This window comes from Solimonas fluminis, assembly GCF_002930645.1.
In the GTDB taxonomy this organism is placed as follows: domain Bacteria; phylum Pseudomonadota; class Gammaproteobacteria; order Nevskiales; family Nevskiaceae; genus Solimonas_A; species Solimonas_A fluminis.
Genome location: NZ_PSNW01000003.1, coordinates 1 through 57,671, shown reverse-complemented (window position 1 = coordinate 57,671; position 57,671 = coordinate 1). Strand labels below are relative to the sequence as shown.

Genomic DNA, 57,671 nt, shown 5'->3' with positions numbered 1-57,671 from the left:
CCAGCCGGCGGTGGAGCAGTACCCGGAGGTGATGGAGGCGCGCCGCCGCATCTTCGAGCATGCCGTGGACGTGCTGCAGCGCTGCATCGACGGCGGCCTGCTGCGCGGCGAGGCGCGGGAGCTGGCCCATGCGCTGTGGGTGACGCTGCACGGCCTGATGAGCCTGCACGCCGCCGGACAACTGATACACGGCAAGCCGCTGGACGAACTGGTGGAGCCATTGCTGGGGCGGCTGCTCAGCGCCTACAGGACCTGAAGCGGCGCTTGGCGCCCGGGTGCATCGGAGGAGAACCGATGAGCAAGACGATCGTATCGCTGGACCGCCTGGACCCCGAGCAGACCGCGCGCTTCCGGCAACTGACCGCCGCGCCGCCGCTGGCCTGGCCGACGGCGATCCTGTGGGCCGTGCTGGTGACGAGCTTCCTGTCGGTGTACTGGCTCTGCGGGACCGGCCGCTGGCCGCTGTGGCTGGGCATGCTGTCGAACACCGGCGTGGGCTACATCGCCTTCAGCGTGGCGCATGACGCGATCCACCGCTCCATCTCCAAGAACACCCGGCTCAACGACCTGATCGGCCAATGGGGCCTGAACGTGGTGCTGCCCTACGTGGACCTGCGCATGTTCCGCTGGGCGCACATCCTGCATCACCGCTTCGCCAACGGCGTGCGCGACCCGGACCAGGTGTTCCACGGCGCGTGGTGGACGCTGCCGTTCCGCTGGGCCTTCATCGACCTGTTCTACTTCGTCTTCGCGCTGCAGAACGGCGACAAGGTGTCCCGGCCCTTCCTCAACGCCTGCCTGCGCCGCGCGGCGGTGTTCGTGCCGGCTCTGCTGGCCCTGGTCTGGGCCGGCTACGGCATGGAAGTGCTGATGCTGTGGTTCATCCCCTCGCGCCTGATCCAGATGGCGCTGGGCTTCAGCTTCTTCTGGCTGCCGCACGTGCCGCACGACGTGTCGCAGGAGGAGAACTTCACCCGCGCCACCACGATCCGCCAGGGGCACGAGTGGTTCATGGGGCCGGTACTGCAGTACCAGAACTTCCACCTGATCCATCACCTGTACCCGGCGACGCCGTTCTACAACAACGGCAAGGTCTACCGGCTGATCGAGCGCGAGCTGCAGCACAAGGAGCTGGCGGTGCAGCACGGCTTCGCCATCCATCCGACGATCCACCCGGCGCGCTGAGGAGCTGACGATGCGCCGCTACCAGTGCCGCTATTGCTCCCACGTCTACGACGAACGCCTGGGCGACCCGGACAGCGGCATCGCGCCGGGGACGCGCTTCGAGGACATACCGGACGATTGGATGTGCCCGGAGTGCGGGGCGGCCAAGTCGGACTATGACTTGATCGCGGAGTAGTGAGGGCTTGAGAAAGCCTGTTCGAGTCAGGGCAAACGGCAGCTTTCACTGCGCGAATCTGGTTGGAGGTCTGCTTCCAGCCCATGGCAGCCTTCAGGTTCGACGATCTCGATGCCTGGAACCGGCGATGGCAGATCGCCGGTTCTCCGCCATTGCGGTGATTGGCGAAAGGCAGGTTCAGGGATCGCCATTGGGTTCGACGCAGCCGCGTGTCGACCAAGCAGGTTTTCGCGACCGCACCGCTTGCCTGGCTTGAAAACGGGTTCGTTGGGGTTTCTGTATCCAATCACGAAATTCATCCGGATCGATGTCGTCCCGGGCTGTATCCAGCGCGAATGCGGAAAGCGCGATTGAAGTTGGATGGATCGGCAAACCCGAGCGAGTACGCCACTTCATTGGCACTCATGCCACGGCCAAGGCGTTCGCAGGCGATGTCGTGCTGGATGCGGCTGGCAAGCGCCCTGAACGAAGTGCCTTCGTGCTCGAGGTAACGGTGCAGCGTTCGTGTCGACATGTTGAGTTGCGCCGCCAGCTCTTTCTGAGTCGGCAGGCCGTCTGCGACCTCACGCAAGGTCATTGCGACCCAGTCGGCGAAGCGCCCGCCATCGGCTGCCTTCTGCACCAGCGAACGACAACGGTCCTCTGCAACCCGCAGCGCGTGGCTGTCCGCCATTTCGAGGTGTAGTTCCTTCGGGGGCGCCAGGATGCGCAACATGACGCTGGGCGTCGTGCTGGCTTCAAAGCGAACGCGCACGTCTTTGAGTTCTCTCTGGTATCGACGCAGGTGCGGTGGTTCCGGTATGGACAGATCGAGACGGCAGGGCGGACGCCGCCCACCGGTGAGATCGCTGACTTCGCGCAGGGCAGCCATGCCGATCGCTTCGAGATGGAATGACAAGCTGAGGTGGCTCATGGCAACACGCGGCCTGAACTGCATTTCGCCATAGTCAGGGCGACTGACGTAGCGCATGCTGAAACTGGGCATGACCAGGCGGAAGTACTGCGCTTCGAAGCGCAGGGCCTCGTCCAGAGTGGCGCTGTTGAGCATGCCGAAGCCGACGAAGCTGTGAGCATTGGCGCTCAATTGCTTGCCTACTTCGAAGCCCAGGTCCGTTCGCTCCAGGTTTCGCGACAAGTCACCGAGCAGTTGATCCACCTTCGACACGGGGATCATCGCGTCTGGCTGGGACAGCAATTGCGGCGCTATGCCGATCCGATGCAGGGCGGCTTCGAGGCCGTCCGCCAGTTCCGCTGAAACCCCTGCAAGCCGCGCGTAGTAGCGCGCGGGCACCTTCAGATCAGCGTCCATGGCGGCCTCCTGCGCATCACGCCATCCCAGATTGGCTGATTATGACCATTTAATGGCTGAAAATCACCATTGCCCGGATCGGTACTGAAGCAAGCTGCGCTCACCGTTCAAACGCTGTGGGAGGGGATAACAATGAGCACTCTGGAAATTTCGGCCGAACAGGCCAAAGGATGGAACGACGGCCAGCGCTCGTCCCAGCCACCGCTTCGCGGCGCCCGGGACTCGGGTGAACGCGGGGCTTGTGCACAGAGCGTTGCGTATTGCTCTGGCCGTCGCATGAATTCACCGCACGGTGGTTAATGTCATGAGCTTTCTTGATCAGGTCATCAACAAGGCCCAGGCCATCATCCCGATGGAACGGCAGGTCCAAGGAATGCACATGTTCCAGAAGGCCAGGCAGTTCGTGCTCGGTGACAAGCAGCCGGTCTTCGTCGAGAAGAAGATCCCCGACGTCGACGAGGTGGCATTGACTGACATCGACATGAGCAACCCGTTCATGTGGAGGCAAGGCCAGTGGCGTCCGTACTTCAAGCGACTGCGTGACGAGGCGCCGGTTCACTTCCGGGCAGACAGTGCCTTCGGGCCGTACTGGTCGGTCACCCGGTACGAGGACATCCTCACCGTGGACAAGGACTTCGAGACGTTCTCGGCCGAGCCACAGATCATCATCGGCACCCCGCCGGAGGGGCTGGACATCAAGATGTTCATCGCCATGGACCCGCCGCGCCACGACGAACAGCGCGCTGCGGTTCAGGGTGTCGTTGCCCCCAAGAACCTGGACGAGTTGGAGGGGCTGATTCGTTCGCGCGTGCAAGAGGTTCTCGATAGTCTGCCGCTCAACGAGACGTTCGACTGGGTGGACAAGGTCAGCATCGAACTGACTGCGCGAATGCTCGCCACCCTGCTCGACTTTCCCTACGATCAGCGCCGCAAGCTCGTCTACTGGACCGAGGTGACCGCTGCCGGTGCCTCCACGACCGGTGGTCAGAGTGACGTCGACGAGATGTGGCGAGCCTCTGCCGACATGGCGAAGAGCTTCAGCGCCCTGTGGCACGACAAGGCGGCCCGCCTGGCCGCCGGCGAGAAGCCCGGCTACGACCTGATCACCCTGATGCAGATGTCGGAGGACACCAAGGACCTGATCAACCGGCCGATGGAGTTTCTCGGCAACCTCATCCTGCTGGTCGTCGGTGGCAACGACACCACCCGCAACTCGATGTCGGGTGGTGTCTACGCGCTCAACCAGTTCCCCGAGGAGTTCGCTCGCCTCAGGGCAGACCCCGGGCTCATCCCCAAGCTGGTCCACGAGATCATCCGCTGGCAGACGCCGCTGGCCTACATGCGCCGGGTCGCCAAGAAGGACACCGTCCTGAACGGCCAGTTCATCCGCAAGGGCGACAAGGTCGTCATGTGGTACGCCTCGGCCAACCGGGACGAGCGTACCTTCGAGAATCCGGACAACTTCATCATCGGCCGGCCCAACGCCCGCAACCACCTTTCGTTCGGCATCGGCGTCCACCGCTGCATGGGCGCCCGGCTGGCCGAGCTGCAACTCCGGATCCTGTGGGAGGAACTGCTGGCGCGATTCGACGACATCGAGGTCGTGGAGGAGCCGGAGTTCGCGCAGTCGAACTTCGTCCGGGGCTACACCAGGATGATGGTCAGCCTGACGCCGAAGGGGCAACTGCCTCGCTCCGGTGCCCGTCGAACCCGCGTGGGGCAGCCGCCCACCGCGCCTCAGCCCGCGCGGCGCGGTTCCCGTGAGGGCGTGGTCAGCAACACCGCGGAGCGCGAGGTCGAGCTGAAGGTTTCCGCTCGTCGCGACGTGGCCGACGGCGTCGTCGAGCTCACCCTGACCGACCCGACGGGTGCCAAACTGCCGGCGTGGACCGCCGGCGCCCACGTGGATCTGATTCTCACCCCGTCGCTGGCGCGGCAGTATTCCTTGTGTGGCAGCACCGCCGACACGTCGTCGTTCAAGGTCGGGGTGCTCCGCGACCCGAACAGCAGGGGCGGGTCGGCGTACGTCCACGAGAAGCTGGCGGAAGGTGCAACCGTCCGCGTGCGCGGCCCGCGCAACCACTTCCCGCTGGTCTCTGCGCCGCGCTATCAGTTCATCGCCGGCGGCATCGGCATCACCCCGATCCTCGCGATGATCGAGGCGGCCGAGGCGCGTGGCGCCGAGTGGAGCCTGATCTACGTCGGTCGGTCGCGTGCGTCCATGGCCTACCTCGACGCGCTCGAGAGCAACGACCGGGTGACGGTCTGGCCCCGGGACGAGAACGAGCGATTCGACCTCGCGTCGGTGCTCGGCACGCCGCGGTCGGACACCCTGGTCTACTGCTGCGGGTCAGGAGCGCTCATGGACGCGGTCGAGGAAGGCTGTGCGGGGTGGCCGGAAGGAAGCCTGCACCTCGAGCGCTTCGCAGCCAAGGTGGTCGAGGCGCCCGCGGATGCACTCGACAGCTTCGAGGTGGAGTGCGCGCGTTCGGGTGTCACGGTGAGCGTTCCCGAAGGCATGTCGATCTTCGAAGCGGTCGAGAAGGCCGGTGTCCAGGTACTCGGATCGTGCATGGAGGGCATCTGCGCCACCTGCGAGTGCGACGTCATCGAGGGAACGCCGGATCACCGTGACTCCGTATTGTCCAAGGCGGATCGGGCGCGCGGCGACACGATCATGACCTGCGTCTCCCGGTCCCTGTCGAAGAAGTTGGTGCTTGACCTATGAGCTACCCCCGCGAATGCTGGTATGTCGCCGCCACCATCGACGAGGTCGGCGACGACTTCCTCGCCCGCCGCATCCTGGGAACCCCCGTGGTGCTCTACCGATTGGCCGACGGCTCGATCGCCGCCCTGGAGGATCGCTGCGCGCATCGACCCTATCCGCTTTCGGCCGGTTCCCGTGACGGCGACTGCATCATCTGCGGCTATCACGGCTGCACCTACGACCCCGATGGCACCTGTGTTCGGGTCCCCTCGCAGGACAAGCCGCCGCTGGGTGCGCGCGTGCGTGCTTTCCCGGTCCATGTGAGCGGGCCGTTCGTGTGGTTGTGGATGGGAACGCCAGGTAGTGCGCGGCTGCGTCCGCCGGCCGCGACGCCGGAGCTGGCATCGGAGGGGGACTGGTCCTCAACGGGCGAGCGTCGTCGCGTCGGGGCGGGCTTCCTGCTGCTGCACGAGCACTACCTGGACCTGACCAACGTATTCGAGATGCACGCCGAGATGGTGCCGCCCGGTATCGAGGCGCTGCCGCCGCCCGAGGAGGTGGAGATCTCCGAGGTCTCGGTGTCGTATGCACGCGAACTGCCCCAGGCGCCGCTCGCGCCCTGGGAGTCGGCGGTATCGGGCCTGGACAGTGCCGAGACGTTCAGCCGCCGCGAGACCGGCACCTTCGTGACGCCGGGCCTGCACCGCCAAACCTATACGATCGGGGGTGCCGATGGGCCCCTGCTCGAGCTCGTGCGCTTGCACGGATTCACCCCGGAAACCGAGCGGACCACGCACGTTTTCCTGCAGCTGGCCTGGCGGGGCACTGCGGTCGCCGCCGATGCGGGACCGCGGCTGGCCGAGGTGTTCCATTTGATGGCCGACCGCGACTCCGCGGTGCTCGAGACGGTGCAGCGCTGTCTCGATGAGGACGAGGCGCCCCGGCGCTACGTCAACGTCAAGGCTGACCGCGCCGCCATTCGCGCTCGCCGCATCGTGCAGTCGATGATCAGGGAGGAGCAAGGTCTCTGATCCAGGCGGGAGGTCTGTCTTGGACGGCCCAATAGTCAAGATGATTGAGAGAGCCGAATGGCTCATGTGCGGCTATGCGTCGGCATCGAGCTTCCCGATGGCGGCCATCCGTGAGCGACCGCCCCTGGCACAAAGTGGACTTTGTCAGCGATCCGCTGTCACCCTCCGAGTGACCGAAGCGGTCTGCTCAGGGGCTTGATCCTCAATCCACCCGCAGCACCAGCTTGCCGATGTGCTGACCGGCTTCCATCACGCGGTGCGCCTCCGCCGCCTGGTCCAGCGGGAAGCTGGCGTGGACCACGGGGCGGATCCTGTCGCCCTCGATCAGCGGCCAGATGCGTTCGCGCAGCGCGCGGGCGATCCCGGCCTTGTAGGCGACGCTGCGCGGCCGCAGCGTGGAGCCGGTGACGGTGAGGCGGCGCATCAGGACCTGGGCCAGGGGCAGCTCGCCGCGCACGCCGCCGAGCAGGCCGATGATGACCAGCCGGCCGTCGTCGGCCAGGCAGGAAATCTCGCGCTTGAGGTAATCGCCGCCGACCATGTCGAGGATCACGTCCACGCCGCGGCCGTCGGTGAGGCGGCGCACTTCCTCGGCGAAGTCGGTCTCGCGGTAGTGGATGGCGCGCTCGGCGCCCAGGGCCTCGCAGGCGAGCCGTTTCTCCTCGCTGCCGGCGGTGGCGAAGACGCGGTGGCCCAGGGCATGGGCCATCTGGATCGCGGTGACGCCGATGCCGCTGCTGCCGCCCTGCACCAGCAGGCTTTCGCCGGGTGCCAGCGCGGCGCGCTCGAAGACGTTGCTCCAGACGGTGAAGCAGGTTTCCGGCAGCGTGGCGGCTTCCAGGTCCGTCCAGCCGGCGGGGATCGGCAGGCAGTGCGAGGCGGGCGCGACGCAGTACTGGGCGTAGCCGCCGCCGTGCACCAGGGCGCAGACGCGGTCGCCGAAATTCCAGCCGGAGTCGCCGGGGTTGCCGCCGACGATCTCGCCGGCCACTTCCAGGCCGGGCAGGTCAGAGGCGTCGGGCGGGGCGCGGTACTGGCCCTGGCGCTGCAGCACGTCCGGGCGGTTGACGCCGGCGGCATGCACCCGGATCAGCAGTTCACCCTCGCGGGGGACGGGCAGGGGACGCTGGCCGGGCTGCAGGACCTCGGGGCCGCCCGGCTCGCGGATTTCGACGACGTTCATGGATGCGCGCATGGTCCCGGACTTTAATCCAGGCGGCGGGCGGATGGAGCGGAACCGCCGTTCAATTGCCTGTAGGCGATGCAGGGCTTGCCGGGGACGGAGCAGGGACCGGTTCGCGCCTTGATCGGCCGCAGGCCGGATTGCAGCATCGACCGATCCTCCGGCGGCGATGGAAACGGCATGACCTACCTGGGTGAGTTCCGCGTCAACGGGCGCGCGCTGCTGGCCAGCACGGTCGGCCATGGTGCGGGCCTGGCGGTCAGCGCCTACATCATCGGCAGCTTCGCGCCGCACCTGCTGAAGGAGTTCGGCTGGTCCAAGGCGGACTTCGCGCTGCTCAGCACGGCGACGCTGCTGACGCTGCTTTGCCTGCCGCTGATCGGCCGGGCCACCGACCTGTTCGGCGTGCGCCGCGTGGCGTCGCTGGGCGTGATCGTGCTGCCGCTCACCTACCTGGCGCTCAGCGTCTTCAACGGCGAGCTCAAGGTGTTCATCGGCCTGACCATGCTGCAGGTGATCTTCGGCACCACGACCACCTCCACGGTCTACAGCCGGCTGGTGGCGGACCGGTTCCGGGAGGCGCGCGGCATGGCCCTGGCGATCATGGCCAGCGGCCCCGCCATCACCGGCGCGGTCGGGGCGATGCTGCTCAACGACTACATCGACGAGCAGGGCTGGCGTGCCGGCTATCGCGCGATCGCGGTCTTCACGGCGGTGTTCGGGCTGCTGGCACTGGCGATGATACCGGCGGACGCGCGGCCGGCGGCCGTCGCGGTGCGGCGCCGCCGCGCGGCGCGGGACTATCCCGTGATCCTGCGCAGCCCGGCCTTCTGGGTGATCTGCGGCGGCATGTTCCTGTGCAACATCCCGCAGACCCTGAACGGGCCGCAGCTGAAGCTGATGCTGCTCGACAACGGCGCCGACTCGGCGGCGGCCGCGATGATGGTGTCCCTGTTCGCTACCGGGGTCATCATCGGCCGCTTCGCCTGCGGCCTGGCGCTGGACCGCTTTCCGGCGCACGTGGTGGCGGCGGTGAGCATGGGGCTGCCCAGCATCGGCCTGTTCCTGATCGCCTCGGCCTTCGACGCCCAGTGGGTGCTGGTGGGCGCGGTGCTGCTGATGGGGCTGTCGCAGGGGGCGGAAGGGGATATCGCCGGCTACCTGGTGGTGCGGCACTTCGGCGTGGAGATCTACAGCAGCGTGCTGGGGCTGTGCATTGCCGCGCTGGGCCTGGCCACGGCCGTGGGGGCGGTGCTGCTGAGCCGCTTCCTGGACTGGACCGGGGGCTACGTGGTCTTCCTGCATCTCACCGCCGGCAGCGTGCTGCTGGGCGGGCTGATGTTCCTGCTGCTGGGCCGGGCCGGTATCGCCGGCCGGCCGGTGGTGGCGCCGGAGCCTGCCGCGGACTGACTCCCTCCGGCCGGGGACTGTCGATGGCCTTGCAGAAATTATCGAGATTCCCCGGGGCCGCCGGAGGACCATGGGGTGATCCGCTGGAGAAGGACTCCCCATGACATTCGAACTCAACCGGGCGCTGGCCGCCAAGCGCGAGCCGCTGCCGACCTCGGCGACGGTGGACCCGGTGACGGCCGCCATCATCCGAGGTGCCTTCGAGACGGTCTGCTTCGAGGCGGCGACCCACCTGGGCCGCGCGGCGTCCTCGCCGATCATCAACCAATCCAACGAGCGCAACGGCAGCATCATCGACGCCCACGGCCGCCTGGCGGCGGTGTCCATCGGCACGCCGCACCTGGTGTTCATCTCGCAGCTGACGGTGCGCTACGGCCTGCAGTTCTTCAAGGACTACGACTGGGGCCCGGGCGACGTCTTCGTGGGCAACGATCCGGACTTCGGCGGCGGCCACCTGCCGGACTACAACGTCTACGCGCCGGTGTTCGACGACCAGGGCGAACTGGTGCTGATCCAGGCCCTGCAGGCCCACCAGGGCGACACCGGCGGCAAGGACCCCGGCGGCTTCACGCTGGAGGCCACCGACATCTTCACCGAGGGGCTGGCGATCCCCTGCATGAAGATCGTGCACCGCGGCGAGAAGCGCCGCGACGTGATCAAGCTGCTGGAGCGCAACAACCGCTTCCCGTCCTTTGCCGGCGACCTGGCGGCGATGATCGGCGCGGTGCAGCACTGCGTGAAGCGCCTGGAGGACGTGGTGCGCAAGTGGGGCACCGACGTGGTCAAGGCCGCGGTGAACCACAACATCGACCACACCGAGCAGCGCTTCCGCGAGGAAATCTCGAAGTGGCCGGACGGTACCTACTCGGCCGACGTGTTCATCGACCACGACACGCTGGGCACCCAGGACGTCAAGGTGCATGTCAGCTGCACGGTGAAGGGCGACCACCTGACCGTGGACCTCACCGGCACCGACGACCGCCCGCAACTGGTCGGCGTGTGGAACACCTTCGCCAACAGCCGCGGCTATGCGATGACGCAGCTGGCGTCGATGATCGACCCGGGCATCGTCAAGAACGAGGGCCTGTTCCACGCGGTGGAGATCATCCTGCCGGAGAACAGCATCGTGCATCCGCCGGTCAACAAGCCGGCGGCGCTGGGGTCCTTCCACCCGGCCTGCGAGATCATCGAGGCGATCTGCGTGGCGATGTCGGAGGTGGTGCCGGAGCGTTCCACGCCGCAGGTCTACAAGATCGGCATGCCCAATGCGGTGATCGGCTTCAAGGACGGCCAGATGTGGATGGACCAGGGTGTGGATGCGCGCTCGATGGATTCCTCGGCGGTGCAGGGCATCGACGGCTGGGGCTCGTCCTGCGTGGGCCTGGGCAACCTGCTGCTGTCCGAGGCGGAGGATGCGGAGGCACGCTTCCCGATCATCAACATCAGCCGCGAGATGACCACGGACAGCGGCGGCGCGGGGCAGTGGCGTGGCCAGCCCGGCAGCCTCAACGTCAAGCAGGTGCTGGAGCCGACCATGGCGATGGCCTGGATGGTGTCGTCCAGGCACCCGCTGCGCGGCCTCTGCGGCGGCGAGGATGCCGGCGGCTATTCCAACCGCTTCGAGGTGGGCACGCCCAACGAGTACCGGATCGAGCTGTCGAAGCAGGCCCAGCTGCCGGCCGGCGCGGTGATCGCCTACCAGCACGGCGGCGGCGGCGGCTTCGGCCCGGCCCTGCTGCGCGACCCGGAGGCGGTGCGCGACGACGTGCTGGACGAGAAGGTGAGCCTGGCGGCGGCGCGCGACAAGTACGGCGTGGTGCTGACCGGCAGCGTGGAGGAATACGACCTCGCCGTGGACCCTGCCGCCACCGAGGCGCTGCGCAGGAAGATGAAGGCCGCGGTGCCCGCCGCCCGGGCCGCCTGAGGAGAGAGACAGTGCGTTATCGCGTCGGTATCGACATCGGCGGCACCTTCACCGACTTCGCCCTGCTCAAGGGAGCGGAGGTGGTGCTGCACAAGAACCTGAGCACTCCCGAGGACCGCTCCCTGGGCGTGATGCACGGGCTCGGCAAGCTGGCCGGCATTGAGGGCCTGTCCCTGGGCGATTTCCTCGAGCGCTGCGATGCCATCGTCCACGGCACGACGGTGGCCGACAACACGCTGATCGAGATGAACGGCGCGGTCACCGGCCTGATCACCACCGAGGGCTTCCGCGACGAGATCGAGTACCGCCGCGGCTACAAGGAGAGCATCTGGGACGTGCGCCTGGAGGCGCCGAAGGAGATCGCGCCGCGCCGCCGCCGCCTGACGGTGCCGGAGCGCCTGCTGTTCGACGGCTCGGTGCACAAGGCGCTGGACGAGGCCGCGGTGCGCGAGGCCTGCCGCAAGCTGAGGAAGCAGAACGTGGAGTCGGTGGCGGTCTCGCTGCTGTTCTCGTTCGTCAACCCGGAGCACGAGAAGCGCGTCGCGCGGATCGTGGCCGAGGAGATGCCGGGGGTGCCTGTGTCGGTATCGCACGAGGTGCTGCCCCGCGCGCCGGAGTACGACCGCACCAGCACCACGGTGGTCAATGCCTACGTCGCGCCGCGGGTGACCTCGTACCTGGAAAGGCTGGTGGACCGCCTCCAGCAGGCGGGTTACCGCCATCGCCTGATGGTGATGCAGGCCAGCGGCGGCGTGATGACCCGCGAGTACATCCAGGGTGCGCCGATCCGCGTGCTGGCCTCGGGGCCGGCCGGCGGCGTGATCGGCTCGGCCCACGTGGGCGGGGCCAAGGGCTGCCCGAACCTGCTCTGCGTGGACATGGGCGGCACCTCCTACGACATGTCGGTGGTGCTGAACGGCGCGGCGCCGGCCGAGGCCGGCTGGAACATGCACCACCGTTATCTCGTGGGCGTGCCGATGGTGCAGGTGGAGACGCTGGGGGCCGGCGGTGGCTCGATCTGCCACGTGGCCAATGGCGCGCTGCAGGTGGGGCCGGCGTCCGCCGGTTCCGAGCCGGGGCCGATCTGCTACGGCCGCGGCGGCACGCAGCCGACGATCACCGATGCGCTGCTGATGCTGGGCATCCTGTCGGCCGACACGGAGTTCGCCGGGGGCAGCTTCTCGCTGAGCCGCAAGGGCGTGGCCGAGGCCTTCCAGCGCATCGCCGACCAGACCGGCGGCAGCGCCGAGGACGTGGCCTTCGACTGCTGGCGCGTGGTCAACGCCAACATGTCCCAGGCGGTGCAGCGCACCGTGGCCAGCAAGGGACTGGACCCGCAGGACATGGTGATGCTGGCCTATGGCGGCAACGGCCCGGTCTTCGCCGCGATCCAGGCGGAGGACCTGGGCATCGCCCGCGTGCTGGTACCCAAGGCCTCGCCGACCTTCTCCGCGCTCGGCACCCTGGTGGCCAACCCGGCCATCGACGAGGAGCGCTCCTATCTCGCGCCGGCCGGTGCGCTCGATGCGCGGCGCCTGAAGACGCTGTGGGGCGAGCTGGAAGCGCGGGCGGCGAAGTTCTTTGCCGATGCCAATTTCGCCGCCGACCGCGTGACGGCGAAATACCAGATGAAGATGCGCTATCCGGGCCAGAACTGGTCGCTGAGCTTCGACATCCAGGTCAATACCGGCCTTGGCGACCTGTCCTTCATCGACGCCGGCATCGGCGGGCGGGCGGTGGAGGCCTTCAACCGCCGGCACATGGAGGAATACGGGCACATCCGCGAGGGGGAGCTGCCGGAGGTGACCTGCCTGCGCCTGGTGACCTCGGTCGAGACGCCCTCGCCGAAGGTGCGTTCCGGCTTCACGGCACCGGTGGTGGCGGCCCGGCCCGCCCGCTCGCGCCGGGCCAATCTCGGCGACGGCTTCAAGGACACCCCGGTGCATTCCGGTGCGGGCCTGAAGCCCGGACACGAGGTGATGGGGCCGGCGATCATCGACGAGACCTTCACCACCATCGTGGTCTATCCGGGCTGGAAGGCCCGCGTGGACGATGCCGGCGACTACGAACTGAACCGCGTGGCGGCGGCCTGAGCCCATGTCGGCGCTGCGTCCCTACCGGGTGCTGGAGCTGTCGGAGAGCGTGGCCGGCGAGTACTGCGGCAAGCTGCTCGCCGATTTCGGTGCCGAGGTCATCAAGCTGGAGAAGCCGGGGGAGGGCAGTCCCACGCGCCGCCTGGGACCCTTCGCCGGCACGGGCGAGGCGCTGGAGCGCAGTGGCTTGTTCGCCTACCTGAATACCAACAAGCGCTCGGTCAGCCTGGACCCCGCCGATCCGGCCGCGGCCGAAACGCTGCGGCGCCTGCTGGAGCGGGTGGACGTGGTGATCGACGACCATGCGCCGGGCTGGCTCAAGGGCATCGGGCTGGACCCGCAGGCCTTCTCCGCGGCCTGGCCGCGCCTGCTGCTGTGCTCGATCACGCCCTATGGCCAAACGCCGCCGGAAGATCGCCGGCATGCCCAGGACCTCAACGTCTTCCATGCCAGCGGCTGGGGCTACCACACGCCGACCGGCGCCGACGAAAGCCGCCCGCCGCTGAACGGCGCGGGCCGCTTCCTGCCCAGCTACGAGGCAGCGCTGGATTCGGCGATGTGCATCGTGGCGGCGCTGTACGAGCGCGAGGGCAGCGGGCAGGGACAGTTCATCGAGGTTTCCGCCCAGCAGGTGCTGGCCTCGCGCGTGGACTACGTGCTGGGCCAGATGGTGGCCGGCGACATGGACGTGAGCACGCGGCGCAATGCGCTGGACCTGTTCGGCCCGGCCGGCATCTTCCGCTGCCGCGACGGCTATGCCTACATCTGGATGTCGGCGCCGTCGCACTGGGATGGCCTGAGGCAGCTGCTGGGCGATCCGGAGTGGATGAAGGCCTTCCCGGAGCGCTGGCTGGAGCGCGAGTGCACGCCGCCGCGCGTGGCCGAGTGCCGCCGGCACATCGCGGCCTGGCTGGCCACGCAGGACAAGGAGCCGGTGGCGGCCGAGGCGCAGAAGCTGGGACTGACCCTGGTGCCGGTGAACAGCGCCGAGGATCTCAAGGGCTCGCCGCAGTACCGCCATCGCGGCTACTTCGCCGAGCTGGAGCATCCGGTGCTGGGGCGTTCGCTGTATCCCACGGTGCCTTACAAGCTGAGCGAGACGCCGGCGCGCCTGGAGTCGCCGGCGCCCCTGCTGGGCCAGGACACGGACCGGTTGCTGGCGGGAGAGGGCGCATGACGCAGCGGAAGCGCGGCGGCCCCCTGCAGGGGGTGAGGGTGGTGGAGCTGACCAAGGTCTGGGCGGGCCCCTACGTGGGCAAGCTGCTGTCCTTCCTCGGCGCCGAGGTGATCCGGGTCGAGAGCCTGGAATCCCTGGACGTGACGCGGACCTTCGGCGTGGCCGACATCAACAAGGCGCCGGGCTTCCAGGCGGTGAACCCGCAGAAGCTCAGCGTGCAGATCGACATGAAGCAGCCGCAGGGCATCGCGCTGCTGAAGGACCTGCTGGCCCGGGCCGACATCGTGGTGGAGAACCTGCGCCCCGGGGCGGTCCGGCGCCTGGGGCTGGGCTACGAGGCGGTGCGGCAGGTGAAGCCGGACATCGTCTATGTCTCGATGGGGATGTGGGGCAGCGAGGGCCCGCTGGCCTACCAGACCGGCTATGCCCCCTGCTTTGCCGCGCTGGGCGGCGTGAGCCTGCTGGTGGGCTACGAGGGCGAGGCGCCGGCCGGCATGAACGTGCGCTATGCCGACTCCACGTTCGGGGCCGCCGCGGCCTATGCCGCCACGGTGGCCTTGCTGCACCGCCGCCGCACCGGGGTCGGGCAGTTCGTCGACGTGTCGGCCGTGGAATGCATGACCAGCATGATCGGCGATACGGTCATGGAATCGCTGCTGAAGGGCACGGTCCCGCTGGGCCGGGGCAACCGCCATCCGGACATGGCGCCGCACGGCGTCTATCCCTGCCGGGAGGGCGAATGGATCAGCATCGCGGCCGCCGGCGACGCCGACTGGGCCCGGCTCTGCGAGGCCATGGGGCAGCCCGGGCTGGCGCAGGACACGCGCTTCCGCGACTTGGCGGCGCGCAAGGCCGCCGAGGATGAGCTGGACCGCCGGCTGGCCGCCTGGACCGCCGGCCGCGACGCCGCCGGGCTGGCGGCGGAACTGCAGGGCCGCGGCCTGGCCGCGGCCAGGAGCCAGAGCTCGGTGGACCTGGTGGCCGACCCCCATCTCTGGGGCAACGGCTTCTTCCGCGAGGTGCATACGAGCGAGGGAGAGGCCCGCAGCATCGTGGGGCCTTCCTGGAAGATGACGCGCGAAGCGGCCATCGGCGCCGCCGCGCCGCGGCTGGGCGAGCACAACGCCTATGTCCTGGGGGAGATCCTGGGCCTGTCCCCGGAGCGGCAGCGGGAGCTGGCCGAGGCGGGCGTGGCGCGGTGATGGACGATTCCCTCTCCCGCGGGCGGGAGAGGGGATGAAAAGCCTGGCCTGCGTCCCACCGGGGATTCGAAAGGAACTGGCGGACAGCGGGGTCGCCCGCTGGGAAAGCCTTGAAGAAGTTACCGTTCGCCCTGAAGTCCCGAGCCTGTCGAAGGATCGAGGGGTGGACGGTAACTCGTCGACCCACGGTGGGGAAAGTCCGCCCGTGCTTCGACAGGCTCAGCACGAACGGACTTTTCAGGGCTTCCCTGGGGCTTTTTCCGTCATACCGGCGAAAGCCGGTATCCAGCTATCGCCACTCCTGTCCGGGGCTGGATTCCGGCTTCCGCCGGCATGACGGACTTGGTGGTTCCGGGTTCCCGATGCGCCATCTGTATATGCGCCCGCGCCCTCTGCGGGGACGACCCGGAACCGGGCCGATACGATCCAGTGACTTTAAAAGTACGGGGACGCTCCATGCACGGGCGATCCCTCACTGGAGGAGCCGGTCATGGAAACGCTGTTCCTGTTCGACAAGCGCAACTATCTCGATTGCCAGAATACCTACCGCGGGCCGCGCAACCGCGAGTACTACTCGGGCGACTACTCGATCGAGCCCGGCTCGGTCATCCATGTCAGGGCCGACCGCAAGGCGGTGGGCGCCTGCTCGATCATCCGCCTGCGCTCCAAGACGCGGCTGTTTTTCCGCCGCTCCTGGGCGCATATCCGCGAGGACGCCACCGACGTCACGGTGCTCTGGTTCGTCAAGCGCGGGCGCCTCTGCGTTTCCCTGCCGGGCGGCGAGAGCGTGGCCAACGCCGGCGACTTCATGATCACCAAGTCGATGACGCCGTTCTCGGTGGAATGCCAGCCCGGCGAGAACTCGGTGCATGAGGTGCTGCACGTGATCGTGCCGACCCACATCCTGCGGCAGGTGCTGCCGCTGGATGTCCGGCCCGGCTTCTGCATCCCGGCCGAGGGGCGCAAGTTCGGCATCGCCCAACGCATCCTCGGCGACCTCTTCGAGGATCCGGGCGAGCTGAAGGACGAGGTTTCGCAGCTGCTGATCAACACGGCGCTGTCCGTGGTCGGCGAGGCCGTGAAGGAGCACCAGTCCTGCAGCACGCAGCGGCAGACCATGTCGGACAAGCGGCTCAACGACGTGCTGCGCTTCATCGAGATCCATCTTTCCGATCCCAAGCTGAGCATCGCCGCCACCGCCAAGGCCTGCGGCATCTCGCCGCGCTACCTGTCGCTGCTGCTCAAGCTGCGGGGTACGCCGTTCTCGGAACTGGTCTGGGACAAGCGCCTCAAGACCGCCAGCCAGTGGCTGGTCAACTCCCGGCCCGGCGAGGCCTCGATCAGCGAGATCGCCTACCGGGTGGGCTTCAAGAGCGCCGCCCATTTCAGCCGCATGTTCAAGCGGGAATTCAAGCTCAGCCCGCGCGAGTACCGCGCTGTCGGCGCGCCGCGTCCGCCGGTGGAACCGCAGACGCTGGTGCTGGACGGCGGCGAGTCGCGGCACTGAGGCCGCCACAGAACCAAGAGACCACGAGACCATGGAACAGGCCCAGGCAGTATCCCCCACCGCGGGCAAGTGCCCCTTCACCGGCAGCGGCGCCGCCGCGCTGAAGGACGCGTCGCTGAAGGACGTCCTGGCGCAGCCCAACGCCTTCTACCAGGCGCTGCGCAGCGAATCGCCGGTGCACTTCGATGCCAAGCTGAACATGTGGCTGGTGTCGCGCTACGACGATATCGTCACCGTGCTGCGCGATCCCCAGACCTATTCGGACAAGCACGGCTATGCCGCGATGTACGCCAACGGCTTCTTCGAGGAGTTCAAGCAGATCCTGGAGCGGGACGGCGGCGGTTTCTTCGCCGACGCCATCAAGGACGACCCGCCGGGACATACCCGCGTGCGCCGCCTGCTGGAGAAGGCCTTCACCGCGCACCGGGTGGCCACGCTGGAGCCGGGCATCACCGCGATCATCGTCGAGCTGATCGGGAAGCTGGCCGAGAAGGGGGCCAACGGCCAGGTGGTGGATGGCGTCAGGGACTTCGCCGTGCCGTTGACCATCCGCGTGATCTGCGAGCAGCTGGGCATCGCCGAGTTCAACGCCGCCAAGATCCAGCAGTGGTCGGGTGCCGTCACCGCGCAGATTTCCAAGATGCAGGACCGCGACCAGATGCGCGAGAACGCCGCGCTGATCTGCGAGCTGCAGAACTTCATCATCGGCGAGATGAAGGCGCGACAGGAACAGCCGCGCGAGGACATGATCTCCGACATCGTCCACGCCAGGCTGGACGACGGCAGCGTGCTGGAGTTCGGCGAGGCGGTGTCGCTGATCCGGGCCCTGGTCATCGCCGGCAACGACACCACGGCCACCGCCATCGGCAACCTGCTGTTCGTGCTGGCGACCCGCCCGGAGGTGGCGAAGACGCTGCAGGAGTCGGTGGACGACGACCGCCTGCTGAACCGCTTCGTCGAGGAACTGCTGCGCATCGAGCCGCCGGTGCGCGGCCTGGCCAAGATGACCACGAAGGAGGTGGAACTGGGCGGCGTGAAGCTGCCGGCCCATGCGCACCTGCTGGTGCTCTACGCCTCGGGCAACGACGACGAGAGCCAGTTCGCCTGCCCGCGCGACTTCGACATCAACCGCGCCAACATCGCCAGGCACGTCGCCTTCGGCGTGGGCGTGCACCGCTGCGTCGGCGCCTCGCTGTCGCGCATGGAGATCAAGGTGGCGGCCCGCGAGATCAGCCGCCGCATGGCGGACATCCGGCTGGCCATTCCGGCCAGCGAGATCGGCTACCTGCCGACCGTGGCCACGCGCTCGATCGAGCGCCTGCCCATCACGTTCAGGCGCCGCTAGGGGACGGGCGTGGGCCAGGAACTCGCGGGAAAGGTGGCGATCGTCACCGGCGGCGCCAGCGGCATCGGCCGGGCGACCGTGGAGCTGTTCGTCGCCGAAGGGGCCAGGGTGGTGCTGGCGGACGTCAACGAGGCCCAGGGGCAGGAACTGGTCGCCCAGCTGGGCCCCCACGCGCGGTTCAAGCGCACCGACGTCTCGAAGAAGGACGAGGTGGAGGCCCTGGTGGCCTTCGCCATCGAGCAGTTCGGCGGCCTGCACATCATGTTCAACAACGCCGGCATCTCCGGCGCGCAGCATGCCCGCTTCCTCGACGACAAGCTGGAGGACTTCCAGCACGTGGTCGGCATCAACCTCTTCGGCGTGATGGTGGGCTGCCAGGCGGCGGCGCGCCATATGTCGAGGAACGGCGGCGGCGTGATCCTCAACAACGCCTCCATCGCCGGCGTGCTGCCCGGCCAGGCGCTGATGACCTACCGGGCGACCAAGGCGGCGGTGATCATGCTGAGCAAGTCGCTGGCGATCGACTTTGCCGAGTACAACATCCGCCTCAACTGCCTGGCGCCGGGCCATATCCGCACGCCGCTGACCTCCTTCGCGCCGCCGGGCATCAGCCCGGAGGTGGCGGAGCGGGTGAAGCAGGCGGTGGGCGCGGCCTTCGACGTCAACCAGCCGCTGAAGCGCACCGGCCGCCCGGAAGACGTGGCCCAGGTGGTGCTGTTCATGGTCGGCGACCGCTCGGCCCAGATCACCGGCACGGTGCTGCCGGTGGATGGCGGCATCACGGCCGGCGATCCGGTCAACCACCTGCGCGAAATCATGGAGGCCCGCGCCCAGGCGCTGGCCTCGTAAACAGGACTACGGAAAGCAATGGGTATCAAGGTCACCTTCGTCCAGGCCAACGGCGTCGAGAAGACGATCGAGAACATCGCGGCGGGCGAATCGATGATGGAAGTCGGCCGCTTCAACGGCGTCGAGGGCATCCTCGGCGACTGCGGCGGCAGTTGTGCCTGCGCCACCTGCCATGTCTACGTCGATGCCGCCTGGGAGGCCAGGACCGGCAAGCCCGACGAGGTGGAGACCGGGACGCTGGACATGGCGCCGGACGTGCAGCCGAACAGCCGCCTGTGCTGCCAGATCCGCCTGCGCGACGAACTGGATGGCCTGCGGGTCACCGTCGCCCCGAGCTTCTGAAACCCCAACCGCCCCTTCCGGGGGCGCTTCGCTGGCTGGAGAGAGCGATGAGCGCAAGCGAAACCTTTGACGTGGTCGTCGTCGGCTCCGGCGCCGCCGGCGCGGTGGCGGCCCTGCGCGCCGCCGAGCGCGGCCTGTCGGTGCTGGTGGTGGAGAAGGCCCACAAGTTCGGCGGCACCTCGGCCACCTCCGGCGGCGTGCTCTGGGTGCCCGACAACAAGCTGGGCCCCAGCGACGACAACCGCGAGAAGACGCTGAGCTATCTCGGCAGCGTCATGACCGGACCGGTGCAGCGCGACCGCCTCGATGCCTACCTGGACCATGCGCCGGCGATGGCGCGGTTCATCAAGGACCAGGGCATCCCCCTCGGCGTCGCGGCCTGGCCGGACTATTACCAGGGGGCGCCGGATGCCCGCGCCGACCGCTCGCTGATCGTCGATACCTTCGACGGGCCGCAGCTCGGCCGCTTCTTCCCGCTGATGCGCGAGCAGTACAACCGCTTCAAGGTCTTCGGCCGCTACTCGATGGACGTGATGGAGTTCTTCTCCCTGTCCACCCGCGCCAAGGGCTGGGTGATGACCTTCATCAAGATGTTCTGGCGCTACTGGACCGACTTCGATACGCGCCGGCTGACCGCCCGCGACCGCCGCTTCACCATGGGAGCCGCCCTGATGGGCTGGCTGTACAAGAAGGTCTTCGAGCGGGGCGTGCAGCTCCGCCTGGACACGAAGCTGGACGAGTTGGTGACCGCCGGAGGCCGGGTGACCGGCGTCAGGGTCAGCCACTTCGGCCGCGTCTACGAGATCGCCGCGCGCCACGGCGTGGTGCTCTGCGCCGGCGGTTTCGAGTGGAACCAGGAACTGCGCGAGCGCTACTTCCCGGTGCCGGGCCTGGCGCGGCACAGCAGCACGCCGGAGGATGCCAATCGCGGCGAAGGCCTGCTGGCGGGCCTGAAGGTGGGCGCGGCCACCGAGCACACCGACGCCGGCTGGTGGATTCCGACCATGCACGTGCCGATGCCCAAGGCCTCCAATTTCGAGGAAATCCACCAGGCCGCCTTCGACGTGGGCCGCCCCCACAGCGTGGCGGTGAACCGCCTGGGCCTGCGTTTCGTCGATGAAGCCACCGGCTACGACGACTTCGGCAAGGCCATGGTGGCCGACCAGCTCAGGACCGGCGCCAACACGCCCTGCTGGCTGGTGTTCGACGCGAGCTTCCGCGAGAAATTCACCGCCGGCGGCATCCTGCCGACGATCCTGATGCCCGACCGCCGGATTCCGCCCGACTGGTGGGACCACTACATCTTCCGCGCCGACAGCATCGAGGCCCTGGCGGCGAAGATCCATGTGCCGGCGGCCGCGCTGAAGACCACGGTCGGCAACATGAACGAATACGCCCGGACCGGCATCGACCCGGAGTTCGGCCGCGGCAGCAACGCCTACGACCAGATGTTCGGCGACGCCAACGTCAAGCCGAACCCCTGCCTCGGTGCCATCGACCGCGCGCCGTTCTATGCCGTGCCGATCAACCTGGGCGATCTCGGGACCAAGGGAGGGTTGAAGGCCGACGCCCATGCGCGGGTGCTGGACACGCAGGACCGGCCGATCCCGGGACTCTATGCGGCCGGCAACAACGCCGGCAGTCCCTTCGGCAACTGCTACCCGGGTGCCGGCGGCACCATCGGTCCCGCGATGACCTTCGGCTATGTCGCCGCCAACCATATCGCCGCGTGCGCCCAGGGCCAGGACCCGGTGCCGGCCGGCAAGGCGGCGGCCTGAGGTGGGCGACGAAGTCCGCGGGGAGCCGCGCCTGCGGGTCTTCCGCGGGAGCGAGGCCACGGCGCTGGGGCCGGAGACCATGGGCACGGGCCCGGTGAGCGACGAGGTCCGCGCCGGCCTGGCCCGGCTGGCGGAGGCGGGTGTGGTGGCGGGCAAGGGCGAGAAGAACCTGCTGCTGTTCGGCCGCCCGGGCGAGGACGGCCCCAGCCTGGTCTACCTCTGGTTCAAGAGCGGCTACGTGCTGCCGCCGCACCGCCATGACGGTGACTGCCTGTACTACATCCTCGCGGGCAGCCTGCGCATCGGCAAGGAGCGGCTGGGCAAGGGTGATGGGCTGTTCGTGCCGGCGCAGGCCGCCTACGCCTACGAGGCGGGGCCGCAGGGGGTGGAGTTGCTGGAGTTCCGCAATGCCACGCAGTTCAGCATCAGCCTGATGGGCGGTCGCGAGGGCGCCTGGGACCGAATGATCAGGGCCTTCCGCGACAACGCGCAGGCCTGGCGCGACGAGCTTCCGCCCTCGGCGCGCTGATAGGAACAAAGCATCCACATACCGGAGGAAACCATGGCCCGCAGCACGAAGAAGCCCGCGAAGAAGCCGACCAGGAAAGCCGCGCCGCAGGCGGCGAAGCCCGAGCGTCCGAAGCCCGAGGACATCATCCTCTACTCCAAGGACCCCAGGACCAAGATCGCCACGATCACGCTGAACCGTCCGGACCAACTCAACGCGCCGACCATCGCCGCGCGCCTGCGCTACTCCGACCTGATCCACCGCGCCAACGTCGACGACGACGTGAAGGTGCTGGTGATCCGGGGCGTGGGCAACAACCTGGGCGCCGGTGCGGACCTGCCGGAGCAGGAGGAGATGCTCAATGCCGAGGGCGACTACTCGCTGCTGCACGAGTTCCGCATCGGTGCCGACGAGGGCGTGAAGTATCCGCCCAAGGGCAGCTACCGCTACCTGGGACAGCTCAACCAGCTCTATGCCAACCAGAACTTCGGCTGCCGCAGCCTGCAGGACTTCAAGAAGATCAGCATCCTCGAGGTCAAGGGCTACTGCTACGGCTGGCACTTCTACCAGGCCGCCGATGCCGACCTGGTGATCTCCTCGGACGACGCGCTGTTCGGCCATCCCTCGTTCCGCTACGTCGGCTGGGGCCCGCGCATGTGGCAGTGGGCGCAGACCATGGGCATGCGCAAGTTCCAGGAGATGGTCTTCACCGGCCGCCCCTTCACCGCCAAGGAGATGTACGACTGCAACTTCCTCAACAGCGTCGTGCCGCGCGACCAGCTCGACGCCACCGTGGAGAAGTACGCCCTGGCCTGCAGCCGCACCCGCCCGACCGACGTGGTGGTGATGCAGAAGCACTTCTTCGAGATCATGAAGCAGTACCAGGGCGAGTACATGGGCAGCCTGCTGACGTCCTGGCTGGAAGGCATGTTCCCGGCGGTGCGCAACGATGCCGAGGAGCTGACGCTGAACAAGGAAACCTTCGGCAAGGGCCTCAACAATGCGGTTAAGGACAACGACGGCCAGTACCCGCCGGAATTCCGCCTGAGCCGCTCGGGCCGCAAGGCGGCGAAGTAGGGGCCATGCAGTACGCCCCGCTCGGCAGCACCGGCCTGATCGTCTCGCGGCTGGGCTTCGGCGCGCTGACCTTCACGCAGGGCAACCGCTCGCTCGGCTCGGTCTACAAGGTCGGTGCCGGGCTGGCGGACGAACTGGTGGGCAAGGCGCTGGATGCCGGCGTCAACTTCTTCGATACCGCCGACGTCTACGCCGACGGCGAGTCGGAGACGCTGCTGGGTGCGGCGCTCAAGGGCCGCCGCGACCGGGTGGTGATCACCACCAAGGTCGGCAACCGCGGCGGCGACCGGACACTGCTGCGCAGCGGCCTGTCGCGGCGCCACATCCTCTGGTCGGTGGAGCAGAGCCTGCGGCGCCTGGGGACGGACTGGATCGACTGCTACGTCGCCCACTGCGAGGACCCGCATACGCCGCTGGAGGAGACGCTGGAAGCCTTCGACGCCGTGGTGCGCGCCGGCAAGGTGCGCTACCTCGGCTTCTCCAACTGGTCGGCCTGGAAGGCGGCCGCGGCGCTGGAGATCCAGAAGGCCCATGGCCTGGCTCCCTTCACCCATGGCCAGATGTACTACTCGCTGCTGGGTCGCGACGTGGAGCGCGACGTGCTGCCGATGATGCGGCGCTACGGCCTGGGCCTGACGGCCTGGAGCCCGCTGGCCTATGGCTTCCTCAGCGGCGCCTACACGCGCGAGGACCTGACGCGGCCCGACAACCGCTTCTCGGGCTTCGACATGCTGCGCTTCGACCGCGAGCGCGGCTTCGCGCTGCTGGAACGGATGCGGCGCATCGCATCGACGCGCTCGGCCAGCGTGGCCCAGGTGGCCATCGCCTGGCTGCTGGCGCGCCCGGGCGTGACCAGCGTGCTGCTCGGCGCCACCCGGCTGCACCAGCTGGAGGACAACCTCGGCGCGGCCCGCCTGAAGCTGCCGGAGGAGGACCTGGCGGAACTGGACGAGGCGACGGCGATCACGCCGGTCTATCCCTCGTCGGACTGGATCATGCCGGACCGCCGCGTCTCCAAGGCGCTCGCCGGCAAATGACCGACTGGGTGCCAGGAGATGCCCTGGGCCTGGAGATGCCGGCCCATCCGGCGGCGCTGCGCGAAGGAGGGACGGAATTCCTGACCCGCGCCTTCCGCGCCGCCGGCTTCCTGGGGCCGGAGAACCGGGTCGAGCGCATCGCCCGCTTCGACGAATGCCCCGGCGGCAGCACCGGCCGCAAGCTCCTGCTGTCGGTGGCCTACGGGCAGCCGGCACCGGGCCTGCACCGGGACCTGTTCGTGAAGTTCTCGCGCGACTTCGAGGACCCGGCGCGCGACCAGGGACGCATGCAGATGGAGCCGGAGGTGCGCTTTGCGCGGCTGAGCCGCATGCCCGGCTTTCCCATCGCCACTGCCGCCTGCTGCTTCGCCGACTACCACGCCGGATCCGGCACGGGCCTGCTGATCACGCAGCGCATCGGCTTCGGGACGGAAGGCATCGAGCGGCACTACGACAAGTGCCGCGATGACGAACTCCCGGAACCGCTGGCGCACTACCAGGCCCTGCTGCGGGCCCTGGCGCGGCTGGCGGGGGCGCACCGTGCCGGCCGCCTGCCGGCGGGGGTTTCGGAGCAGTTTCCCTTCGATCCTTCCAAGCTGACGGTGGGCGAGCGGGCGCCTTGCTCCGCCGCGCAGCTGCAGCGGCGCGCGGCGCAGTACGGTGTCTTCGCGGCGGCGCATCCCGGGCTGCTGCCGGGCAACATCCGGGACCCCGGCTTCATCGCGAGGCTGGAGCGCGAGGCCCCGGATCTCGCGCGGGCCGGCGAGGCCATCCGCGCCGAACTGCGGGACCAGCAGGACAGCATCGCGCTCTGCCACTGGAACGCCAACGTCGACAACGCCTGGTTCTGGCGCGACGCACAGGGGCAGCTGGACTGCGGCCTGCTGGACTGGGGCTGCGTCAGCCAGATGAACGTCGCCATGGCGATCTGGGGGGCCATGAGCGCGGCAGACACGGGGCTCTGGGACCGGCACTTCGACGGACTGCTGGCGCTGTTCGCCGCGGAGTATCGCGGTGCCGGCGGACCGGCGCTGGATGCGCGGCGGCTGAAGCGCCAGGTGCTGCTCTACGCCGCCCTGATGGGCGGGGCCTGGCTGCTGGATGCGCCGCGCTACCTGCAGGCGCTGGTGCCGGAACTGGGCCAGGTGAGCGGGTGCCACGATCCGCGCCTGCGCGACAACGAGATGGCCCGCTGCCAGCTGCAGATGCTGACCAACGTCCTGAACCTGTGGCAGACGCAGGACATCGGCGCCTTGCTCGCCGCCGCCTGAGGAGAGGGAAAATGCCGCGCTACAAGATGAGCGTCCTCAGCAGTCCCGTCGAGGGCCGCGAGGCGGAGTACAACGACTGGTAAGTCCGCCGAAGTCCGTTCGTGCTGAGCTTGTCGAAGCATGAACGGACTTCATCCCCCTTCCGCTACCGGGCTGCCGTCCACCCTTCGACAGGCTCAGGGCGAACGGCAACTCTTCCGCCGGCTCCTGGCTTTTCACCGCTTCTCCCTCTCCGCATACCAGGCCACCGCATCCCGTACCGTCTCCCGGATCGGCCGCGGTTCCCAGCCCAGTTCGCGCCGTGCCTTGCCGTTGTCCAGCCGCTGGAACACGTTGGACAGGAACACGGCATCGGTGCTGACCAGGTAGTCCTTCTTCCCGATCAGCTTGAACACCCGCTCCGCCGCCCAGGCGATGCCGTAGGCCAGCCGCAGCGGGATCATCCTGGGCGGCGGATTTCCCAGCAGCGCCGCGGCCTGGCCGTAGAACTCGCGGTTGCCGATGAACTCGTTGGCGATGATGTAGCGCTCGCCGGTACGGCCGCGGGTCTCCGCCAGCAGCGCCGCCTCGGCGACGTCGCGGATGTCCACCGTCGGCGCGCCGGCATCCAGCGCGGCCTTCATCGCGCCGCGGGCGGTGTCCCAGAGCGCCTTGCCATGCGGCGTCGGCTGGTAGTCCTCGGGGCCGTAGGTGTTGGCGATGCACAGCGCCACGCCGGGAAGGCCCTTTTCGCGGCAGCAGGCCAGGAAGCGGTTCTCGGCCTCCAGCCGGGTCTGGATGTAGGCGGAAGCCTTGTCGAGCCAGTTGAAGGGAATGTCCTCGGTCACCGGCCCGTGGGGATTGACGCCCAGCGTGCCCATGGTGCTGGTGAAGATGAAGCGCTCGACGCCGGCGGCCAGCGCCGCGTCCATGGCGTTCACCAGGCCTTCGACGTTGTTGCGGCGCAGCGGGGTGGTGTCGGTCAGCCAGAAGCGCGGATCCAGCACGCTGTAGAACACCGTGCCGATGCCGTCCATCGCCTCGCGCAGCGAGGCCGGATCCAGTACGTCGCCGTGCACGATCTCCACCGGCAGGCCCTGCATCGCATCCAGCTTGCTGGTCCTGCGCAGCAGCACCCGGACCCTGCGGCCGCGCCGCACCAGCAGGCGCGCGATGTGGCTGCCGACGAAACCGCTGGCGCCGGCCACCAGCACCGGCTTTTCCGACAGGCTTTGCATTGAGTCAGCTTCCTTTTGCTCTGGTTATCGCATCTTCGGCTGGCGCCGGCTGCGCGTAAAAGGCGGAGACCCCCATGGAGAGGCAATGGGACTTGCCCCGGGGGGAAATGGGCGGGTACCGGGGCGAAGCTGCGCAGGGGCGAGCTGAGCGGAGCGGTCCACGGTCGACGAGTTGCCGTTCGCCCTTCGACAAGCTCAGGGCGAACGGCGACTTTCAGGCCGCGGCGCGCGAGGGCGGTGCCAGGGTGGCCTGGTCGAAGGCCTCTTTCAGCGCCGGCAACTGTGCTGCATAAGCCGCCGCATTGCCTTCCTTCACCGGACCATAGCCCGCGATGTCGATGGCCGCGCGTGCCAGTTCGATGCCGGCGGCGAGGTTGGCGGCGCTCAGGCGGTCGGCGATGCCCGGGATCAGGTCCTGGTATTCGCGGATCAGGCGGCGCTCCAGGCGGCGCTCGGCGGTGTAGCCGAGGATGTCGAAGGGCGTGCCGCGCAGGACCTTCATTGGCGCCAGCAGGCGGAAGGCCCAGAGCATCCAGCTGCCGAGCTGGCGCTTGTTCGGGCGGCCCTGGCTGTCCTTGCCGGTGAACAGCGCCGACGAGGCGAGGTTGAAGCTGAACCGGAAGTCGCCGGAGAACTGCTCGCGCAGGCGCTGCATGAATTTCGGGTCGGTGTAGAGGCGCGCGACCTCGTATTCGTCCTTGTACTGCATCAGCCGGCCCAGGGTCAGGGCCACCTGGCGCACGAAGGCTTCGCTGCCGGGCACGGCGGCGACGCGGCGGCGGATGTCCTCGACGAAGACACGGTAGCGCTGCGCATAGGCGGCGTCCTGGTAGGCGGTGAGCAGGCGCGTGCGGCTGGCCAGCACCTGTTCCACGGTCTCCAGCGGCGCGACGGGGGCCGGGGCGAGTTCCTGCGCCAGAACCTCCGGCGCGTGGGCGGCCAGGCGGCCCAGGGCGAAGGTGCGCAGGTTGCCTTCCACGAAGGCGCCGTTGAGGCGGATCGCCTGCCGCAGCGAGGCGAGGGATACCGGCAGCAGGCCCTTCTGCGCGGCATAGCCCAGCATCAGGATGTTGGTGCCGATGCTGTCGCCGGTGAGGTCGGTGGCGAGGCGGCTGGCGGGCAGCGAGAACCCGGCACCGCCGGACAGGGCCTCGATGATGGCTTCGCGCATGCGCGCTTCGCCGAGATCGAGGTGCTTGTTCTTCTGGAAGTCGCCGGTGGGGGCGACGTCGGTATTGAGGATGGCCGTGCTCCGGCCGGGGCGCAGGGTCTTCAGCTGGCCGATGCCGGAGCCGACGATGAGGTCGCAGGCCATCAGCAGGTCGGTCATGCCCTCCGACAGGCGGGAGCTGTAGATGCCCTCGGGGTTCGGGCCGATGCGGATGTGGCTGGTGACCGAGCCGCCCTTCTGGGCCATGCCCGTCATGTCGAGGATGGTGCAGCCCCTGCCGTCGAGATGCGCGGCCATGCCGAGCAGCGCGCCGATGGTGAGCACGCCGGTGCCGCCGATGCCGGCGACGAGGATGTTGTATCCCCGGTCCTCCATCACCGCCAGCGCCGGTTCCGGCAGCGCGGCGATGGCCTGCTCCAGGCGCTGCGGGTCGCCGGACTTGCGCTTCGCGATCCTGGCGCCGGTGACGGTGACGAAGGAGGGGCAGAAGCCCTTCACGCAGGAGTAGTCCTTGTTGCAGTTGGACTGGTCGATCTGGCGCTTGCGGCCGAACTCGGTCTCCAGCGGCAGCACGCTGATGCAGTTGGACTGCACCGAGCAGTCGCCGCAGCCCTCGCAGACATCGGAGTTGATGAAGATGCGCTGCTCCGGGTCCGGCATCAGGCCGCGCTTGCGGCGGCGGCGCTTCTCGGCGGCGCAGGTCTGTTCGTAGACGATGGCGGAGACGCCCTTGATCTCGCGCAGCTGCTTCTGCAGCGTGTCCAGCTCGTCGCGGTGGTGCAGGCTGGAGTTCTTCGGCAGCGCAACGCCCTGGTACTGCTCGGGATGGTCGGATACCAGCATCACCGGACGCACGCCCTCGGACAGCAGCTGGTGGACCATGTCCACCGGGGTGATCTGCTGCTCCACCGGCTGGCCGCCGGTCATCGCCACGGCGTCGTTGTACAGGACCTTGTAGGTCATGTTGGCCTTGGCCGCGACCGAGGCGCGGATCGCCAGCACGCCGGAATGCGAGTAGGTGCCGTCGCCCATGTTCTGGAACACATGCGGCGTGTCCACGAAGGGGCCGACCGCGGCCCAGGGAGAACCTTCATGCCCCATGGGCATGAACTGCATGGTCTTGCGGTCCATCACCACGGCGGCCAGGCCGTGGCAGCCGATGCCGCCGAGGGCGAAGGAACCGTCGGGCAGTTTCGTGCTGGTGTTGTGCGGGCAGCCGGAGCAGAAATAGGCCGGGCGCACCGAGCCGCCGCCCTGCAGGCTGCGCGTCTCGATGCCGTGGAACAGGGCGTAATGCTCCTCCACCTGCGGGTCGACGATGCCGACCTGCCTGAGCAGGGTGCGGATGGCCCGGCGCAGCTGCGGCACGCCCAGCTCGCCGGCGGCGGGCAGCAGCGGCGCGCCTTCGAGGTCGCGCTTGCCGGCCAGCGCCGGGCGGCGGTCGGCGCCGATGGCATAGAGCTGGCGCGCGACCTGGTCTTCCATCACCGGGCGCTTCTCTTCCACCACCAGCACGGCGCTGCTGCCGGCGGCGAAGTCCACCAGCGTGTCGCTCGCCATCGGCCAGATCAGGCCGGGCTTGTAGAGGCGTACGCCCAGGCGCGCGCAATGCGCCTCGTCCAGGCCCAGGTCAGCGAGGGCCTGGCGCACGTCGAGGTAGGCCTTGCCGGCGCTGACGATGGCCAGGCTGCGGCGCGGGCCGTCGATGACGACGCGGTCCAGGCCATTGGCCAGGGCGAAGGCGGTGGCGGCCGGCAGGCGGTGGTTGACGAGGAAATCCTCCTCGACCAGGGCCGGCTGGTTCTGCCGCAGGTTCAGGCCGCCGGGCGGGATCTGGATGCCGGCGGGAACGGCGTAGGGGCGGTGCGCGTCCGGCAGCTCGACGCTGCCGGACAGGTCCAGCGTATCGGTGATGCACTTGAGCGCGACGTAGCAGCCGCTGTAGCGCGACATGGCCCAGCCGGCGAGGCCGTACTCGATGATCTCGCCGATGGTGGCCGGGTACAGGATCGGCAGCATCGCGGCGATCAGCGTGTGCTCGGACTGGTGCGCGCTGTCCGAGGACTTGCCGCCGTGGTCGTCGCCGGCCACGGCGAGGAAGCCACCCTTCGCGGCCGCGCCTTCGAGGTTGCCGAGCTTGAGCGACTCGCAGGCGCGGTCCACGCCGATGCCCTTGCCGTACCAGAGGCCGAACACGCCTTCGAACTCGGATTTGCCGAACCAGGCCAGTTCCTGGGTGCCGCGGATGCTGCTGACCGCCAGTTCCTCGTTCAGGCCGGGGACGAAGCGGATGTCATGCGCGTCCAGCAGCTTCTGCGCGCCCCAGAGCGCGGAGTCGTAGACCCCCAGCGGCGAGCCGCGGTAGCCGGAGATGTAGCCGGCCGTCTTCAGGCCCAGGGCGCGGTCGCGGCGGGACTGCTCCAGCACCAGGCGCACGAGCGCCTGGTTGGAGGACATGAAGACCCGGCCGCCGGGCTGGACGTATTTGTCGTCCAGCGTGGTCACGGACTTGGTCATACCGGTGCGAGCAGCATGGAGGGATGATCCTTGGCGTCTTGGCGATGACTGGATGTCATCGCCTGCCGCGGGTCACGAACGGCCAGGGACGGCTGCCCCGGGGTTGGATTGGGAGATGAAGTCCCGCCATGGATGGCAGACAGCGCCCGACTATCAGCCACGCGTCGGTTCCCGGTCGAGCCTGGCCAGCGGGAAGTCGCAGTTGGCCTGGGTCTGCTGGATTTCGATCAGGTTGCCCTCCGGATCGCGGCCGTAGATCGTCTTCACGTGACCGACATCGATCGGGGCGTCCTGCGGGAAGCGCATGCCCAGCTCGCGAAGGCGGATGAATTCCTTTTCGATATCAGTGACATCGACGCAGAAGTGGGTATAGCCCTTGTCGTAGGGCCTCTTCGGCTCGGCGGATTCCGGCGCCGGGCGCTGGTACTCGAACAACTCCATGTAGCAGCTGCCGCAGCGCAGCATGGCGCCCTTGGCGGCCGACTTCGGCACGTCGACGATGCGGTCGATGAACTCGCTGTCGTCCCAGGCGAAGACCTCCCCGACCCGTTCGAAGCCGAAGGCGTCCTTGTAGAACTTCATCATCTTGTCGAGGTCGCGGACGTGGACGGCCACGTGGTGGATGCCTCTGATCATTCGGCCTTGCTCCGGGCTGGGCGGCGGGGTGTCACCGCGGGTCGGGAATCGAGTCTAGCGACCCCCTGGCAGCCCGTCGGAAGTGCTGGCCGTGGCAGGCAAATCCACCTGCCGTCCGGGTCATTCGGCGGGGAGGGGGTGGTCGCCATAATCGTCCGGAAGCAGAAGCCGGGAGAGAGGCTGGATGAACAGGACGCTATTCACGGGCGCCAGGGTCTGGGACGCCAGCGGCGCCGCGCCTTTCGAGGGTGAGGTGCTGGTGGAAGGCAACCGCGTGCGCGCCGTGGCCAGGGGCCGTGGCCAGATCGCGCCGGCCGGGGCCGAGGTGATCGACGCCCGCGGCATGTTCCTGATGCCCGGCATGACGGAGGGGCATGCCCACCTGTCCTTCGAGGCGGTGACCGCCACCGAGGACCTGATCACGCCGTCGCCGGAGGCGCACACGCTGTTGACCGCGCGCGTCGCCAAGGTGCTGCTGGATCATGGCTTCACCAGCGCCTGGGGCGCCTCGGAGGCCAAGCTGCGCCTGGGCGTGGCGGTGCGCGATGCGGTGAACGCCGGCCTGCTGCAGGGGCCGCGCATCCGCGCCGGCTCGCTGGAGATCTCCGTCACCGGCGCCATGGGCGACGAGAGCCGCGAGCACAATCCGCGCAAGGGGCCGTCGATCATCGTCGACGGCGTCGAGGAGATGCGCAAGGCCGTGCGGCTCTGCTGCCGCGAGGGTTGCGACAACATCAAGCTCGACGTCTCCGGCGATCCGTTCTATCCGAACACCCCGGCGCACACCACGCCGATGACCTTCGACGAAATCCGCGTGGCGGTGGAGACGGCCCACGACTACGGCCGCCGCGTCAACGCCCACACCCGCTCGATCGCCGGCAGCAAGGCCTGCCTGCGCGCCGGCGTGGACATGCTCTACCACTGCGAGTACTCCGATCCGGAACTGCTGGACCTGTTCGAGGCGGCCAGGGACAAGGTCTTCGTCGCGCCCACGGTCAGCCTGTTCCACAGCATCGTCAACAACGAGGCGGCTCCCAACGGCCTCACCGCCGAGATCGGCGGCTACATGGGCATTCCCGGCCTGGTCGAAGCCTCGATCAGGACCCACACCGAACTTCGCAAGCGCGGCATCCGCCACCTGATCGGCGGCGACTACGGCTTTGCCTGGAGCCGCAACGGCACCAATGCCCGCGACCTCGGTTTCTTCGTCAAGTACTACGGCTACAGCCCGGTCGAGGCCCTGCGCTGCGCCACCGCCCATGGCGGCGCGGCCATGACCCTCGACAACGGCGAGAAGCTGGGCGAGGTCCGGGAGGGTTACCTGGCCGACCTGCTGCTGGTCGACGGCGACCCGCTGGCCGACCTGTCCGTGCTGCTCGATGCGCAGCGGCTGGTCGTGATCATGAAGGACGGCCAGGTCCACAAGAACGGCAGCGCCACGGTCCAGCGCCGCGCGGCTGCCTGAACGATCCAAGATTCCGGAGACATTCGATGAGCAACACCATCACCCTGAAGGAGCTCAAGGAAAAGGGCGCCGCGCGCTGCCCCGGCGCCCCGAGCACGCAGGACATCATCGCGGCCGACAAGGTCGCCGCGCCCGGCTGGGTGCGCTCGGAGTCCTACCGCTTCCTCGGCGACGAGGACATCTCCACCGACCGCTACATCGACCCGGCTTTCGCCAGGCTGGAGATGGACACGCTGTGGAAGAAGACCTGGCAGTTCGCCTGCCGCGAGGAGCATATCCCGCAGGTGGGCGACTACCACGTCTACGACATCGGCCACTACTCCTTCATCATCACCCGCGTGGCGGAGGACGAGATCCGCGCCTACTACAACGCCTGCCTCCACCGCGGCACCAAGCTGCGCGCCTCGGGCACCGAGGGCAACGCCGAGGAGTTCAAGTGCAGCTTCCACGGCTGGAGCTGGAACCTCGACGGCTCGCACAAGCAGACCGTCTGCCACTGGGACTTCCCGCACGTGGACCCGAAGAAGTTCACGCTGCCGCAGGCGCGCGTGGAGCGCATCGGCGGCTTCGTGTTCATCAACATGGACCAGAACGCCCCGACGCTGGCCGAGTACCTGGGTCCCGAGGCCAAGGCGCACATCGATGCCTGGAACCTGCAGGACCGCTACGTCTACCTGCACGTGACCAAGCGCCTGCCCTGCAACTGGAAGCTGGCGATCGAGGCCTTCCAGGAGGCCTACCACGTCATCGAGACGCACCCGCAGGTGGCGCCCTCCAACGGCGACGCCAACTCGCAGTACGACGTCTACGGCGAGCACGTGGACCGCTTCATCTCGACCCTGGGCGTGGTCAGCCCGCACCTGTACGGCCAGGTCAGCGAGCAGGACATCCTCAACCAGTTCACCCTGGGTGACTCCAGCGCGCTGGGCGACACCAAGTTCACCGTGAAGGAAGGCGGCACCGCGCGCGCGGTGATGGCCGAGATGTTCCGCGGCATGTTCGAGAAGGCCACCAACACCGACCTGTCCAAGGTCTCCGACTCGGAGCTGCTGGACTGCTTCTCCTACACGGTGTTCCCCAATACCTTCCTGTTCCCCGGCATCTCGCTGCCGATGGTCTACCGCTTCCGCCCGGACAGGAACGACCACCGCAAGAGCCTCTACGAGGTGCTGTTCCTGCGGCCGGTGCCCAAGGACGGCAAGCGACCGATGCCGGCCGAGCCGATCCACCTGCGCGACGACCAGTCCTTCACCGAGGCCGAGGGCATGGACCCCGGCTTCGGAGCCATCCTCGACCAGGACACCGACAACGTCGGCCTGCAGCAGGAGGGCATCGAGGCCAGCGCCAAGCGTGGCCTGACCCTGGGCAACTACCAGGAAATCCGCATCCGCCACTTCGAGCAGGCCGTCGAACGCTATGTCGGGATGAAGAAGGCCTGAGACCGGAGTGAGCACGGAAGCCAACGCCGCGGCAGCGGCCACGTTCACCCCGGTCCTGAAGCTGGCCGACCTGCCCGCCAACACCAAGAAGGCGGTGCAGGTCGGGGCCCGGTGCATCCTGGTGTGCAACAACAACGACAAGCTGTTCGCCATCTCCAACGTCTGCTCGCACAACGAGAAGCCGCTGGAGCGAGGCCGCATGGGCAATGGCTGGATCGCCTGCCCGGTGCACGGCGCGCGCTTCGACCTGGCCACCGGTGCCGCGCTGAACCTGCCGGCCAAGCTGCCGGTCGCCACGTATGAGGTGCGGGTGTCGGGGGATGATATCGAGGTGCTGGTGTAGGTATTCCCCTCGCCCGCTTGCGGGAGAGGGGGACGTTTGCACTAACTGTAGATCGCCCCGCACACCCTGCCGGGATGCGGCGCCGGGCACTCCCTAGAATCCACAGCAGGTATATCTTCCACAATGGGCCGTTGCTGCCTGGGCGGCGCCGGCTGGCGGGACACTGAGAGGGTCTTGCGATGAATGCTCCTGTCAAAGAAGGTTCGGCCGTTCTCGATCTGAGCGACCTGGACAAATGGGTCGGAAAGCCGGTGGTCTTCGCCGAGCTCTGGGATCCCTGCAACGCCACCGACATCCGCCGCTGGGTCATGGCGATGGACTATGCCAACCCGATCCACTGGGACCAGGAGTTCGCGGCCAGGTCGAAGTTCGGCGGCATCGTCGCGCCGCAGTCCTTCGCCGTGGCGATGGACTACGGCCACGGATGCCACCCGGCCGGCGTCGGCAAGATTCCCGGCAGCCACCTGATCTTCGGCGGCGAGGAATGGTGGTGGTTCGGCGCGCCGATCCGCCCGGGCGACAAGCTGTTCCAGAAGCGCCGCTTCGACGGCTACGACGTCAAGGACACCAGTTTCGGCGGTCCCACGGTCTTCCAGCGCGGCGACACCGAGCACCGCAACCAGGATGGCGTGCTGGTGGCCCGCGAGCGCGCCACTTCGATCCGCTACCTGATCGAGGAGGCCAACAAACGCAAGGTCTACGGCAAGGAGAAGGCCAGCCCCAAGCGCTGGGACCAGCAGGAACTCGCCGAGATCGCCAAGCTTCGCTTCGACTGGATCCTGTCGAACCGCGAGGGCAAGTCGCCGCTCTGGGCCGACGTGAAGCCCGGCGACAAGCTGCCGCGCCGCGTCGTCGGCCCCCATTCCATCGCCACTTTCGTCACCGAATACCGCGCCTTCCGCCAGAACATCTGGGGCACCTGGCGCTGGAACGTGCCCGAGGGCGTGATCGACCCCGCCACGGCGGACGCCGGGTTCGCCAAGGACATGACGTATGACTACAGCGCCCGCAAGATCGATCCGCGCCAGGGCGACGGCCTGTATCACGGCCCCTCCAGCGGTCACGTGAACCTGGAGAAGGCCGCCAACGTCGGCATGGGCGGCATGTACGGCTACGGGGCCTCGATGAACGCCTGGCACGTCGACTACGTGTCCTACTGGGCCGGCCACGACGGTTTCGTCTGGCATTCCAAGACCCAGTTCCGCAGTCCGGCCTTCGAGGGTGACATCACCTACATCGACGGCACGGTGGTGGACAAGCAGGTCAATTCGCCCTACGGCTGCCCGGTCGTGGTGATCGAGGTGAAGATGACCACGCAGACGGGCGAGCAGATCCTCAAGGGCACTGCCGAAGTGCAGCTGCCCTACTGAGTTGCGTCCGATGAGCACCGCCACGCCGCCGCTGTCGATCGTCCGGGGTCCGCCGCTGCGGGACGAGCCCGGGCAGGGCGCGCACACCATCCCGGGCTACCTGCGCGAGGTGACGCAGCGCCACGGCACGGCGGAGGCGCTGTGCATGCCGACCGCCGATGGCATGCTGCGCTGGTCCTACGGCACGCTGTGGAGCAAGTCCGTCGAGGTCGCCCAGGCGCTGATCGCCAGCGGCGTCGGCAAGGACAGCCGCGTCGGCATCCTGATGGTCAACCGGCCGGAGTACCTGTCGGCGGTCTTCGGCATCGGCCTGGCCGGCGGCGTATCGGTGGCGCTGAGCACCTTCTCCACGCCGGCCGAGCTGGAGCAGCTGATCGCCGCTTCCGGCATCTCCGTGCTGCTGTTCGATGGCCGCGTGCTGAAGCGCGACTTCGGTGCCGTGCTGGCCGAACTGGAGCCGGCGCTGCGGCGGGCCGGGCCCGCCCGGCTGCAGTCGGCGAAGTTTCCCTTCCTCAAGCAGCTGGTTCGGCTGGAGTCGGTCACGGGCGGTGATGCCGCCGACCTGCAGGCACCGTGCTTCGAATCCTGGCAGGCTTTCCTGGCGCGTGGCCGGGAGGTGCCGGTTTCGCTGGTCGAGGCGCGCGCGGCCAGCGTTGCGCCTGCGGATGCCGGCGGGCTGTTCTTCTCCTCGGGCACCACCAGCACGCCGAAGGGCATCCTGCATGCCCAGCGCGCCTTCGCCATCCAGTGGTGGCGCTGGCCGCGCGTGATGAGCGTGAAGGGCCCGGCGCGGGCCTGGACCGGCAACGGCTTTTTCTGGTCCGGCAACATCACCATGATCGTCGGCGTGGCCCTGTCCACCGGCGGTACCATCGTGCTGCAGCCCTATTTCGAGCCGGAACTGGCGCTCAGGCTCTGGGAAAGCGAGCGGGTGAACTACCTGTCGGGCCGCCCGCACCAGTGGACGCGGCTGCAGGAGGCACCCAACTGGGCCACCGCGGACCTCCGCTCGCTGCACTACATCACCAACTCGGACCTGCTGAAGACGCACCCGACGGTGAAGAGCGACTGGCGCCTGCCGATGACCTTCGGCACCACCGAGACCAACACCGCCGCCACCTCGTATTCCGCCGACACCTCGCCGGAGCAGTACGCCGGCAGCGCCGGCGAGCCGCTGCCGGGCAACATCCTCAAGATCATCGATCCGGATACCGGCGCGGTCGTGCCGCGCGGCCAGCGCGGCGAGGTCTGCATCAAGGGCCCGACGCTGATGCTCGGCTACATCGGCAAGGCGGTGGAGGACAGCCTGGACGACGAGGGCTACTACCGCACCGGCGACGGCGGCTACGTCGACGAGATCGGCCGCCTGTACTGGGAGGGCCGCCTCACCGAGATCATCAAGACCGGCGGCGCCAATGTCTCGCCGCTGGAGATCGACGCGGTGCTGGCGCTGTGCCCGGGCGTCAAGCGCGGCCAGACCGTGGGCGTGCCGCATGCCACCCTGGGCGAGATGGTGGTGAGCTGCGTGGTGCCGCAGGACGGCGCCGCGATCGACGAGGCCACCGTGCAGGCCTTCCTCAAGGAACGCCTGGCCAGCTTCAAGGTACCGCGCCGCGTGCTGCTGCTGGACGAGGCCGAGGTGCAGGTGACCGGCAACGGCAAGGTCAAGACGGGGGCCTTGCGGGAACTGGCGGGGAAGCGGCTGGCAGCAGCCTGAACATTCCCCAGGGCCGGCCGGGCCAGCCGCCCCGGTCCTGAAGGCAAGCCCCCATCGCAGCGCTGCCCGCCCCTGGGCGATTGCGGCATACTCGCCCCATTACTAGAGCAGCCATTGCAAAAATGGCGATCAAGAGGGGGAGCCATGAATCGATCCGTCCTGGGGCGCCTGCTGTGCGCAGGAGCCATGTCCCTGGTGCTGGCGGCCTGCGGGGGGAGTTCGCAGCCCGGGCCGACGCCGCCGGCCGAACTGCCGCGTGCGGACGATGGGACGTCCGAGCCGCCCAACGAAGGGGTGATCCTGGCGCAGGAGCTGCTGCACGTCGTCGAGCGCGCGGGGCTGTACTCCTTGCCGAACGACCCCGTTGCGGCGCTCGCGGCGATCCTGACCTTGCCCGATGGGCTCGGCAACATCGTGGCGATGCACCTGGGCCGTTTCTACCCGACCCCGCATGAGTTCATTCCCGGCATGGGCCCGCTGGTGGGGCTGCTGCAGGCGCGTGCCAAGCTGCTGCTGGGCGGGCAGCCGGAGCGGCTGCTGCAGGACACGATGAGCGGCGAGTATTCGATCCTGCTGCTGCCGGTGGATGCGACGACGCTGATCGTGGTGCTGCCGACCAACGTGGTAAGGGCGGACCCCGCCGCCGCAGCGCTGCCCGAATCGAAGCTGGATCTCGGCCAGGTCACCTACGAGATCAATGGACGGACGCGCACCGTCGACCAGTTCATGCAGAGCGGCTCCACCAACGCGGTCGCGTTCATGCACAAGGGCCGCTTCATCTACGACGACTACGAGAACGGCTTCAACGCCAGGACCCGCCACCACATGTGGTCGGTCACCAAGTCGGTCACGACCTCGCTGGTGGGCATCGCCGTCGAAGAGGGCCGGGTCCGCTCGATCCATGATCCCATCAAGCAGTACATCCCCGAGGCGGCCGGCACGGTCTGGGAGGGCGTCAGCATCGAGGACCTGCTGCATATGGAGTCGGGCACCTACTGGGTCGACGTGCCGGTACACCAGCCCGAGCAGCTGGTCCTGATGGGGGCGGACTTCCACTCGAACGGCCTGGTCGGCATGACGCGCGACGAGTACCTGCTGAAGCTCACGCGCGTGTCGCCTCCGGGCGATCACTACCGCTATAACAGCGCCGATGCGCAGATGCTGGCCTGGCTGCTGGAGCGGGTCTACCAGAAGCCCTATGCGCAGATCCTGTCGGAGAAGATCTGGCGGCCTGCGGGCATGCAGGACGATGCGCTGGTGATGGTCGATCGCCTGGGCAATACCTTTGCATCGATGGGACTGCATGCGACGCCCCGGGACATGCTCCGCTTCGGGGAACTGCACCGCAACGGCGGCCGCAGCGTCGACGGAAAGCAGATCATCCCCCGGGCCTGGGTCAATGCCTCGCACAACTACGACGAGGCGACCGGCGGCGGCCCGCGCGGCTACATGTGGCCGCACTGGGGCGGAGTGGAGTCCGGCAACTACACGGCGCAGGGCTACGGGCTCCAGCTCGTCAGCGTGGCGCCCTCGCTGAACATGGTCGGTGTCCGCTTCGGCAACGACCCGATCGACAGCATCGCGCAAAAAGAGTGGGAGGCGATGCTGACGGCCGTGGGCAAGCATCTCGAGGCGCACGGCGCGCGCTGAGGCGCCGCGCGGGATACGCGATGGTCCTGAAAGCAGAAGGCCCGCCATCCGGCGGGCCTTCATTCCTTCGGGCGGGGCTTACTTGCCTGCCAGCGCCGCGTTGAAGACCGCGCTCGGCCGCATCACCGCCGCGAGCTTCTCCGGATCGGGGCGGTAGTAGCCGCCGATGTCGGCCGGCTTGCCCTGGACCGTGGTCAGCTCGGCGACGATGATCAGCTCGTTGTCCGTGAGCTTCCTGGCCAGCGGCGCGAAGTGGGCGGCGAGTTCGGCGTCCTCGGTCTGCGCGGCCAGGGCCTGGGCCCAGTACATCGCGAGGTAGAACTGGCTGCCGCGGTTGTCGAGCTGGCCGGTCTTGGGCGAGGGGTTCTTGTTGTTGTCGAGCAGCTTGCCGGTGGCCTCGTCCAGCGTCTTGGCCAGCAGCTTGGCACGGGCATTGTCCGTCTTGATGCCCAGGTCTTCCAGGCCCACGGCCAGGGCCAGGAACTCGCCGAGCGAATCCCAGCGCAGGTGGTTTTCTTCCGTGAGCTGCTGCACGTGCTTGGGCGCCGAGCCGCCGGCGCCGGTCTCGTACATGCCGCCGCCGGCCATCAGGGGCACGATCGACAGCATCTTGGCGCTGGTGCCCAGTTCCATGATCGGGAACAGGTCGGTGAGATAGTCGCGCAGGATGTTGCCGGTGACCGAGATGGTGTCCTGGCCGCGGACCACGCGTTCCAGCGTGTAGCGCATGGCGCGCACCTGCGACATGATCTCGATCTTCAGGCCCTTGATGTCGTACTCCTGCACGTACTTCACCACCTTCTGGATCAGCTCGTGCTCGTGCGGGCGATAGGGGTCGAGCCAGAACACGGCGGGGGTCTTGGACTGGCGCGCGCGCGTGACGGCGAGCTTGACCCAGTCGCGGATCGGCGCGTCCTTGACCTGGCACATGCGCCAGATGTCGCCGGTCTCCACGTTCTGCGTCATCAGCACCTCGCCGGTGTCGAGGTCGGTGATGTTGGCGATGCCGTCTTCCGGGATCTCGAAGGTCTTGTCGTGGGAGCCGTATTCCTCCGCCTGCTGCGCCATCAGGCCCACGTTCGGCACCGAGCCCATGGTCCTGGGGTCGAAGGCACCGTGCCATTTGCAGAAGTTGATCATCTCCTGGTAGATGCGTGCGAAGGTCGATTCCGGCATCACGGCCTTGACGTCCTTCAGGCGTCCGTCGGCGCCCCACATCTTGCCGCCGTTGCGGATCATCGCCGGCATCGAGGCATCGACGATGATGTCGTTGGGCGAGTGGAAGTTGGTGATGCCCTTGGCGGAGTCGACCATCGCCAGCTCGGGGCGGTGGGCATGGCAGGCGTGCAGGTCGCGCTTGATCTCGTCCTGCTCGCTCTGCGGCAGCTTGGCGATCTTGGTGTAGAGATCGACCATGCCGTTGTTGACGTTGATGCCCAGCTCGTCGAAGGTCTTGCCGTGCTTCTCGAAGGCGTCACGGTAGAAGATCCTGACGCAGTGCCCGAACACGATCGGGTGCGAGACCTTCATCATCGTCGCCTTGACGTGCAGCGAGAACATGACGCCGCTCTGGCGCGCATCCTCGATCTGGGTCTCGTAGAACTCGAGCAAGGCCTTCTTGCTCATGAACATGCTGTCGATGATTTCCTTGTCCTGCAGCTCGACCCGGGGCTTGAGGACGATGGTCTTGCCGCTCTTGGTCAGCAGCTCCATCTTCACGTTGCGGGCGCGGTCCAGCGTCATCGACTTCTCGCCGTGGTAGAAGTCGCCCTTGTGCATGTGCGAGACGTGCGAGCGCGAGGCCTGGCTCCATGGCGCCATCGAATGCGGATTCTTGCGGGCATACTCCTTGACGGCCTTCGGCGCGCGGCGGTCGGAATTGCCTTCGCGCAGCACCGGGTTCACCGCGCTGCCCAGGCACTTGGAGTAGCGCTTGCGGATCGCGGCCTCTTCCTCGGTCTTGGGCTGCTCGGGATACTCCGGCAGGTTGTAGCCCTTGGCGCGCAGTTCCTTGATGGCCGCCAGCAGCTGCGCCACCGATGCACTGATGTTGGGCAGCTTGATGATGTTGGTGTCGGGCAGCAGGGTCAGCCTGCCCAGTTCGGCGAGGTTGTCCGGCAGCCGCTGCGATTCGGTCAGGAACTCGGGGAATTCGGCAATGATGCGGGCCGCCAGCGAGATGTCGCTGGTCTTGACCCGGATGCCGGCCGGGGCGGTGAAGGCTTCGACGATCGGCAGGAACGATGCCGTGGCCAGCAGGGGGGCCTCGTCGGTCAGAGTATAGATGATTACGGGCTGCTCTTTGCTCAAGGGGTCGTCTCCGGACGGTTCTATTTAGGAACCAGCATGGAAATCATCAAGGAAGCTGCGACGCCAGAAAAAGCGCGCCTCCGCGGCTGGTCCGCTCCTACTGGACCCCATGATAGCGCGGCTGATGGCTTTCTTTCGCCAGAAACGGCTTCTGTCGCCAACCCGCCTGCATCGTCGCCCTGTGGAACCAGAAAGCCCGCCTTCCGGCGGGCGTTGGGTCAGGCGTGCCGCCCCAGCATCAGCTTGCGGGGATCCCCGCCGGCGCGGTAGGTGGCTGCCAGCAGGTACAGCAGGGTGAACAGGCCGCCCAGCAGCGTGCCCGCGCCGCACAGCAGTCCCACGGGCCTCGAGGGCTCGCGCCAGATCACCCAGGCGGTGACCGGCACCACATGCAGCAGGAAATCGGTGTAGAACGATGCGCGCCAGGCATGGGCGAAGTCGTCGAAGAACACCTTGCCGCCGTCGAGTCCCAGCGAGGACACGGCCCAGGCGGTGATGCCGGCAAGCAGCAGCCAGCCGAGGAGGAGATAACCGCGCAGCAGGATCATGCTTGGTCTCCCGAAACGGAAGGGCCGCCCCTGCGAGCGGCCCTTCGATGCGGATCAGCGCTTGAGCCGGTAGGCGACCACCGAGTCGCCCGTGGTCGAGCCGTACATGGTGTGGCCGCCGGCCGCGATCACCACGTACTGCCTGCCGCCCGCCTCGTAGGTCACCGGCACGGCGGTGCCCGCGGCCGGCAGGTCGGCCTTCCACAGCACGTTGCCGGTCTTCAGGTCGAAGGCGCGCAGGGTGTCGTCCAGCGTGTAGCCGATGAATACCAGGCCGCCGGCCGTGACCAAGGGGCCGCCGGCGCCCGGGGTGCCGAGGTTGGTGTCGAAGGGAATCCAGCTGGGCAGCTTGAAGGGCATCAGCTTCTCGATGCTGCCCAGCGGCACTTCCCAGAGGATCTTCTTCTTCGCCAGGTCCACGGCGGTGAGCGCGGCCCAGGGCGGGGCGGAGCAGGGGGAACCTGCCGGGCCCAGCAGCGGCTGCACCTCGTAGACGTAGGGCGAGCCCTTGGCGGCGAACTGCATCGGGCCGCCCAGTTCGACCTTCATGGCCTTGTCGGTCTTGACCTCGGTGGCCGGGATCAGCCGCATCACCACCGGGACGCGGTTGGACGGCACCACCATGATGCCGCTGGCGGGATCGTAGGCGCCGCCGCCCCAGTTGGGGCCGCCGCCGACGGAAGGCGAGAAGATCGTGCCCTTGAGGCTTGGCGGGGTGAAGGCCGGCCCGTAGTGGAAGGACTCGATCTTGCGCTTGCACAGCCAGCGGTCGATAAAGCTGAAGCCCCAGGCGTCGTCGGGCGAGAAGCCGTGCTGGGCCAGCATCGGCATGCCGACCGGGAAGGGCTGCGTCGGCGACAGCTTTTCGCCGGCCACCGCGCCGGCGCTGGGCACCTTGCGCTCCTCGATCGGCACCAGCGGCTCGCCGGTGGCGCGGTCGAAGACGAAGATCAGGCCGGTCTTGTTGTTCTGCACCAGGGCCGGCACGACCGTGCCATCGGCCTTCCTCCAGTCGATCAGCAGCGGCTCGGAGGGCGTGTCGTAGTCGAAGACGTTGTGGTGCACGAACTGGAAGTGCCAGGCCAGCTTGCCGGTCTTGCCGTGCAGGGCGACGATCGACGAGGAATAGCGGTTGTCGCCGGCGCGCCCGGCGCCGTAGAAGTCGCCGGAGGGGCTGGTGGTCGGCAGGTAGACCAGGTCGAGCTTCTGGTCCACCGCCATGTTGGCCCAGACGTTGCCGGCGCCGTAGCCCTCGGCGGTACCCTTCTCCCAGGTCCTGGCGGCGGGGTCGCCGGGATCGCGGGGCAGGGGGTCGAACTCCCAGAGGAACTTGCCGGTGCGCGCGTCATAGGCCAGCACGCGGCCGCTGGGCGCATCCACGCGCTGGTTGTCGGCCACGGCCGAGCCCACCACCACCACGCCGTTGACCACGGCCGGCTTGGAGCCTGCCACCACCTCGCCGGCGAAGATCTCCGGCTTGCTGGTCGGCATCTTCACCGAGCCCTTGTCGCCGAAGCCCTGGCAGGCCTTGCCGTCGCGCGCGTCGAAGGCCACCAGGCGGTAGCTGGTGGTGCCCAGGAAGATGCGCGACTTGCAGTGCGTGCCCTCGGGAGCCTGTTCGTCCACCCAGTGCGAGATGCCGCGGCACTTCTGCATGCCGACCTTGGGATCCTTGGGGTCGTAGATCCAGCGCTGCTTGCCGGTGGCGGGGTCCAGCGCGATGACGCGGCGCGTGGTGGTGCAGACCAGCAGGTTGCCGTCGACCAGGGTCGGCTGGTCCTCGAAGGCGATCAGGGCCTGGGGGCCGTTCTTCGGCGGGACTTCACCGGTGTGGTACTCCCAGGCCTTCTCCAGCCCGGCGACGTTGCCCCTGTTGATCTGTGTCAGGGGCGAGTACTTGGTCCCCATCTGGTGCGACTCGGGGTCGGCGGCCGTGGCGCAGAAGGCGGCGCCCGCGAGCGCCAGTGCCAGGAGCTGGCGGTACGTGGGTAGGCGGATGCCCATCAAGCGTTCTCCCCTTGTCATCGTGTCTTGCTGTTGTCTGTTCAGTGGATCGGACCGGCGCCGGCGCTGAGGCGCCCGCCGCCGCGTCCGTGGACCGCGCCCTGGATCTCCGCGGCGATGGCCAGCGCGATCTCCTCGGGTGTCTCGGAGCCGATGTCGAGGCCCGCCGGCGCGCTCAGCGGCGTCAGCGAGTCGCAGATTTCATGGCGCATCTTCTCGGCGCGGTTGCGCGAGCCGACGGCTCCCAGGTAGAGCAGCGGCTGGCGGCGCAGCACGCGCAGGTATTCCAGGTCGCGCTCGAGGTTGTGCGTCATCACCACCACGGCGGTGCGCAGGTCGAAGCGCAGGTGGCGTTCCAGCTGCTCCGCGCCGCTGCGCAGCAGGCTGGCGCCGGCTGGCAGCGGCGGCTGCGTGTCGTCGCGGTGATCGACCAGCTGCACGCTCCAGCCCAGGCCGCGCGCCAGTCCGGCCAGGGCGAGGGTGGTGCTGCCGATGCCGACCAGCAGCAGGCGCAGCGGCGCCTGCAGGCGTTCCACCAGCACCTGCACGCGGCTTTCGCCGATGCGGACCTCGTCCAGGCGCGTGCCGGAGCCGGCGGCGCCCGAGAGTCCCTGCGACAGCACGGCGTCGGCGCCGCGCGGGTCCTCGAGCTCGTCCAGCACCAGGCTGCGGTTCCACAGCAGGCGGCGCGGCCGGGGCATGCAGCGGCCCTGGCTGGCGAAGACGGTCATCAGCGTGGCGTCGCTGCGCGTTTCCAGGCACTGCGCGGCGGCATCGGCGAAGCGCAGGTCCTGCGGGCCCTCGAGCGGTTCCAGGAGGACTTCCATCTCGCCGCCGCAGCCCAGTTCCAGCAGGGCGTCGTAGCCATGCTCGCGGTCGTAGCGCAGCAGGCGCGCCTGGCCGGCACCGATGACCTCGCGTGCGCGCTCCACGATGTCGGCCTCGGGGCAGCCGGCGGAGAGGCCGCGCACGACGCGGCCGTCGCCGTGGACCAGCATGCGCGTGCCCGGGCGCCGGAACACCGGCCCCCGGGTGCGCACCAGCGTCGCCAGCGCCGCGCCGCCGGCGAAGCCGCTGTCCTTGAGCTGGTCCAGGCCGGCCTTGAGGTCGGCGAATTCGTGAGGCGTCATGACCCCGCTTCGCGGATTGATGTCAGTTAGTTGACATTAAATATGCGGATGCCGGATTAGTCAACAGGCCTGTTGATCAGCCGTGCCGGCGTCCCATCGGCCGTCCCTCGATCAGTTCCAGCAGCCGTGGCGGCGTCAGCGGGAATTCCAGCTTCAGTTCCCCGAAGGGCGCCAGCGCATCGGCGATGGCGTTGACCAGGGTCGGGGGGCCGACGATGCAGCCGCCTTCGCCGACGCCGCGGAAGCCGCCCTCGGTCTGCGAGGGCGCGGAGGCGCCGTGCAGGTATTCGAAGACCGGCACGTCGAAGATCGTCGGCAGCATGTAGTCCTTGTACGTCACGGCGGTGGGATTGCCGCGGGCGTCGTAGCTGACTTCCTCGAACAGCACCTGGCCGATGGCCTGGGCGAGGCCGCCGGCCACCTGGCCTTCGACCACCGCCGGATTGATCATGTTGCCGACGTCCTCGCTGGAGACCCAGCGCAGGATCCTGACGAAGCCGGTGTCCACGTCCACCTCGACGACGCAGGCATGCGCGGCGCTGGTCAGGGTCAGCGCGGGAGGGCAGTAGCGGTACTGCGTCTCCAGGCCGGCCTCCATGCCTTCCGGCAGGCGCTCGGGTTCGGCATAGGCGACGTCGGCGATGTCGCGCAGGCTGTAGACCTGCTCCCTGGCGCCCAGGATGTGGACCCTGCCGCCGCGGATGAACACGTCCTCCGGCCTGGCCTCGAAGACATGCGCCGCGATGGCGCGGATCTTGTCGGCCATCAGGTCCGCGGCGCGGATGCAGGCGCCGCCGCCGGCCACGGCCTGGCGGCTGCCGTAGGCCCCGGAGCCGTAGCCGCCGCGGGAGCTGTCGTCCTCGTAGACGGTGACGTCCTCGAAGGGCACGCCCAGGCGTTCGGCGATGACCTGCGCCATCGTGGTCTGGGTGCCGTGGCCCTGCGAATGCGTGGACACCACGGCGCTGACCTTGCCGGTGGGCTCGATGCGGATATGGCAGGACTCGCTGATCAGCACGATGACGCCGGCGGTGCCCGCCGTGGGCTCGATGTAGGTGGCGAAGCCCAGGCCCAGGTAGCGGCCCTGCTTGCGGGCCTCGGCCTGCTCGATGCGGAAGGCGGCGACGTCGACCTTCTTCAGCAGCTCCTCCAGGCACTCCGCCGGGCTGATGTCCTCCAGCGCCAGGCCCATGGGCGTCATCGTCGGCTGGTCGGCGCGGGTGATCAGGGTCTTGCGGCGCAGCTCGATCGGGTCGATCTTCAGCTTGCGCGCGGCGCGGTCCAGCAGCACCTCGCGCGCCAGCGATTCCAGGGCCCAGGGGCCGCGGTAGGCGCCCAGGCCCACGGTGTTGCTGAACCAGCCCTTGGCGGAGAAGTTGAAGGCCTGCAGCTTGTGCGCGGCCCACAGGAACATCATCACCGCGATGTTGCTGTCGGCACCGTGCGGGTAGGCGCCGTTGTTGATGCCGTAGTCGGCATGGGAGGCGATCAGGTTGCCTTCCAGGTCGAAGGCGACGCGCAGCTTCATGTCCTGTTCGCGTGCCTGGTTGGCGGAGGTGAGGTTCTCCAGCCGGTCCTCGATCCACTTCAGCGGGCGGCCCAGGATCAGGGCGGCGGCCACCACCGCGGTTTCCTCGCGCCAGGGCTGGCCCTTGAGGCCGAAGGAGCCGCCGACGTCCTTGGAGATCACGCGGAAGGTGGTCTGCGGCAGGTCGAAGGCCTGCGAGAACCAGCGCGCCGCCAGCTGCGGACCCTGGCAGGAAAGGTAGACCGTCATCTCGCCGGACCCCTGCGGCGCCGCGACGACGCCGCGCGGCTCCATCGGCGACTGCGAGATGCGCTGGTGCTTCATCTCGATCACTTCGAGGTGCGGCGCGCTGTTGAGCAGTTCCTCCAGGTCCGGATCCAGCTCGTCGGCACCGGTGGCGGCGGCGACGTTGGACTCCGTGCCAGGGTGCACCAGCGGCCCCTGGCGGGCGTCGTCGAGCGTGACGACCGGGGCTTCCTCCTCGTACTCCACCGTGATCAGGCCGGCGGCGTCCTCGGCGATGTAGCGGTCCTGCGCGATCACCATGGCGACCGGGTCGCCGACATAGCAGACGCGGTCCACGGCCAGCAGCGGCACCGGCACCACCGGCGGTGCCAGGAAGAAGCTCAGCATGTTGGGCTGGTAGCGCTCCAGGTCCTGGGCGGTGAGCACCGCGAACACCCCGGGCAACTCTCGCGCCGCCGAGGTGTCGATGGACCTGATCAGGCCGCGGGCCACGGGGCTGCGGTGGAAGGCCACCTGCAGCATGCCGGGCAGGCTGACGTCGTCGGTGTAGACGCCGCGGCCGGTGAGCAGGCGCAGGTCCTCGGAGCGGGCCTGGCGCTTGCCGATGTAGCGGTCGGTGCGGGTTTCCGGCTGGTTCATCCGTGATCCTCCACCGGCGCCAGCGTTTCGCCGGCCAGCCGCAGTGCCGCGCGGCGGATGCCCTGGTAGCCGGTGCAGCGGCAGATGTGGCCGGACATGGCGTTGATCAGCGTCTCGGAACTGGGCTTCTGCTCGCCCTGGGTCAGGGCGGCCAGCGTCATGACCACGCCGGGCGTGCAGAAGCCGCATTGCAGGCCGTGCTCCTCGCGCAGCGTCTGCTGCACGGGATGCAGCGCGCCGTCGCCGCTGGAGAGGCCTTCCACCGTGGTGACGCTGCAGCCGTCGGCCTGCACCGCGAGCATCAGGCAGGAGCGTACGGCGAGTCCGTCGACCATGACGGTACAGGCGCCGCAGACGCCGTGTTCGCAGCCGACATGCACGCCGGTGTAGCCGGCATCGCCGCGCAGGAAGTCGCAGAGCGTCAGGCGCCCTTCGACGCTGGCATCGTGGGCGCGGCCGTTGATGTCGAGATGGATCTGGTGCTTGCTCACGCCTTGGCCTCCAGCGTTTCGCGCAGGGCGCGGGCGAACATGCGGCGGCCGACGGTGCGGCGGTATTCCGAAGTCGCGTGGTGATCGTCGAAGGGCGCTGTGTCGGCGACGGCGAGTTCCGCGATGGCCGCGTGATCGAGCTGGTCGAGGGACTGCCCGAGCAGCGCGGCCTCCGCCTGGCGTGCCTTGATCGGCGTGGGGCCCATGCCGAACCAGGCCAGGCCCGCCCTGCTCACCTTGCCGTCCTGCACGGTGATGGCGCCGGTGAGGCCCACCAGGGCGAAGTCGCCGGGGCGCTGCGCCAGCTCCCTGAACATCCAGCGCGTGCCCGTGGGCCACTCCGGCACATGGATGTCGGTCACCAGTTCGTCGAATTCCAGCGCGGTGGCGTAGGGGCCGAGGTACAGCTCCTCGGCGGCGATGCGGCGCTTGCCGCGCTTTGCCGAGCGCACCTCCACCGAGGCGCCGAGCGCGACGGCGGTGGCGGGCAGTTCCGCCGCCGGCTCGCCCAGGGCGATGGAGCCGCCGATGGTGCCGCGGTTGCGCGTCTGGTGATGGCCGACGTGCTTCACCGCGGTGACCAGCAGCGGCTGGGCGCTGCCCAGCGTGGCGTCGGCGATGGCCTCGTTCTGGCGCGTGATGGGGCCGATGCGCGTGCTGCCGGCCGAGCGCGAGATGCCCTTGAGGGCGGCGATGCGGTTGATGTCCACCAGCAGGAAGGGCTGGCTCATGCGCAGCGCCAGCAGCGGCATCAGCGTCTGGCCCCCGGCGAGGATGGTGGCGCCGCCGCCGGCCTCGGCGAGCAGGCCGCAGGCCTCCTCGATCGTGCTCGGCGCGTAGTAGTCGAACGGTGCCGGTTTCACCGACGGTCCTCGAGAAGCTTCGCCAGCAGGGCGGCGTCCAGGGTGACCACGGGTGCCGCGGCGCGGCGGCCGAACTCGAAGCCGGCGGCGGCGACGATCACGGTGAGCAGGCCGATCGACAGGCCCATCCAGGCCGGGTCGCCGCTGCCGCCCTGGCCGATGAGATAGCCGACGAAACCGGAGACCGCCAGGGCGAGGATCCAGGCCATCGGCAGGCCGCCGGAGGCGGGTGCGGAGTGGGCGGTTGCGCGGGCGACGCTGCGTGAGGGGCCCGCGCCGGCTTCCGCGGGTGCGGCGGCCGCTTCGGCGTCGCCGCTGACGATCTTGCCGAACTGGGCGAAGAAGCGGGCGGCGAGCTGCTTGGCCGTGGCATCCATGATCGGGCCGCCGAGCTGCGCCAGGCGCCCGCCGATCTGGGCATCCATCTCGTAGGCCAGCAGCGTGCCGCCGTCGGCCTCGCTGAGCTTCACCTTGGCGATGTTCCTGACGAAGCCCACCGTGCCGCCCTGGGCCTCGATGGTCAGGGTGTAGCTGTTGAGCGGGTCGATATCCGACAGCGTGACGGTGCCGGTGAAGCGCGCGCCGATGGGGCCGATCTTGATCTCGGCGATGGCGCGCATGCGGTCCTCGGCTTCCTTCTCCACCATCTGGCAACCAGGGATGCTGCGCCGCAGGACCTCGGGGTCGTAGAGGCCGTCCCAGACCTGTTGCCGGGTCGCGGGAATCCGCTGTTGTCCTGTCATGTGCATGGCTGGTGTCTCTTGGGCTCGGCTGTGCGGGGAGGCGACGACGAGGCGATGCTGCGGCGCCGCAAATATGCGTCAGGGTTCTGCCGCCATTCTGTCCCAAAACCGCCGGAGCCGCCTTGCCGCGGCGAGCCGTCGCGTTGCCGTGTGCTGAAGTCAGATTTGACCTCCGCGGCATTTTTCGTTGTTGCGAATCCGGTTGCGGCCCTAGGCTTTCCATTCGCATCCGCGAGCGTAGGGACGGCCGGCAAGCCGGTGCTTGACCCCTCCTTTAATTGGTGTCAATGTTCTGACATTAATTAGAGCGCAGGAGCTCTTCATGGACAGCAGCAGCCAGGCCGGGGCGGTCTACTTCGACCCCTACCAGCCCGAGATTTCCACCGATCCCTATCCGGTCTTCCGCCGCCTGCGCGAGGAAGCGCCGCTCTACTACAACCAGGAGCACGACTTCTATGCGGTGAGCCGCTTCGAGGATGTGGAGCGCGGCCTGCAGGACCGCGAGACCTTCATCTCCGGCAAGGGTGCGATCCTGGAGATCATCAAGGCCGAAGCGGAATTCCCGCCGGGCGTGCTGATCTTCACCGACCCGCCGGTGCACACCATGTACCGCCAGCTGCTGCAGCGGATGTTCACGCCCAAGCGCATGCTCTCGCTGGAGTCCAAGGTGCGCGAGGCCTGCGTGCGCTCGCTCGATCCGCTGGTGGGCAGCGGCCGCTTCGACATCATCGAGCAGTTCGGCGGGCAGATGCCGATGCACATCATCGGCTCCCTGCTGGGCATCCCCGAGCAGGATCATCAGAAGGTGCGCGAGCGCGTCGACTCGGTGATGCGCACCGAGGTCGGACAGAAGATGGATGCCGGTGATACGGCCTACATCGGCGAGGGTTTCGAGGACTACATCGAGTGGCGCGCGAAGAATCCCGCGGACGACGTGATGACGGAGCTGCTCACCACCGAGTTCAAGGACGAGACCGGCACCATGCGCAAGCTCGACCGCGACGAGGTGCTGACCCTGGTCAACGTCCTCGCCGGCGCCGGCAACGAGACCACCAACCGCTTCATCGGCTGGATGGCCAAGGTGCTGGCGGAGCATCCCGAGCAGCGCCGCCAGATCGCCGAGAACCGCGCGCTGATACCGGCGGCGGTGGAGGAGATCCTGCGCTTCGAGCCGCCGGCGCCGCACATGTCGCGCTACGTCGCGCGCGACGTGGTGGTGCACGGCCAGACCGTGCCCAAGGGCAGCGCGATGATGTTCCTGGTGGGCGCGGCCAACCGCGACGAGCGCCGCTTCGAGAACGGCGAGACCTTCAACATCCACCGCCCGGCGCGTTCGCACCTGAGCTTCGGCTACGGCATCCACACCTGTGTCGGTGCCGTGCTGGCGCGACTGGAAGGCCGCACCGCGCTGGACGAGTTCCTGAAGCGCTTCCCGGAATGGGACGTGGACCTGGAGACAGCCGTGCTGTCGCCGACCTCGACCGTGCGCGGTTGGGAGACACTGCCGGTGGTGGTGCGTTGACAGGGCCTCGCCGGGAAAATCCGTTCGTGCTGAAGTCCCGGGCCTGTCGAGGATCGAAGTGCGGGCGGATCTCCCTTGCCGCCGCCCGGCCCATTGCCGTCCACCCTTCGACAAGCCCGGGGCGAACGGCAATTCTTCAGGGCTGCGCTACGGCCGCTTGCCGTCCTTGATCGCCTGCTCCACCAGCCCGATCACCCAGGTGATCGCCCGGGTCGCGCGCCCGGCGTCGAGCTGCCAGGCCGTTCCCAGGCGCTCGAAGTAGGTCGGCGTCCAGAACAGGTCCAGCATCGCCGCCGCCATCTCCTGCTCCGCTTCGCTCCAGCCCTTGCTGGAGCGCGCGACGGCGGACAGCAGCATGCGCCGCCGCTGCACGTCCAGGGCCGCAAGGCCCGGGTCCACGCCTTCCTGTGAAGAAGGAGGGAAGGACGACAGGTAGCGGTAGAGGTGCGCCGTGAGCCCGGCGAAGTCGCGCAGCTCCAGGTGCTCCAGCGGCATGCCCGATTCCTGCACCAGGCGCTGCAGGATCGCGTCGCGCAGCGCGCGCTCGGTGGCGAAGTAGCGGTGCACCGTGCGCTCGCTGATGCCGGCGCGCTGGCCCACCGCCTTGAAGGTCATTTCGCGCCAGTCCCAGGCCGGCAGGTGGTGCGCGATCTCCGCACCGGCCGCGAGGATGCGCTCGCGGGTCTCGGCCGTCTGCTGGCGGCGCAGCGGGCTGTCGTACTGCCGTTTCGGAGCGGCCGGCTCGGCGGCTTTCTTCTTCTTCTGGACCTTGGCGGGCGGCCTCATCGGGGCAGGTACTCGGCGATGGGGAAACAGTGAATCCGGCGGTACCGGCCTGCGGGTTCGCAGGCCCCGCCGGGGCACGCGCCATGTTACAGCAAGAAATCCGGGCCACTGCGCCAGGGGGCAGGGAAGTCCCGCTCCATCCGGCATCGCTCAGGCGGCGGCGCGCTTGGCGACCAGGGCCTCGTAGCTGAGGAACTTGGTGGTGGACCAGCCGCCGTCCAGGGCGATGGTCTGTCCGTTGATGTAGCTGCCTTCCTGCGAGGCGAGGAAGTAGACCGTGTTGGCCACGTCCTCGACCGTGCCGTCGCGGTTGAACGGCGTCATTTCCTGGTTGGTGCGCTGGAAGCCTTCCGTGTCCCAGAAGTCCCGGGTCATGTCGGTCTTGATGACGCCGGGCGCCACGATGTTGGCGCGGATGCCCTCGGCGCCGTACTGCACGGCCAGCGCCTGGGTCATGCCGATCAACCCGGCCTTCACTGCGCAGTAGATGCCGCCGTTGAGGCCGCCGACCACGCCGTAGACCGAGCCGACGCCCAGGATCGAGGAGCCGGGCTTCATCACGTGCAGCGCCTCGCGGGCGAAGCGGAAGGGCGCCTTGAGGCTGGTATCGATGACCTCGTTCATCATCGTGTCGTCGGTCTCGCGGTGTGGCGCCCAGCGGCCCGAGCCGGCGTTGTTGACCAGGCAGTCGAGACGGCCGAAGGCCTTCATCGCCAATGCCACGGCCTGCTTCGGCGCGTCGGGCGAGGTCACGTCGGTGGCCAGGGTCTGCACGCCCGTGATCTTGGAGAGTTCCGCCGCCAGGGCGGCGAGCTTCTCCGGGCGCCGCGCAACGGCGACGATGTTCCAGCCTGCGGCCGCGAAGCGGCGGGCGATGGCCTCGCCGATGCCGGCGCTGGCGCCGGTGATCAGCACGACGGGTTTCCGGGTCGTCATGTCGTCCTCACATTGCTTTTTTCTGGTGTGTGCCGCAGCCCGCGGGGAGCCGGCGGCTCGCCGCATCTTATCGGCAGGACCGGGAACGGCAGCGGCCCACTGCGACCGCAGGCATGACGGCCATCATGGACAGACCATCGTGGAAAGCGCTTGCCGAAAACGGAGTTCCGTCAGGGCGCCAGGCCCCGGGTACGCATGCCGTCGGCAGGGAGCCCGTGCCGGGAACGGATTGGGGAAATCCTGAAAAAGTCCGCTCGTGCCGGCCCGGGCCTGTCGAAGGATCGAAGCCAGGGGCGGATTTTCTCCGCCGCCGGTCAACGAGTTGCCGTCCGCCCTAGTGCAGTTCCAGGTTCTTGCGGAAGCGCTGCGGCGTGGCGCCGGTCCAGCGCTTGAACGCGCGGCCGAAGCTCGACTGCTCGGCGTAGCCCAGCATCGACGCGACGTCGTCGAGCGACATCTCGCCGCTCTCCAGGTAGGTCTTGGCCATCTCGATGCGCTGCTTCTCCAGGATGTCGGAGAAGCGCAGGCCGGCCTCGCAGAGGTTGGCTTGCAGGGTACGTACCGAGGTGCCGAATTTCTTGGCGCAGTGCTCGATCGAGCAGTGCCCGGTGGACAGGGCGCCGCGCACGTAGTCCTCCACCCGCTCCACCACGCTGGTGCGGGAGGCCGAGCGCACGCGACCCAGGTAGCCGCCCAGCAGGCGGAACAGCAGGCGGTTGGCGCTGCTGACCGGCTGGTTCAGCATCGCGGTGGGGAAGCCGATGGCGTTGCCGGAGGAGCGGCGGAAGCTGCAGCCGAAGCGGTTGCTGATCTCGGGCAGGTCCCGGGCTCGGCTGTCGACCGCCAGGCTGACGTAGCTGGGCTCGAAGGAGCGGCCGCCCACCTGGCGCAGCAGCTTCAGGATCAGCAGCGTGCCCTTGTACTCGGCCTGGTTGTTCTGGCCCAGGTCGGTCTGCGTGTGCCAGCGCAGTTCCGAGGTTTCCCTTCCCTCGGCCAGTTCCAGCACCGCCACCGGCGAGTGCACCACGGGGATGAAATTGATGAAGCTCTCCACGGCCTCGCGGAAGGTCGAGGCGGAACGGCACAGCGAGGCCACCGAGCCGAACACGTCGGGGTCCTGGAACTGCGCCATGCGTAGGCCGAAGAGGGGATCGTTGAAGGAGACGCTGCAGTACTCGAGCATGTCGACCAGCGACTTGGTCTCGATGTAGGCGTCGGGGTCGCGCAGCGAGCGCGGGTCGATGTGGTAGCGCTCCAGGATCGGGCGCGGATCCATGCCCAGGCCCCTGACCAGTTCGCCGAAGCCCGTCAGGTTGGCGGCGCGCATCTGGCTGGCCATCGGCATCGAATCCAATGGGCCTTCCAGGCTGAAAAAGTGTCCGTCATTCATCGGCGCGTCTCCTCCGCGGCGGTTGCTGCGCCTTGGCATGCGGTGTGCCCGGCGTGTGCTGCCTGAGAAGTTAATAATCAACAATGGTGGTGGATATGCGCAAGTGAAATATTTCCTTGGCAATGAGGGGGATGCGCGGGCGGGGCTGTGCGGAGCCTGCTGCCGGAGGCAAGACGGCCTGCGGCGGAGGACTGGACCGGGCGCGGAGGAGCCTCCGGCCCAGGCAAGTGTGGCGTCGCGGCGGGCGGGGCGTATGCCACCCTGGCGCCTTTACATTTGCATTCCGGCGTAGATAATCAACAACGTTGATTAAACTATCGAGGGCCGGCGCGCGGGCGGGGGCTTGCCCCGATGCCAGCAGCGTATCGGTCCGCCGGCCCCCGGGGGATCGTCCGAAGGGAGCAGAGCCACATGAATCTGACGGGCAAGACCGTCGTCGTCACCGGCGCGCTGGGCGTCCTGGGACGCCAGGTTGCCGAAGCTGCCGCGGCGGCCGGGGCAACGGTGGTCGCGGTGGACCGCGTCGACGGCGCGCCGCCGCGCGGGGCCCAGTCCTGGCCGGCACTGGATCTCGGCGATGCCGGGGCGGTCCAGCGGGCCTTCGCCGCGATCGCGGGACAACATGGCGGAATCGACGGCCTGGTGAACATTGCCGGGGGCTTCCGCTGGGAGACCGTGGCCGAGGGTTCCATCGATACCTGGGACCAGCTCTACCAGATCAACCTGCGCACGGCGGTCAATGCCTGCCGTGGCGCGCTGCCCGGGCTGCGCGAGGGAGGCCGCATCGTGAACATCGGCGCAGCCGGCGCTGCCAAGGCCGGGCTGGGCATGGGGGCCTACGCCGCTTCCAAGGCCGGCGTCGCCCGCTTCACCGAGGCGCTGGCCGAGGAACTGAAGGACCGCGCGATCACGGTCAATGCCCTGCTGCCCAGCATCATCGATACCCCGGCCAACCGGGCGGACATGCCCCAGGCCGACCCTTCGCGCTGGGTGCGTCCGCAGGAACTGGCTGACGTCATCCTGTTCCTGCTGGGGCCAGGCTCGTCGGCGGTGACCGGTGCCCTGATCCCGGTGACCGGGCGGGTATAGGGCTACCGTTCCAGACTGAAGCGCCAGCGGCTCGGGACATTGCATGCCCAGTCCGTTTGCGTATGATGGTGAGCAACACTGTTGATCTAATAGACGGGGCGCCATCCATGGCGGGCGCAGACCATCCCCGGAACGTGCGGGCACCGGAAAGGTGCGCCAGGAGGAGGGCTGATGAGGCAGGTGGCAGGCGTCGACCTGAGGCATGACCGGTATCCGGCCGCGGGCAGGGTGCCGCGCGGCTGCGCCGGGAGTTGCCGGTAATGGCCACCACGATCATCGTCGGAGCCGGCCAGGCGGGCGGCGACCTCGCCACGGCCCTGCGCCAGACGGGCTACACCGGGCGCATCGTCCTGATCGGTGACGAGGCCGCCGTTCCCTATCGTCGCCCACCGCTGTCCAAGGCATTCCTCTCCGGCGAGATCGGCGAGGAAGCGCTCTACATCAAGTCGCGCGAGGCCTACGCCAAGCACGGCATCGAACTGCTGACCGGCGTGCGCGTGGAGTCCATCGACCGCGCGGCGCATACGGTGGCGCTGTCCGACGGCCAGACGCTGGCCTACGACAAGCTGGCGCTCACCACCGGCGGCCATGCGCGCCGGCTGCCGCTGCCGGGTGCCGAAAGGCCCAACGTCCACTACGTGCGCACCATCGAGGACATTGCCCGGCTGCGCGAGCAGTTCAAGGAGGGCAAGCGCCTGGTGATCGTCGGCGGCGGCTACATCGGCCTGGAAGTGGCGGCCGTGGGCATCAAGAAAGGCCTGCAGGTCACCCTGGTGGAGGCGATGCCGCGCCTGCTGGCGCGCGTCACCGGCCCCGAGCTGTCGCAGTACTACGACCAGGTGCATCGCCGCCATGGCGTGGACATCCGCCTCGGTGCCGGCGTGCGCGAGCTGGAGTACAGCGACCAGCGCGTGGAAGCCGTGATCCTGCAGGACGGCAGCCGCGTGCCGGCCGACCTGCTGATCGTCGGCATCGGCCTGATCCCCAACACCGGCCTGGCCGAGAAGGCGGGCTTGGCCGTGGACAACGGCGTCCTCGTCGATGTCTACGCCCAGACCAGCGATCCCGACATCGTTGCCGCCGGCGACTGCACCAACCACGACAACGGCTTCCTCGGTCGCCGCACCCGCCTGGAGTCGGTGCCCAATGCCAGCGAGCAGGCCCGGGTGGCTGCCGCCAGCATCTGCGGGCAGCGCGTGCCCCACGCCAGCGTGCCCTGGTTCTGGTCCGACCAGTACAACCTCAAGCTGCAGATGGTCGGCCTGTCTCAGGGCTACGATCAGGTCATCGTCCGCGGTTCGATGGCGGCCGACAGCTTCGTGGCCTTCTACCTGCAGCAGGGCGTGGTGATCGCGGTGGACTCGGTCAACCGGGCGCCGGATTTCATGGTCGGCAAGAAGATGGTGGCGGCGCGCCTGCGCGCCGATCCCGCCGTGCTGGCCGACGAGTCGGTCATGTTGAAATCGCTGGTGACCTGAGCCATGACCGGCACCCAGGCCAGACGCGATCCGGTGGTGGTGGTGACCGGTGCTTCCCAGGGCATCGGGGCTGCCATCGCCGAGCGTTTCGCCTCGGGCCTGCCGGCCGCCAGGCTGGCGCTGGTGGCTCGCAACGGCCAGCGGCTGGAGCAGGTGGCCCGCGAATGCCGGCGCAGCGGGGCCCAGGCCGAGATCTTTCCTGCGGACCTGACCGATCCCGGAAGGGTGGAGCAGATGGCCCTGGAGGTGCAGCAGCGCTTCGGCGCGGTGGACGTGCTGATCAACAATGCCGGCCGCTGGCGCGGCGGCGCAGTGCAGGATCTGCCGGTGTCGGAGTTCTCGCTGGCGCTGCAGGAAAACCTGGTGAGTGCCTTCGCGGTGACGCGGGCGTTTGTTCCGGCCATGATCGAGCGCCGCCAGGGCGACATCTTCTTCACCTCTTCGACCTCCGGCCTCGAAGGGCTTGCGAACAATGCGGCGTATTGCGCCGCCAAGCATGGCGTGACCGGCCTGGCCAGGGCCCTGCGCGCCGAGTTGTCGGACCGCGGCATCCGCGTCTGCTGTGTCTACCCCGGGGCAACGGATACGCCGACCTGGGAAGGCAGCGATGCGGATGTCAGCCGCTTCATGTCGGCGGCCGACGTGGCCCAGGTTTTTTTCGACGCCTACCAGCTTTCACGCCGTTCGATGGTCGAGGATATCATCCTGAGACCGCCGAAGAGCGCGTGAACGCAGCAGCGTTTCCATCAGTGTCCCCAGTCATCGAACTCTCTGGAATCTGGTGCGGATTCCGAACGTAAAGCGAGGAGACTTGAAGATGTATCGGTTCAGATCAATGAAGTGGAGGGGTGGTCTTGCGGTCCTCGCGAGCCTGTTTGCCGCGGGCGTCTACGCCGCCACGGTGTCCGATGTTTCCAGGAGCGGCGACCAGTGGCTGGTCGCCCAGGCCGATTCGCAGAAGCGCGTGGATGCGCTGGCCGAACAGGGCCGTGACCTGGCCAACGACTACCGCACGACGCTGCGCGAGACCGAAGGCCTGAAGCTGTACCTGCAGCAGCTGCGGGCGCAGCTCAAGAGCCAGGAAGAGGAGATGGCGGTGATCCGCCAGGAATCCTCCGAACTGGAGCGCACCAACATCGAGATCCTGCCGCTGATGCAGCGCATGCTGGGCTCGCTGGAGCAGTTCGTGCAGCTGGACGTCCCGTTCCTGAAGGACGAGCGCGTGGCGCGGGTGGCCAAGCTCAACGAGATGATGCCGCGCGCCGACGTGACCGTCTCGGAGAAATACCGGCGGATCGTCGAGGCCTACCAGATCGAGATGGAATACGGCCGG

General features: G+C 68.3%; 46 protein-coding genes (1 of these 46 running past the window's edge). 30 read left to right on the top strand and 16 right to left on the bottom strand.

Going from position 1 to position 57,671, the window contains the following annotated elements; all coding sequences use genetic code 11:
- The 3 genes in view from C3942_RS06620 to C3942_RS06610 are tightly spaced (at most 38 nt apart) and all read left to right on the top strand, a layout consistent with a single transcriptional unit that may run on beyond the window.
- Nucleotides 1–256 carry the final stretch of a TetR/AcrR family transcriptional regulator gene (locus C3942_RS06620; protein ID WP_104229595.1) on the top strand. The gene continues 344 nt to the left of window position 1, outside the view, so the window shows 256 of its 600 coding nt (coding positions 345–600); its start codon lies beyond the left edge, outside the window; the stop codon is at nucleotides 254–256.
- Nucleotides 257–294: 38 nt separating this feature from the next.
- On the top strand, nucleotides 295–1,185 hold the full coding sequence (locus C3942_RS06615) for a fatty acid desaturase (protein WP_104229594.1): 891 nt from the start codon (nucleotides 295–297) through the stop codon (nucleotides 1,183–1,185).
- Nucleotides 1,186–1,195: 10 nt separating this feature from the next.
- A complete protein-coding gene (locus C3942_RS06610) occupies nucleotides 1,196–1,360 on the top strand; it encodes a rubredoxin (protein WP_104229593.1) in 165 nt (54 codons plus the stop codon).
- A gap of 295 nt (nucleotides 1,361–1,655) precedes the next feature.
- Here the strand turns inward: C3942_RS06610 and C3942_RS06605 are convergent, their stop codons facing one another.
- Nucleotides 1,656–2,669: an AraC family transcriptional regulator gene (locus tag C3942_RS06605; protein WP_104229592.1), complete on the bottom strand. Its 1,014-nt coding sequence runs from the start codon at nucleotides 2,667–2,669 to the stop codon at nucleotides 1,656–1,658.
- Nucleotides 2,670–2,973: 304 nt separating this feature from the next.
- Here C3942_RS06605 and C3942_RS06600 point away from each other — a divergent pair, with 304 nt between their 5' ends.
- Both C3942_RS06600 and C3942_RS06595 read left to right on the top strand, forming a co-directional pair.
- Nucleotides 2,974–5,397, top strand: a complete 2,424-nt coding sequence (locus tag C3942_RS06600) for a cytochrome P450/oxidoreductase (protein ID WP_104229591.1) — start codon at nucleotides 2,974–2,976, stop codon at nucleotides 5,395–5,397.
- Complete coding sequence (locus C3942_RS06595; RefSeq protein WP_104229590.1) at nucleotides 5,394–6,407, top strand: aromatic ring-hydroxylating oxygenase subunit alpha; 1,014 nt, start codon at nucleotides 5,394–5,396, stop codon at nucleotides 6,405–6,407. Before C3942_RS06600 ends, C3942_RS06595 begins: the two co-directional genes overlap by 4 nt.
- Nucleotides 6,408–6,609: 202 nt before the next feature.
- Here C3942_RS06595 and C3942_RS06590 read toward each other — a convergent pair whose 3' ends face one another.
- Nucleotides 6,610–7,590 carry an NAD(P)H-quinone oxidoreductase gene (locus C3942_RS06590; RefSeq protein ID WP_104229589.1) on the bottom strand — a complete coding sequence of 327 codons (981 nt, stop codon included), beginning with the start codon at nucleotides 7,588–7,590 and terminating at the stop codon, nucleotides 6,610–6,612.
- A 180-nt stretch (nucleotides 7,591–7,770) separates the two neighbouring features.
- Here C3942_RS06590 and C3942_RS06585 point away from each other — a divergent pair, with 180 nt between their 5' ends.
- From C3942_RS06585 to C3942_RS06520, 14 genes are all read left to right on the top strand, one after another.
- On the top strand, nucleotides 7,771–9,000 hold the full coding sequence (locus C3942_RS06585) for an MFS transporter (RefSeq protein WP_165797354.1): 1,230 nt from the start codon (nucleotides 7,771–7,773) through the stop codon (nucleotides 8,998–9,000).
- A 100-nt stretch (nucleotides 9,001–9,100) separates the two neighbouring features.
- Nucleotides 9,101–10,924: a hydantoinase B/oxoprolinase family protein gene (locus C3942_RS06580; protein ID WP_104229587.1), complete on the top strand. Its 1,824-nt coding sequence runs from the start codon at nucleotides 9,101–9,103 to the stop codon at nucleotides 10,922–10,924.
- Nucleotides 10,925–10,935: 11 nt separating this feature from the next.
- The gene (locus tag C3942_RS06575) at nucleotides 10,936–13,017 is read left to right on the top strand and encodes a hydantoinase/oxoprolinase family protein (protein ID WP_104229586.1); all 2,082 of its coding nucleotides are present in this window, start codon (nucleotides 10,936–10,938) and stop codon (nucleotides 13,015–13,017) included.
- A gap of 4 nt (nucleotides 13,018–13,021) precedes the next feature.
- Complete coding sequence (locus tag C3942_RS06570; protein ID WP_104229585.1) at nucleotides 13,022–14,194, top strand: CaiB/BaiF CoA transferase family protein; 1,173 nt, start codon at nucleotides 13,022–13,024, stop codon at nucleotides 14,192–14,194.
- Nucleotides 14,191–15,396 (top strand): CaiB/BaiF CoA transferase family protein, encoded by a 1,206-nt coding sequence (locus tag C3942_RS06565; RefSeq protein WP_104229584.1) that lies wholly within the window; start codon nucleotides 14,191–14,193, stop codon nucleotides 15,394–15,396. Before C3942_RS06570 ends, C3942_RS06565 begins: the two co-directional genes overlap by 4 nt.
- 490 nt (nucleotides 15,397–15,886) lie before the next feature.
- Nucleotides 15,887–16,903 (top strand): helix-turn-helix domain-containing protein, encoded by a 1,017-nt coding sequence (locus C3942_RS06560; protein ID WP_104229583.1) that lies wholly within the window; start codon nucleotides 15,887–15,889, stop codon nucleotides 16,901–16,903.
- A 31-nt stretch (nucleotides 16,904–16,934) separates the two neighbouring features.
- Nucleotides 16,935–18,248 (top strand): cytochrome P450, encoded by a 1,314-nt coding sequence (locus C3942_RS06555; RefSeq protein WP_104229582.1) that lies wholly within the window; start codon nucleotides 16,935–16,937, stop codon nucleotides 18,246–18,248.
- Between the two features lie 9 nt (nucleotides 18,249–18,257).
- Nucleotides 18,258–19,097 carry an SDR family NAD(P)-dependent oxidoreductase gene (locus C3942_RS06550; RefSeq protein WP_104229581.1) on the top strand — a complete coding sequence of 280 codons (840 nt, stop codon included), beginning with the start codon at nucleotides 18,258–18,260 and terminating at the stop codon, nucleotides 19,095–19,097.
- Nucleotides 19,098–19,115: 18 nt separating this feature from the next.
- Nucleotides 19,116–19,439 (top strand): 2Fe-2S iron-sulfur cluster-binding protein, encoded by a 324-nt coding sequence (locus C3942_RS06545; protein WP_104229580.1) that lies wholly within the window; start codon nucleotides 19,116–19,118, stop codon nucleotides 19,437–19,439.
- Nucleotides 19,440–19,486: 47 nt separating this feature from the next.
- A complete protein-coding gene (locus tag C3942_RS06540; protein WP_104229579.1) occupies nucleotides 19,487–21,217 on the top strand; it encodes an FAD-dependent oxidoreductase in 1,731 nt (576 codons plus the stop codon).
- 1 nt (nucleotide 21,218) lies between these two features.
- Nucleotides 21,219–21,746: a cupin domain-containing protein gene (locus C3942_RS06535; protein WP_104229578.1), complete on the top strand. Its 528-nt coding sequence runs from the start codon at nucleotides 21,219–21,221 to the stop codon at nucleotides 21,744–21,746.
- A 33-nt stretch (nucleotides 21,747–21,779) separates the two neighbouring features.
- Nucleotides 21,780–22,802 carry an enoyl-CoA hydratase/isomerase family protein gene (locus C3942_RS06530; protein ID WP_104229577.1) on the top strand — a complete coding sequence of 341 codons (1,023 nt, stop codon included), beginning with the start codon at nucleotides 21,780–21,782 and terminating at the stop codon, nucleotides 22,800–22,802.
- Nucleotides 22,803–22,807: 5 nt separating this feature from the next.
- Nucleotides 22,808–23,839: an aldo/keto reductase gene (locus C3942_RS06525; RefSeq protein WP_104229576.1), complete on the top strand. Its 1,032-nt coding sequence runs from the start codon at nucleotides 22,808–22,810 to the stop codon at nucleotides 23,837–23,839.
- Nucleotides 23,836–25,110, top strand: coding sequence for a hypothetical protein (locus C3942_RS06520; protein WP_104229575.1), 1,275 nt, complete (start codon nucleotides 23,836–23,838; stop codon nucleotides 25,108–25,110). The genes C3942_RS06525 and C3942_RS06520 overlap by 4 nt, the downstream gene beginning before the upstream one ends.
- 215 nt (nucleotides 25,111–25,325) lie before the next feature.
- Here C3942_RS06520 and C3942_RS06515 read toward each other — a convergent pair whose 3' ends face one another.
- The 3 genes from C3942_RS06515 to C3942_RS06505 form a co-directional block, all read right to left on the bottom strand.
- Nucleotides 25,326–26,327, bottom strand: a complete 1,002-nt coding sequence (locus C3942_RS06515; protein ID WP_104229574.1) for an NAD-dependent epimerase/dehydratase family protein — start codon at nucleotides 26,325–26,327, stop codon at nucleotides 25,326–25,328.
- A 214-nt stretch (nucleotides 26,328–26,541) separates the two neighbouring features.
- The gene (locus tag C3942_RS06510) at nucleotides 26,542–30,015 is read right to left on the bottom strand and encodes an indolepyruvate ferredoxin oxidoreductase family protein (RefSeq protein ID WP_104229573.1); all 3,474 of its coding nucleotides are present in this window, start codon (nucleotides 30,013–30,015) and stop codon (nucleotides 26,542–26,544) included.
- Between the two features lie 153 nt (nucleotides 30,016–30,168).
- Nucleotides 30,169–30,651 (bottom strand): VOC family protein, encoded by a 483-nt coding sequence (locus C3942_RS06505; RefSeq protein ID WP_104229572.1) that lies wholly within the window; start codon nucleotides 30,649–30,651, stop codon nucleotides 30,169–30,171.
- A gap of 184 nt (nucleotides 30,652–30,835) precedes the next feature.
- Here C3942_RS06505 and C3942_RS06500 point away from each other — a divergent pair, with 184 nt between their 5' ends.
- From C3942_RS06500 to C3942_RS06475, 6 genes are all read left to right on the top strand, one after another.
- Nucleotides 30,836–32,116, top strand: coding sequence for an amidohydrolase family protein (locus C3942_RS06500; protein ID WP_104229571.1), 1,281 nt, complete (start codon nucleotides 30,836–30,838; stop codon nucleotides 32,114–32,116).
- A 26-nt stretch (nucleotides 32,117–32,142) separates the two neighbouring features.
- Nucleotides 32,143–33,555, top strand: coding sequence for an aromatic ring-hydroxylating oxygenase subunit alpha (locus C3942_RS06495; protein ID WP_104229570.1), 1,413 nt, complete (start codon nucleotides 32,143–32,145; stop codon nucleotides 33,553–33,555).
- Between the two features lie 7 nt (nucleotides 33,556–33,562).
- Nucleotides 33,563–33,898: a Rieske (2Fe-2S) protein gene (locus C3942_RS06490; RefSeq protein WP_104229569.1), complete on the top strand. Its 336-nt coding sequence runs from the start codon at nucleotides 33,563–33,565 to the stop codon at nucleotides 33,896–33,898.
- A gap of 179 nt (nucleotides 33,899–34,077) precedes the next feature.
- Nucleotides 34,078–35,268 carry an FAS1-like dehydratase domain-containing protein gene (locus C3942_RS06485; RefSeq protein WP_104229568.1) on the top strand — a complete coding sequence of 397 codons (1,191 nt, stop codon included), beginning with the start codon at nucleotides 34,078–34,080 and terminating at the stop codon, nucleotides 35,266–35,268.
- Between the two features lie 10 nt (nucleotides 35,269–35,278).
- Entirely contained in the window at nucleotides 35,279–36,985 is a 1,707-nt protein-coding gene (locus tag C3942_RS06480) for a class I adenylate-forming enzyme family protein (RefSeq protein WP_104229567.1), read from the top strand.
- Between the two features lie 144 nt (nucleotides 36,986–37,129).
- On the top strand, nucleotides 37,130–38,635 hold the full coding sequence (locus C3942_RS06475; protein ID WP_104229566.1) for a serine hydrolase domain-containing protein: 1,506 nt from the start codon (nucleotides 37,130–37,132) through the stop codon (nucleotides 38,633–38,635).
- A 78-nt stretch (nucleotides 38,636–38,713) separates the two neighbouring features.
- Here C3942_RS06475 and C3942_RS06470 read toward each other — a convergent pair whose 3' ends face one another.
- The 8 genes from C3942_RS06470 to C3942_RS06435 form a co-directional block, all read right to left on the bottom strand.
- The gene (locus C3942_RS06470; RefSeq protein WP_104229565.1) at nucleotides 38,714–40,945 is read right to left on the bottom strand and encodes an NADP-dependent isocitrate dehydrogenase; all 2,232 of its coding nucleotides are present in this window, start codon (nucleotides 40,943–40,945) and stop codon (nucleotides 38,714–38,716) included.
- 218 nt (nucleotides 40,946–41,163) lie between these two features.
- A complete protein-coding gene (locus C3942_RS06465; protein WP_104229564.1) occupies nucleotides 41,164–41,493 on the bottom strand; it encodes a hypothetical protein in 330 nt (109 codons plus the stop codon).
- Nucleotides 41,494–41,547: 54 nt separating this feature from the next.
- A complete protein-coding gene (locus C3942_RS06460; protein ID WP_165797353.1) occupies nucleotides 41,548–43,497 on the bottom strand; it encodes a pyrroloquinoline quinone-dependent dehydrogenase in 1,950 nt (649 codons plus the stop codon).
- A 41-nt stretch (nucleotides 43,498–43,538) separates the two neighbouring features.
- On the bottom strand, nucleotides 43,539–44,627 hold the full coding sequence (locus C3942_RS06455) for an XdhC family protein (RefSeq protein WP_104229562.1): 1,089 nt from the start codon (nucleotides 44,625–44,627) through the stop codon (nucleotides 43,539–43,541).
- A gap of 76 nt (nucleotides 44,628–44,703) precedes the next feature.
- A complete protein-coding gene (locus C3942_RS06450) occupies nucleotides 44,704–47,040 on the bottom strand; it encodes a xanthine dehydrogenase family protein molybdopterin-binding subunit (RefSeq protein WP_104229561.1) in 2,337 nt (778 codons plus the stop codon).
- Nucleotides 47,037–47,531, bottom strand: coding sequence for a (2Fe-2S)-binding protein (locus C3942_RS06445; protein WP_104229560.1), 495 nt, complete (start codon nucleotides 47,529–47,531; stop codon nucleotides 47,037–47,039). The genes C3942_RS06450 and C3942_RS06445 overlap by 4 nt, the downstream gene beginning before the upstream one ends.
- The gene (locus C3942_RS06440) at nucleotides 47,528–48,394 is read right to left on the bottom strand and encodes an FAD binding domain-containing protein (protein WP_104229559.1); all 867 of its coding nucleotides are present in this window, start codon (nucleotides 48,392–48,394) and stop codon (nucleotides 47,528–47,530) included. The genes C3942_RS06445 and C3942_RS06440 overlap by 4 nt, the downstream gene beginning before the upstream one ends.
- Nucleotides 48,391–49,137, bottom strand: coding sequence for an SRPBCC family protein (locus C3942_RS06435; protein WP_207766001.1), 747 nt, complete (start codon nucleotides 49,135–49,137; stop codon nucleotides 48,391–48,393). The genes C3942_RS06440 and C3942_RS06435 overlap by 4 nt, the downstream gene beginning before the upstream one ends.
- A gap of 322 nt (nucleotides 49,138–49,459) precedes the next feature.
- Between C3942_RS06435 and C3942_RS06430 the strand changes: the two genes are divergently transcribed.
- On the top strand, nucleotides 49,460–50,659 hold the full coding sequence (locus C3942_RS06430; RefSeq protein WP_104229557.1) for a cytochrome P450: 1,200 nt from the start codon (nucleotides 49,460–49,462) through the stop codon (nucleotides 50,657–50,659).
- Between the two features lie 147 nt (nucleotides 50,660–50,806).
- On the opposite strand, the gene C3942_RS06425 is transcribed toward C3942_RS06430, so the two are convergent.
- The 3 genes from C3942_RS06425 to C3942_RS06415 all read right to left on the bottom strand — a co-directional run bounded on the left by C3942_RS06425 (nucleotide 50,807) and on the right by C3942_RS06415 (nucleotide 53,771).
- Nucleotides 50,807–51,445 carry a TetR/AcrR family transcriptional regulator gene (locus tag C3942_RS06425; RefSeq protein ID WP_104229556.1) on the bottom strand — a complete coding sequence of 213 codons (639 nt, stop codon included), beginning with the start codon at nucleotides 51,443–51,445 and terminating at the stop codon, nucleotides 50,807–50,809.
- Between the two features lie 150 nt (nucleotides 51,446–51,595).
- Entirely contained in the window at nucleotides 51,596–52,381 is a 786-nt protein-coding gene (locus C3942_RS06420) for an SDR family NAD(P)-dependent oxidoreductase (protein ID WP_104229555.1), read from the bottom strand.
- A gap of 334 nt (nucleotides 52,382–52,715) precedes the next feature.
- Nucleotides 52,716–53,771, bottom strand: a complete 1,056-nt coding sequence (locus tag C3942_RS06415) for an AraC family transcriptional regulator (protein ID WP_104229554.1) — start codon at nucleotides 53,769–53,771, stop codon at nucleotides 52,716–52,718.
- A gap of 411 nt (nucleotides 53,772–54,182) precedes the next feature.
- Between C3942_RS06415 and C3942_RS06410 the strand changes: the two genes are divergently transcribed.
- From C3942_RS06410 to C3942_RS06395, 4 genes are all read left to right on the top strand, one after another.
- Nucleotides 54,183–54,860, top strand: coding sequence for an SDR family oxidoreductase (locus C3942_RS06410; RefSeq protein WP_104229553.1), 678 nt, complete (start codon nucleotides 54,183–54,185; stop codon nucleotides 54,858–54,860).
- A gap of 260 nt (nucleotides 54,861–55,120) precedes the next feature.
- Nucleotides 55,121–56,338, top strand: coding sequence for an NAD(P)/FAD-dependent oxidoreductase (locus tag C3942_RS06405; protein WP_104229552.1), 1,218 nt, complete (start codon nucleotides 55,121–55,123; stop codon nucleotides 56,336–56,338).
- 3 nt (nucleotides 56,339–56,341) lie between these two features.
- A complete protein-coding gene (locus C3942_RS06400) occupies nucleotides 56,342–57,067 on the top strand; it encodes an SDR family oxidoreductase (protein WP_104229551.1) in 726 nt (241 codons plus the stop codon).
- Nucleotides 57,068–57,173: 106 nt separating this feature from the next.
- Nucleotides 57,174–57,671: DUF3450 domain-containing protein (locus C3942_RS06395; protein WP_165797352.1), on the top strand; the 498-nt coding region annotated here is incomplete at its 3' end.

Bases quoted from the DNA above. Each gene is read 5' to 3' on its own strand.
- C3942_RS06615 (WP_104229594.1), top strand. From the start codon at position 295: ATGAGCAAGACGATCGTATCGCTGGACCGCCTGGACCCCGAGCAGACC.
- C3942_RS06610 (WP_104229593.1), top strand. From the start codon at position 1,196: ATGCGCCGCTACCAGTGCCGCTATTGCTCCCACGTCTACGACGAACGC.
- C3942_RS06605 (WP_104229592.1), bottom strand. From the start codon at position 2,669: ATGGACGCTGATCTGAAGGTGCCCGCGCGCTACTACGCGCGGCTTGCA.
- C3942_RS06600 (WP_104229591.1), top strand. From the start codon at position 2,974: ATGAGCTTTCTTGATCAGGTCATCAACAAGGCCCAGGCCATCATCCCG.
- C3942_RS06595 (WP_104229590.1), top strand. From the start codon at position 5,394: ATGAGCTACCCCCGCGAATGCTGGTATGTCGCCGCCACCATCGACGAG.
- C3942_RS06590 (WP_104229589.1), bottom strand. From the start codon at position 7,590: ATGAACGTCGTCGAAATCCGCGAGCCGGGCGGCCCCGAGGTCCTGCAG.
- C3942_RS06585 (WP_165797354.1), top strand. From the start codon at position 7,771: ATGACCTACCTGGGTGAGTTCCGCGTCAACGGGCGCGCGCTGCTGGCC.
- C3942_RS06580 (WP_104229587.1), top strand. From the start codon at position 9,101: ATGACATTCGAACTCAACCGGGCGCTGGCCGCCAAGCGCGAGCCGCTG.
- C3942_RS06570 (WP_104229585.1), top strand. From the start codon at position 13,022: ATGTCGGCGCTGCGTCCCTACCGGGTGCTGGAGCTGTCGGAGAGCGTG.
- C3942_RS06565 (WP_104229584.1), top strand. From the start codon at position 14,191: ATGACGCAGCGGAAGCGCGGCGGCCCCCTGCAGGGGGTGAGGGTGGTG.
- C3942_RS06560 (WP_104229583.1), top strand. From the start codon at position 15,887: ATGGAAACGCTGTTCCTGTTCGACAAGCGCAACTATCTCGATTGCCAG.
- C3942_RS06555 (WP_104229582.1), top strand. From the start codon at position 16,935: ATGGAACAGGCCCAGGCAGTATCCCCCACCGCGGGCAAGTGCCCCTTC.
- C3942_RS06545 (WP_104229580.1), top strand. From the start codon at position 19,116: ATGGGTATCAAGGTCACCTTCGTCCAGGCCAACGGCGTCGAGAAGACG.
- C3942_RS06540 (WP_104229579.1), top strand. From the start codon at position 19,487: ATGAGCGCAAGCGAAACCTTTGACGTGGTCGTCGTCGGCTCCGGCGCC.
- C3942_RS06530 (WP_104229577.1), top strand. From the start codon at position 21,780: ATGGCCCGCAGCACGAAGAAGCCCGCGAAGAAGCCGACCAGGAAAGCC.
- C3942_RS06525 (WP_104229576.1), top strand. From the start codon at position 22,808: ATGCAGTACGCCCCGCTCGGCAGCACCGGCCTGATCGTCTCGCGGCTG.
- C3942_RS06520 (WP_104229575.1), top strand. From the start codon at position 23,836: ATGACCGACTGGGTGCCAGGAGATGCCCTGGGCCTGGAGATGCCGGCC.
- C3942_RS06515 (WP_104229574.1), bottom strand. From the start codon at position 26,327: ATGCAAAGCCTGTCGGAAAAGCCGGTGCTGGTGGCCGGCGCCAGCGGT.
- C3942_RS06510 (WP_104229573.1), bottom strand. From the start codon at position 30,015: ATGACCAAGTCCGTGACCACGCTGGACGACAAATACGTCCAGCCCGGC.
- C3942_RS06505 (WP_104229572.1), bottom strand. From the start codon at position 30,651: ATGATCAGAGGCATCCACCACGTGGCCGTCCACGTCCGCGACCTCGAC.
- C3942_RS06500 (WP_104229571.1), top strand. From the start codon at position 30,836: ATGAACAGGACGCTATTCACGGGCGCCAGGGTCTGGGACGCCAGCGGC.
- C3942_RS06495 (WP_104229570.1), top strand. From the start codon at position 32,143: ATGAGCAACACCATCACCCTGAAGGAGCTCAAGGAAAAGGGCGCCGCG.
- C3942_RS06485 (WP_104229568.1), top strand. From the start codon at position 34,078: ATGAATGCTCCTGTCAAAGAAGGTTCGGCCGTTCTCGATCTGAGCGAC.
- C3942_RS06480 (WP_104229567.1), top strand. From the start codon at position 35,279: ATGAGCACCGCCACGCCGCCGCTGTCGATCGTCCGGGGTCCGCCGCTG.
- C3942_RS06475 (WP_104229566.1), top strand. From the start codon at position 37,130: ATGAATCGATCCGTCCTGGGGCGCCTGCTGTGCGCAGGAGCCATGTCC.
- C3942_RS06465 (WP_104229564.1), bottom strand. From the start codon at position 41,493: ATGATCCTGCTGCGCGGTTATCTCCTCCTCGGCTGGCTGCTGCTTGCC.
- C3942_RS06460 (WP_165797353.1), bottom strand. From the start codon at position 43,497: ATGGGCATCCGCCTACCCACGTACCGCCAGCTCCTGGCACTGGCGCTC.
- C3942_RS06455 (WP_104229562.1), bottom strand. From the start codon at position 44,627: ATGACGCCTCACGAATTCGCCGACCTCAAGGCCGGCCTGGACCAGCTC.
- C3942_RS06450 (WP_104229561.1), bottom strand. From the start codon at position 47,040: ATGAACCAGCCGGAAACCCGCACCGACCGCTACATCGGCAAGCGCCAG.
- C3942_RS06435 (WP_207766001.1), bottom strand. From the start codon at position 49,137: ATGACAGGACAACAGCGGATTCCCGCGACCCGGCAACAGGTCTGGGAC.
- C3942_RS06430 (WP_104229557.1), top strand. From the start codon at position 49,460: ATGGACAGCAGCAGCCAGGCCGGGGCGGTCTACTTCGACCCCTACCAG.
- C3942_RS06425 (WP_104229556.1), bottom strand. From the start codon at position 51,445: ATGAGGCCGCCCGCCAAGGTCCAGAAGAAGAAGAAAGCCGCCGAGCCG.
- C3942_RS06420 (WP_104229555.1), bottom strand. From the start codon at position 52,381: ATGACGACCCGGAAACCCGTCGTGCTGATCACCGGCGCCAGCGCCGGC.
- C3942_RS06415 (WP_104229554.1), bottom strand. From the start codon at position 53,771: ATGAATGACGGACACTTTTTCAGCCTGGAAGGCCCATTGGATTCGATG.
- C3942_RS06410 (WP_104229553.1), top strand. From the start codon at position 54,183: ATGAATCTGACGGGCAAGACCGTCGTCGTCACCGGCGCGCTGGGCGTC.
- C3942_RS06405 (WP_104229552.1), top strand. From the start codon at position 55,121: ATGGCCACCACGATCATCGTCGGAGCCGGCCAGGCGGGCGGCGACCTC.
- C3942_RS06400 (WP_104229551.1), top strand. From the start codon at position 56,342: ATGACCGGCACCCAGGCCAGACGCGATCCGGTGGTGGTGGTGACCGGT.